This window comes from Planotetraspora phitsanulokensis (genome assembly GCF_016863295.1).
Lineage (GTDB): Bacteria > Actinomycetota > Actinomycetes > Streptosporangiales > Streptosporangiaceae > Planotetraspora > Planotetraspora phitsanulokensis.
Genome location: NZ_BOOP01000056.1, coordinates 1 through 54,703, shown reverse-complemented (window position 1 = coordinate 54,703; position 54,703 = coordinate 1). Strand labels below are relative to the sequence as shown.

The following is a 54,703-nucleotide window of genomic DNA, read 5'->3' as shown; positions in this document are numbered from 1 at the left end:
CTGCTCCGTTTTCATTCCTCCGAAAGAACGCCGGAGGATCCCGGCACTCGCGCCCGCAAGGCGCGGATGGCCCAGTCGGACACCGGCGCCAGGCTCTCCGGGGCCGACCAGAGGTTGACCACTGCCAGCAGGCGGAGGTACAGCTCCCTGCGGGGGTCGCTCGCCGCCTCCAGGCGCAGCAGGAGACGATGCCGCAGCTCGACGTCGTCGGGACGGCCGCTGACGTTCGCGTACTGCGCCATCATCGCCTCGACGACCGGATCGGCCTGGGGAGAGACCGGGTCGATGCCGGCCGCCAGTGCGGGTCTCACCTCTTCCCGTACCACCGCGATTCCGTGCTTGCGGACTCCCGCGGCCTCACTGTGGGCCCGCTCGTCGGCATGCAGTTCCGCGAGGCGTCGCATGACGGCGCGGAACTGCGGGTCCCGGGACAGCTCGGCCAGTTCCACCCAGGCTTCGACCTGTTCGGCATCGGCGTCGTCGGGCAGCTCCGGGGTCATCGAGCGCATGATGCCCGTGAATCCGGGCTCCTCGATGAGGCCGCCGAAGACAGAGTCGAGGAAGTCGCCGGTGAGACGCCTGCGCTCGTCCTCGGACAGCTTGGCCAGTTTGTGCATGAGATCCGTCTCCTCAGGGGTCGATCCGCGCCTGGCCACCGCCGTGAGCACCGCTCGCCGCAGGCTCAACACTCGGATCTGCACCGCCAGCGCCTCGGCGTGGGCCTTGGCGACCTCGGCGAGGGAGACCTCCTGCTCCACCACCTTCTTGATCGTGGGGAGGTCCACCCCCAGATCGCGGAGCGTCCGTACGAGATCGAGGCGGGCGACGGCGTCGACGTCGTAGAGGCGGTAGCCGGCCGGACTGCGGTCGGCGGGCGGCACGATCCCGCGGTCGGAGTAGAACCGTATGGTCTTGACCGTCAGCCCGGTCTGCCGGGCCAGGTCGCCGATCGAGTAGAGCGTGTCGCCGTCCATGCCTCCACCCTCGCGTCTCCCCCTGATGGAGACTCAAGCCGCCCCTGGGCGTACAGCAAAGCAGAAAGCCACAACGCCGAACCCGGCGACCGGGTTCGGCGTTGTGGGTGTGACCGAGACGAAAAAGATCAGCTGGAGACCAGGCGGTAGCCCACTCCACGAACGGTCTGAATCATCTTGTCCTCTTCATCACCGAGTCTGGCGCGCAACCGCTTCACGTGGACGGCGATCGTGTTGGTGGACATCGCGTCCGCGGAATGCCACACGTGCCGCATGATCTGCTCACGCGTGACGGTCCGGTCGGCGTTGCGCATCAGGTAGTGAAGCAACTCGAACTCTCGAAGGGGCAGATGGACGATGCGTCCCGCGACCTTCACCTGGTAGGCCGTGACGTCCAGCTCGACGTCGCCGATCGTGAGCACGATCCGATGGTCGCCATGCCGCCGGAAGGCCGCCTGAACGAGCGGGAGCAGCTCATGGACTCGGTAGGGACGGGCCACGCACGCCGTCGCCCCGGCCTCGAGGGCTTGCAGGGCCTGCTCGGTATCGCTCCCGAAATCGATACCGAGCAGGACCGGCACGGCCCTCGCGAGCCGCACGGCCCGGACGAAGTCGACCGGGCCCACGACGGGCAGGGAAGAGCTGATCAGTACGGCGTCCGGTTGGAGCGCGCCGGCTTGGAGCAGGGCCTGCGCACCGTCCATGACGCCGGTGACATCGATCCCTTCTGGCTCCAGTGCCGCCGCCAACTGCTGGATGAGGCCCGGATCCGGATCGGCCACCAAAAGCATGGGTGCCGACCGAGTGTCCCCCTCCACTACGGGTGCCGCCACCCAGGTCCTCCAATGCTCAGCCGAAGCGGCCGGTGATGTAGTCCTCGGTCGCCTTCTGTGTCGGGTTGGTGAAGATCCGCGAGGTCTCATCCATCTCGATGAGCTTGCCCGGCTGACCCTGCGCCGCGAGGTTGAAGAAGGCGGTCCGGTCGCTGACGCGAGCCGCCTGCTGCATGTTGTGCGTCACGATGACGATCGTGAACTCCTGCTTGAGCTCGGAGATCAGATCCTCGATCGCGAGGGTCGAGATCGGGTCGAGGGCCGAGCACGGCTCGTCCATGAGCAGGACCTGCGGCCGGACCGCGATCGCCCGCGCGATGCACAGACGCTGCTGCTGTCCACCGGACAGACCCGCACCCGGCTTGTTGAGCCGGGTCTTGACCTCGTTCCAGAGGTTGGCCCCCTTGAGGGATTCCTCCACGATGCCGTCGAGTTGCGACTTGGAGAAACGGCCGTTCAGCCTGAGGCCCGCGGCCACGTTGTCGAAGATCGACATCGTCGGGAACGGGTTGGGCCGCTGGAACACCATGCCGATGGTCCGCCGTACGGAGACGGGGTCGACGTTCGTGCCGTAGAGGTCCTGGTCCTCCAGACGGACCTTGCCTTCGACGCGCGCGCCGGGGATGACCTCGTGCATGCGGTTCAGGGTCCGCAGGAATGTCGACTTGCCACAACCGGAGGGGCCGATGAACGCGGTGACGGAACGAGGCTCGATGGTCATCGAGATGCCCTCGATCGCCTTGTGCGATCCGTAGTAGGCATCGAGGTCAGAGACCTCGATCTGCTTTGCCATCTCTTATCCCCTCTTAGCAGGCGAACGCCACCACGAGATGAGGCGTGCGACCAGGTTCAGCAGCATGACGATCAGGATGAGCGTGAGCGCACCGGTCCAGGCGCGGTCGATGGCGACGTCCTGGGGAAGGGCCGACTGACCGAAGACGTACAGCGGGAGGCCCATCTGCGGCCCGTTGAACGGGTCTTCGTTGATGGAGTCGGTGAAGAAGACGGTGAGCAGCAGCGGCGCGGTCTCACCCGCGACACGGGCGACGGCCAGCATGACACCCGTGACGATGCCGGTGAAGGCGGTCGGCAGGACGACCTTGGCGATCGTGCGCCACTTCGGCACGCCGAGCGCGTACGACGCCTCTCGCAGCTCGTTCGGCACGAGCCGCAACATCTCCTCCGTCGATCTGACCACCACGGGCATCATCAGGATCGACAGCGCCAGCGCTCCGGCGAAGCCCGAGAACGTCATGCCCAGGACCAGGATCCAGAACGCCAGGACGAAGAGGCCGGCGACGATGGACGGGACACCGGTCATGATGTCCACGAAGAAGCTGATGAGCCGCGACAGCCTGCCGCCGTTGCCGTACTCCACGAGGTAGACGGCGGTGAGCAGGCCGATCGGCACCGCGATCAGTGACGCGAGGAGCACCTGCTCCAGCGTGCCGATGATCGCGTGATAGGCGCCGCCTCCCGCGTCCCGCGCACCGATGTTGCGCATCGAGTGCGTGAGGAACTCGATGTCGAATCGCTTGAGGCCGTTGCGGATGACGAGCCACAGGACCGAAACGAGCGGAACGACTGCGACGGCGAAGGCCAGGTAGACGAGGACCTGGGCCACGCCGTTCTTGACCCGCCTGCCGGCGGAGATGGGCTTGATCCCCATTTGCACGGTCATGCTGCGGCCCTCGCGTACTCCTTGCGGCGGGCGATGATGAGGCGGGCGGCCGTGTTCACCACAAGCGTGATCACGAACAGCACCAGACCGGACGCGATGAGCGCGCCTCGGCCGATGTCCGTGGCCTCGCCGAAGCCGTTGGCGATGTTGGCGGCGATGCTGTTGCCGTTCGGGCTGAGGATCCGGAACGAGATGGTGAAGGTCGCCGGGAAGATCAGGGCGACGGCGATCGTCTCGCCCATGGCCCGGCCGAGGCCGAGCAGCGCGGCGGTGATGACACCGGGACGGCCGAACGGCAGGACCGCCATCCGGATCATCTCCCAGCGGGTGGCGCCGAGGGCGAGCGCCGCCTCCTCCTGGATCTTCGGAGCCTGGAGGAAGACCTCACGGGAGATCGCGGCGATGATCGGAAGGATCATGATCGCCAGCACCAACGAGGCGGTGAGCATGCTCTTGCCGACCACCGAGTCTCCGCCGAAGATCGGGATCCACCCGAGGTAGTCGTTCAGGAACTTGGACGGCCCCAGCATGAAGGGGACGAGGAAGGTGACGCCCCACAGGCCGTACACGACGCTGGGGACGGCGGCGAGGAGGTCGATCACGTAGCCCAGCACGGAGGCCAGGCGACGGGGGGCGTAGTGGGAGATGAACAGGGCGACGCCGACGGCCACCGGGGTGGCGACGACGAGCGCGATGAACGAGCTGATGACGGTGCCGAAGGCCAGTGCGCCGATTCCGAAGACGGGCTCGGTGGCGTTGGGCACCCAGGTCAGTTCGGTCAGGAAGTGCGACGTGTTCGCCTGAAGCGCGGGGACCGCCTTCACGACGAGGAAGACCGCGATCGCCGCCATGATCGCCAGCAGGACGACGCCTGAGGCGGTGGAGACGAAGCGGAACGGAACGTCGCCGCGGCTGCGCCGATAGGCGGACCGGCTAAGAGCCGGCCCGCCTTCGGTCTTGGGAAGAGACGTGGCCATCAGGGCTAGGAGATCGCCTCGACGGCGGTGCGAACCTTGGAGATGAGGCTGGCCGGCAGCGGGGCGTAGCCCAGGCCGGTCAGGGCCTGCTGGCCGGCGTCGCTGGCCGTGTAGGTGAGGAAGGACTTGACCAGCGGAAGGTCCGTGGCCGACAGGCCCTTCTCACAGGTGATCTCGTAGGTCACCAGGACGATCGGGTAGGCACCCGCGGCGCTGGTGGCGTAGTCGATCTTGAGCTTGAGGTCGTTGCCGGTGCCCGCGACCTGGGCGGCCTCGACCGTCTTGCCCGCGCTCTCCGGGGTGAGCTCGACGAACTCGCCCGAGCCGTTGGCGACCTTGGACTTCTGGAGGCTCGAGTTCTCGGCGAAGGAGAGCTCGACGTAGCTGATCGCGCCCTCGGTGCTCTTCACCGAAGCGGCGATCTGGTCCGAGCCCTTGGCGCCCTGGCCCTTGGCCTCGGCCGGCCACGCCTTGCCCGGCTCGTACGGCCAGTCGGCGGTCGCCTTGAGGAACTTGGTGAAGTTGTCGCTGGTGCCCGACTCGTCCGAGCGGTGGAACGCCTGGATGGCGGTCGAGGGCAGCGTGGCGTCGGGGTTGTCGGCCTTGATGGCCGGGTCGTCCCACTTGGTGATCTTGCTGTTGAAGATGCCACCGATGGTCTTCGGCGACAGCTGCAGGCCGTCCACACCGGGGAGGTTGTAGACGACGGCGACGGGGCCGATCACCATGGGCAGGTTGATCGCCTTGCCGGTCTTGCAGCGGGCGTCGGCCTGGGCGGGCTCGCCCTTCTCGTCGTTGAGCGCCGAGTCGGAGCCGGCGAACGCGACGGTGCCCTGGATGAAGGACTGGACACCCGCGCCGGAGCCGGCCGGGTTGTAGTTGATGCTCACACCGCTGTTGGCCGACTGGAAGCCCTTCTTCCACTCGTCCATCGCGTTAGCCTGAGCCGAGGAGCCTGCGGCGTTGATCGTGCCCGACAGGCTGCTGCCGGTGGCAGCGCCCGAGGGGGCAGCCGAGGTGCCAGTGTCGCCGCTGTTGTCGTCGGTGCCGCATGCGGCGAGCGAAAACACGCCGATAATGGCGGCCGCGGCAAGCCGGCCTGCATACTTCACGGTGATTCCTCCCGCTTGTCTTCTCGTCGCCGAAGACACTAGAGATCCAAGGTGACCGGATCCCTTGGTAAAGGTGAACGAGCAGTGAACGCGCTCGGTCTCTTGTGGTGATCGATGGAGATAACGAGCAGGTCACGACGGGTGTGCGGGACCATTGATTCATGAAGCGCATATGTCTGGTCTGCATGGGCAACATCTGCCGGTCACCGATGGCCGAGATCGTTTTGAGGCGGACGCTCGAGGAAAGGGGCCTTGACGTGCTCGTGGACAGTGCGGGCACCGGCGGCTGGCACGCGGGCGAGCCCATGGACGAGCGTGCTCTGGCCACGCTCGCCGAGCACGGTTACGACGGCGACTCCCATCGTGCCCGCCAGTTCGACCCCGCCTGGTTCGCCGAGCGCGACCTCGTCCTCGTGATGGACCGGGACAATCTGCGGGCCGTGCGGCGGATGGCCCCGTCCGGCGCCGATGTGCGGCTGTTCCGCTCGTTCGACCCCGACGCCCCCGAGGGGGCCGAGGTGCCCGACCCCTACTACGACGGGAGGCAGGGCTTCACCGACGTGCTTGTCATGGTCGAGGCCGCGTCCGAGGGGCTGGCGAAGTACCTTGAAGATCACTAAAGATCTCGGCACGAGTCACGCCTGGACCCTCCATGAAGCCGTCGCCGGCGACGGGCGGCGGGTCTTCGTCAAGAAGGGCGCCGACTTCACCGCCGAGGCCGCCGGGCTCCGCTGGCTCGCCGAGCCGGCAGCCGTGGCCGTGCCCGAGGTCGTCGAGGCGGACGGCGACACCCTCGTGCTGGAGTGGATCGAGACGGCGCCGGCGACGGCGGCCGCGGCCGAACGGTTCGGTCACGAGCTCGCCGCCCTCCACGCCGCGGGGGCGGAGGGCTTCGGCGCCCCGTGGCCCGGCTCCATCGCCGAACTGCCCATGGACAACGGACCGGCTCCCGACTGGCCGACCTTCTACACCTCCCAGCGCGTCCTCCCGTTCGTACGGCGGGCCCGCGACGCCGGGGCGTTGTCGACGGCGGACGTCGACCTGGTCGAGGAGGCCTGCGACCGCGTGGAGGAGGTGTCGGGCCCGGCGGAGCCGCCCGCCCGCATCCACGGCGACCTCTGGAACGGCAACCTGATGTGGGCCGCCCCGCCGGACACGGGTGACTCGGCGCCCGGGCGTGTCGCGCTGGTCGACCCGGCGGCGCACGGGGGTCATCGGGAGACCGACCTCGCCATGCTCGCGCTCTTCGGAGCGCCGCACCTCGCCACGATCCTGGGCGCGTACCGGGAGGCCGCCCCGCCGGCCGCCGGCTGGCGGGAGCGGGTGCCGCTGCATCAGCTTCACCCGCTCGCCGTGCACGTCTGCCTGTACGGCGATGCCTACCGGGGCAGCCTGCTCACGGCCGCGTCCGAGGTGCTCGCACTGTGACGGCGGCTGTGGCGGTCACTGCGACGGCCGCAGTGACAGCCGCAGCGACGGTCAGGGGCGTGAGAGGCGTTTGAGCACCTCACCGTGGAGCAGGCCGTTCGTGCAGACCATGCTGCCGGTGTCGAGAGGGCCGGTGCCGTCGAGGGCGGTGCAGGTGCCGCCCGCCTCCTCGACGATCACGGTGAGCGCCGCCATGTCCCAGGGGGACAGTTCGGGCTCGGCGGAGATGTCCACCGATCCTTCCGCGACCATCATGTGCGACCAGAAGTCGCCGTAGCCGCGGCTGCGCCAGACCTGCCTGGTGAGGTCGAGGAACCCGTCGAGCCGGTCGTCCTTCTCCCATTCCTCCAGGTCGGAGAAGGCGAAGGAGGCGTCGCCGATGCGACCGACCTCCGACACGCGGCAGCGGGACGCCTTGGTCAGGCTGCGTCCGGTCCAGGAGCCGCCGTCCCTGGCGGCCCACCAGCGCCGTCCGAGGGCGGGGGCGGAGACGACGCCGACGACGACCTTGCCCTCCTCCATCAGCGCGATGAGGGTGGCCCACACGGGGACGCCGCGCACGTAGTTCTTCGTGCCGTCGATGGGGTCGATGACCCACGACCGCATGCCGTAGCCGGTGCGGCCGAACTCCTCGCCGACGACCGCGTCACGGGGGCGGGCCCGCCGCAGCGTGCCGCGGATGGCCTCCTCGACGGCCCTGTCGGCGTCGCTGACCGGGGTGAGGTCGGGCTTGGTGTCGACCTTCAGGTCCACGGCCTTGAAGCGGCGCATCGTGATGTCGTCGGCGGCGTCCGCCATCACGTGCGCGAGTCGCAGGTCGTCGCTGTATCCCGTCACAGGCCCCAAGTTATCGTGCCGGACCCCGCTTACATCAGGCCCGGATCGCTCCAAAACATACTCATCGGTAACATCTGATCATGGACATCGCCGCATTCCTCCTCGACAGCGTCCCCTTCGCGCGTCTGCTCGGCGTCACCTTCGACTCGGTCGGAACCGGCACCGCCGTGGCCCGTCTTCCCGACCGCGACGACCTGCACAACCACGTGGGCGGCCCGCACGCCGGCGCCCTGTTCTCGCTCGCGGAGTCGGCCTCCGGGGCCGCCATGCTCTCGGCGTTCGGCGACCAGCTGTCCCGGGCCGTGCCGCTGGCGACGGTGGCCGCGGTCCGCTACCTCAAGCTGGCCAAGGGCGAGGTGACGGCGTCGGCGACCCTGCGGGCCGACCGCGACGAGGTCGTCGCCCGGCTCGACGCCGGAGAGCGGCCGGAGTTCGACGTGGCGGTCGACATCCGTGACGCGGCGGGGACCGTCGTGTCCGAGGTGACCGTCTCGTGGACGCTCCGCCCCAACCGCTGACCGGCCGCAGGCCGATCAGTCGTCGTCCGCGGACCCCTCGCGGCTGGCAAGCAGCCGCCTGAGCGACTCCAGGCGCGCGGGGTCCCCGGGGCCATCCACGACGAAGCGGTCCAGCGCGCAGCCGTCCCCGAGATGGGTGCAGCCCTTGGGGCAGTCGACCGCGGCCTCGTTGAAGTCGGGGAAGGCGGCGAGCACGGTCTCCATGGCGACGTGGGCGAGGCCGAAGCTGCGTACCCCGGGCGTGTCGATGATCCAGCCGCCCTCGGGCAGCTCGAGCGCGACCGCCGACGTGGAGGTGTGCCGCCCCCTGCCGGTCACGGCGTTGACGTGCGACACCGCGCGGCGGGCATCCGGCACCAGGGCGTTGACCAGCGTCGACTTCCCCACGCCTGAGTGCCCGACGAGCACGCTGATCCGGTCGCTCACCCGTTCGCGCAGCTCGCCGAGCGGGCTGCCCTTCTCCACGACCACGTACGGCACGCCGAGCGGCTCGTAGAGGGACACCAGCTCGTCGGGCGCCGCGAGGTCGGCCTTCGTGAGGCACAACAGCGGATCGATGTCCGCGTCGAAGGCGGCGACGAGCATCCGATCGATCATCCGGGGGCGCGGCGGCGGGTCGGCCAGCGCCGTGACGATGACGAGTTGGTCGGCGTTGGCCACGATCGGCCGCTCGATGTCGTCGGTGTCGTCGGCGCTGCGGCGCAACATCGAGCCGCGCTCCTCCACGCGCACGATCCGCGCGAGCGTGTCGGGGCGGCCCGTCACGTCGCCCACGATCGCGACGCGGTCTCCGACGACGATGCCCTTGCGGCCCAGTTCCCTGGCCTTCATCGCGACGACGAGGGTCCTGTCGTCCTTCCCTGAGCGCCGGGCAGATCCCTTCACTCGGCGCGCGGCCTGCCCGTCGCCGTCAATCCGAGGGATGCCCGCTCCGACGAGGCAGGTGTAACGGCCCCGGTCGACGGCGACGACGAAACCCTCGACGGCCTCGTCGTGGGCAGGGCGGACCCGCGTCCGGGGCCGGGATCCCTTGCCCGGTCTCACCCTGACGTCGTCCTCGTCGTACTGCCGTTTTCTCAGCGCCCGCGCCCCGATCGTCTCGCGCACCCGTGAGCGCCGCTCGCGGGGCCGGTCGCCGGGCGAGGCCCTCTCATCGCGCGCCGCCCAGCATGGCGGCCCACATGCTCGGGAACTCCGGAAGGGTCTTCCCCGTGGTCGCGATGTTCTCCACCTGGACGCCGGGCACGGCCAGCCCGATCACGGCGCCGGCCGTCGCCATCCGGTGGTCGTCGTAGGAGTGGAAGACCCCGCCCGACAGCGGCCGAGGGTGGATCTCCAGACCGTCCGCCGTCTCGCGGGCGTCGCCTCCGAGGTTGTTGATCTCCGTGGCGAGCGCGGCGATGCGGTCGGTCTCGTGTCCGCGGATGTGGGCGACGCCGCTGATGCGGGAGGGCGAGTCGGCGAGGGCGGCCAGCGCCGCGATGGTCGGCGTCAGCTCGCTCACCTCGTGCAGATCGGCCTCGATGCCTCGTATCCGCCCGGAGCCCGTCACCTGGAGGCCCTCGGGGACCCGGGTCACCGTCGCGCCCATCCGCTCCAGCAGGTCGCGGAGCTGGTCGCCGCCCTGCGTGGTCTCCTCCGGCCAGCCGGGGACGACGACCGTGCCGCCGGTGACGAGCGCTCCGGCGAGGAACGGCGCCGCGTTGGACAGGTCGGGCTCGACGTCCACGTCGTGCGCCCTGATCGGCCCGGGCTCCACCCGCCACACGTCGGCTCCGGAGTCGTCCACCTCGACGCCGGCCTGCCGCAACATGTGGACGGTCATCTCGATGTGGGGCATCGACGGGACCGGGGGTCCGCTGTGCCGTACGGTCACGCCCTTGTCGAAGCGGGCGCCCGCCAGGAGCAGGCCCGAGACCATCTGGGAGGAGGTGGAGGCGTCGAGGACCACCTCTCCGCCAGAGATCGGCCCGCGGACGGTGAACGGCAGGGCGTCGGCGTCGACGGACGCCCCCAGGGCGCGCAGGGCCCCCAGGATCGGGCCCATGGGCCGCTTGCGCGCGGCCGGGTCGCCGTCGAAGCGCACCGGGCCGTCCGCGAGCGCGGCCACCGCTGGCGCGAACCGCATGACCGTGCCGGCCAGCCCCACGTCGATCGACACGCCGCCCCTGACGGGCCGCGGGATGATCGCCCAGTCCACGCTCGAGCCGCTCTCGCCGGAGGAGGTCATCTCGGCGCCGAGGGACCGCAGGGCTGCCACCATCAGATCCGCGTCCCGGCTGCGCAGCGCCAGCCGTACCCGGCTGGGCGCGTCGGCCAGCGCGGCGAGGAGCAGCGCACGGTTGGTCACCGACTTGGATCCGGGCAGGCGGACGGTCGCCCGGACCGGGCCGGTCGCGGCCGGGGCCGTCCAGAGCGCCTCTGGGCCCGTGGAGGCGGAGTGCGGTGTGACCATGCCAGAAGCCTATCGTCGTGCCCCCAGGAGCCCGTACGGCGCGCGCATGGGGCGGAAATGGCAGTCTGGAAGACATGTGCGGGAGATATGCGTCGGCGCGGAAGAAGCACGATCTTCTCGAGGAGTTCGAGGTCGAGCTCGACGGCGCCCCCGACCAGGAGCTCGGGCCCGACTACAACGTGGCTCCCACCAAGGAGGTCTACGCGGTCATGAGCCGCGTGCCAAGGGGCGAGGACGGGAGCCGTTCGGGACGGCCGGTGCGGCAGTTGCGCGTGGTCCGCTGGGGGTTGGTCCCGAGCTGGGCGAAGGATCCGTCGATCGGCTCGCGGCTCATCAACGCGCGGATCGAGACCGTGGGGGACAAACCCGCGTTTCGCAAGGCGTTCGCCTCGAGGCGGTGTCTCCTGCCCGCCGACGGCTATTTCGAGTGGATGCCAACGGAGGAGAAGAAGAAGCAGCCCTATTTCATCCATCCGGCGGACGGCGGAGTGCTCGCGATGGCCGGGCTGTACGAGTTCTGGAAGGACCCGGGGCGGGCGGACGACGATCCCCTGAAATGGCTGTGCACGTGCACGGTGATCACCACGTCGGCCGAAGACGAACTGGGCCGCATTCACGACCGCATGCCGATGATGGTCGAGCGCGGCCGCTGGGCGGAATGGCTCGACCCCCGGCTTGAGGACCCGGCGAAACTGCTGGTCCCCGCCAGCCCCGACAGGCTCGAGGCGTATCCCGTCTCCACCGAGGTGAACAACGTGCGCAACAACGGCCCCGATCTGGTCGAGCCGGCGGCGCCGATCGGCAAGGAATCGGGAAACGGCGGGGATGCGGACGCGCTTTTCTAGAAATCCATTGGTGTAAGTCGGACGTCGAACGGGCATCCGGTAACGAAAGCGGTTCACCACGCCGTAATAAATGCCGACCTGTCGGGAGACCGGGGCTCCTCGGCGGGTGTTCCCCACGCTCCCGGAGGTGCGGATTCGTGGATGTCGCGACCGCGCGTATGCGCCTGGAAGTCATGCTCGAAGAGCTCGACCGTTCGATCAGGGTGCTGAAAGGCGACCCGGTCGCCGTGCCGGAACGATCGGCCGCCGACGCCGGGGCCGACCTCACCGACGCCGACCGGACGCGGGCCATGCTGGACGTCGCGTCGCGGCAGCGCAAGGAGGTCCAGGACGCCCTCGTCCGGATCGACCAGGGCGGCTACGGGCGGTGCGTGGACTGCGCCGCCCCCGTCCCCGAGGGCAGGCTGGAGGCGCGGCCGGAAGCGGCCCGCTGCGTCCAGTGCCAGTCGAAGCGCGAGCGCCGCCGCTAGATCCGCGCCTAGGTCTGCGCCGCGGCCCTGAGCGGCTTGCGGGCGCTGGCGACCAGGTGGATGCCGACGGTGTCGTCGTCGTCCGGCTGGCTCGCGAGCTCGGTGCGGACCAGCCACGCGAGCGACCGCCCGCCCGAGCCGAGCACGCGATCGACCATGGAGGGGGACAGGACCGTCCTCGGGCGGACCCACTCCACCTCGAGCCCGGCGCCGGTGACCAGTTCGCGGACCTGCGTGCTGGTGAAGCACCGGGTGATGCTGCCGTCCGGCCAGGGGATGAGCATGACCTCGCCCGTCTGGCACAGATGGGCCCAGTAGTTCTGCTCGGCGAGGATGGCCATGCCCAGGACGAGCGAGTCGACGCACAACAGGGCGCGGCCGCCGGGCTTCAGCACGCGGGCCATGTCCTCGATCACCGACTCGGCCATGAGGTCGACCGACAACATGCGCTCCTCGGCGATCACCGCGTCGACGCTGGCGTCGGGGAGGAACGCGAGGTTGTCGGCGCGGACCTTCTGGGTCAGGTCGGAGGCGTCCCTGAGCCACGGCTCGATCGGCCTGCGGAAGTCGATGACCTCGATGACCCGGTGGCCGGCGCGGGCGGCCTGGGCCGGCCACCGGCCCCGGCCTCCGGAGAGGTCGACCAGCAACGACGGGCTGCCGGGAAGCCATTGGCGCAACTGCTCGGCGACGACCGCGTGATAAAAGTTCCAGTACGGCCCGAGCGTGCCCGAGCCATTGAGTTCGTTGGCCGGAATAGGCAGCACGAGCAGCTCCTGGACGTCGAATTTCCGGGCTACCAGCCGGTACGTATGTATTTCCCCTTGCGGAGGCGTTCATCACCTCAAACCGCACCGGGAACAGACTCTACGCCCCACCTGTTACAGGTGGGCATGAACACGTTGGTGCTGCCGGAAGCCCCGAGCAGGAGCGCCGCGACCCGGCCGGTATTCTCGGCTGGGTACGGAGTTCTGAAGGGGGTGGGTCCGGTCTCCAAGACAGCTGAGGAGACTCTGGGGCAGCGCAGTGAGCGGTTCGAGCGCGACGTCATGCCGTATCTCGACCAGCTCTACTCCGCCGCGCTCCGGATGACCCGTAATCCCGCGGATGCGGAAGACCTCCTGCAGGAGACCTTCGCCAAGGCTTTCGCCTCCTTCCACCAGTTCCAAGAGGGAACGAACCTCAAGGCCTGGCTCTACCGCATCCTGACCAACACCTTCATCAACAGTTATCGCAAGAAGCAGCGCGAGCCCAAGCAGTCCGGAACCGAGGAGATCGAGGACTGGCAGCTCGCCCGTGCCGAGTCGCACACGTCCAGCGGCCTCAAGTCGGCCGAGATCGAGGCGCTCGAGCATCTGCCCGACAGCGATGTGAAGAACGCGCTGGCGGCTCTTCCCGAGGAGTTCCGGATCGCGGTCTATCTGGCCGACGTCGAGGGCTTCCCGTACAAGGAAATCGCCGACATCATGGGCACGCCGATCGGCACCGTGATGTCCCGCCTGCATCGTGGCCGCCGCCAGCTGCGGACGCTGCTGCAGGACTACGCACGTGACCGCGGGCTCGCGCGGTCGGACTCCCGCAGCGGGGCCGACGACGATTTGCTTGGCCAGGAGGAGCGATGAGCTGCGGGAACCACCACGACACCCCGTGTAGTGACGTTCTCGACCGGATCTACAGCTACCTCGACGGCGAGCTGGACGAGAACGGTTGCGCCGACATCAGGCAGCACCTCGACGAGTGTCACTCGTGCCTCGACGAGTACGGCCTGGAGAAGGTGGTCAAGCAGCTCGTCGCGAAGCACTGCGGGTGCGACCCCGTGCCCGACGATCTGCGCGCCAAGGTCATGACGCGGATCGAACAGGTGCGCGCCCAGCTCCCCGATTAGGATCTCTCCCCGGAGATTCGGGAGGGACGGCGGTATGCGGGTACTGGTCACGGGCGGAGCGGGTTTCATCGGGTCCACCCTGGTCGATCGGCTGGTGCGGGACCGGCACGAGGTGACGGTCCTGGACGACCTGTCGTCCGGGCGCAACCGGAATCCCGAGGCGCGCCTGGACGTGATGGACGTGCGCGACCCCGCCGTGGGCCCGCTGGTCGAGACTCTGCGGCCGGAGGTCGTCTGCCATCTGGCCGCGCAGATCAGCGTCAGGAAGAGCGTGGCCGATCCCGTCCTCGACGCCAGGCTGAACGTCGAGGGCACCGTCAACGTGATCGAGGCGGCCAGGCGCGCGGGCGCGCGCAAGGTCGTCTACGCCTCGTCCGTCGCCGTGTACGGCAGGCCCCCGATCATCCCCGTCCCGGCGGGCGCGGCCACCGACCCACGCTCGCCGTACGCCGCGTCCAAGCTCAGCGGCGAGATCTACCTGTCCGCCTACGCCGGGCTGTACGGCCTGGAGTACACCACGCTGGTGTTGTCCAACGTGTACGGCCCGCGGCAGTCGCCCGAGGGCGAGGCGGGCGTCGTCTCGATCTTCACGGACGCCCTGCTGTCCGGCAGGCGCACGGTCGTGTACGGCGACGGATCCCAGACCCGTGACTACGTCTTCGTCGATGACGTGGTGGACGGCTTCGCCCGGGCATGCGGGCCTGAGGGGAACGGCCGCCGGTTCAATCTCGGGACGGGCGTGCAGACGACCGACCGGCGGTTGCACACCCTGGTCGCCGCCGCTGCCGGAGTCCCCGACGAACCCGACTTCGAGCCCGCCCGGCTGGGAGATCTCCCGGCCATGGCCGTCGACCCGGCCCCGGCATTCGAGGGTCTCGGGTGGCGGCCGGCGTTCGACCTCGCCGCCGGGCTCAAGGCCACGGTCGCGTGGGCCATGGGTGCATGAGCGATACGGGTCTTTTCGGGCGCGATAAATCGGGATAATTCAACACAGCGTGATGGCTTGATTACGTTTTGGCCGCGAAGCCCCGACATCCCCGATCGCAGGTGTCGCGTTCTGTAGCCTGAGTGGCGAATCGATGTGGAGGCGGCACCATGCTTGGGAAGACCATCGTCCGGCTGCTGGCGGCAATGACGCTGCTGACCCCTGTGGTTGTGCTCGTCGGCACCGTCGCGGGGAGTTCGGGGATCTCCTGGACGTAGCTCCTGCCTGTGGATCCACTTCCTGCTTCGTCTGATCCCTAGGCTTCTCTCACCCGAGGTGGCGTCATGCGGGAACTACCGTGGCCTGCCAGGATCTATTTCGTTGCGATCATCGGGGCCGCGGTCTACCTGCTCGCCCACTGCATCCTCGCGCCGGAGTGGACGAACGACATCCACTGGCCGACGCTCCTCGTCCTCGCGCTGCTGTTCCTGGTCTGCGAGTCCGTTCCGACGTTGCTCAACGTGCCGCAGGCCGCCGTATCCGTCAGCTACTCCGCCGCCCTGGCGGCCGTCGTCCTCGTCGGGCCTGAGGGCGCGGCGCTCGTCGGGCTGATGGCCGTGCTGAGCGTGCGGCCCGGCCTCGCCGTCGTCAAGCGCCTGTTCAACGGCGCGCAATTCGTGATCTGCGGGTATGCGGCGGGCCGGGCGTTCGAGCTCGCGGGCGGCGTGCCGGGCCTGCCCGCGATCACCGACTTCCCCGGGATCCTCGTCCCGTACGGCGCGGCCACCGCGGCCTTCGTCGCCATCAACTTCGTTCTGACCGCGCTGATCCTCCTGCTCGTCGCGGGGGTCGGCAAGCACCAGGTCGCGCTGCGCGGCACGGTCCAGTTCCTCGGGTCCTACGTGGGGTACGCCACCTTCGGCCTGCTGATCGCCGGGCTGTGGGCCACGGTGGAGTCGATCTCGACCGTGCTCGTCCTGCTGCCCCTGTTCGTCGCCCGCTGGGCGCTGGGCCACTACCACGCCGAGCAGCGCTCGTACGACGCGACGATCGCCGCGCTGTGCCAGGCCGTGGAGACCAAGGACTACTACACGCGGGGCCACTGCACCCGGGTCTCGGCCGCCTCCGGGATGATCGCCGACGAGATCGGGATGGGCGCCGAGCGCCTCCAGGCCATCCGCTACGCCGGGATGCTCCACGACGTGGGCAAGCTGGGCGTGCCGACGAAGGTCCTGCAGAAGGACGGAGACCTCACCGAGGAGGAGTACGCCGCGATCCAGTTGCACCCCATGCGCGGTCTGGAGATCGTGCGGGGGATCGACTTCCTGGACGAGGCGTTCGCCGGGATCATGCACCACCATGAGCGGCACGACGGGAAGGGCTACCCGATGGGCCTGGCCGGGCTGGAGATCCCCGAGTTCGCCCGGATCATCGCGGTGGCGGACGCCTTCGACTCGATGACCTCCGACCGGGCCTACAGAAAGGCGAAGCCGATCGACGTCGCGGTGGGCGAGTTGCTCAAGAACGCGGGCACGCAGTTCGACCCGATCATGGTCAGCACCTTCATCAAGGCCTTGAGCAGGGACGGCTGGCATCCGCCGCAGACCGCTCCGGCTCCGTCCAACGACGTGGTCGAGACGACCGCCAAGGACCACGACGACCCGACGACGCCCATCCAGGTGGTGTCCGAGAGATGAGCGAGCGGCGGACGGCGGCGACCCGAGCGCCGGGGCTCGACTCCGGCCAGCTCCTGCTCATCTGCGCGGCCGGCATGCTGACCGTCGCCGGGATCTCCCACACCGCCGCGGCCGGGCTGGTCGACTCCCAGGTGGCGATCGGGTTCGGTGTGCTGATCGCCGCGGGAGAGCTCGCCCGGCTGACCATGCCGGGCAACCGCGAGGTGGCGCCGGTCTCCACGGCCGCGTCCCTCGGATACGCGCTCCTGCTCGACGTGGGAGGCCGCGAGGCGACCCAGTCGGCGTTGCAGGTCGTCGCCGTGATGTCGGTCGGCATGATCGCCGGGGCCCTGCCGCACGTCGCCGTCGGCCGTCCGCCCCGGCTGGACGCGATGGCCAGGCGGCTGCTCGCCGGCTCCCTGCTGGCCTTCGCCTACCGCCCGGTCGCGCATCCGCTCTACGAGATCGCCGCGGCGGGGGACTGGTGGCCCGCCCTCGGTGTGATGGCCCTGCTCATCGCCGTGATGTTGTCCGTCGACGTGGTGATCGCCGCGATGCTCCGCGCCGAGCAGGTCAGGACCGTGTTCGGCGTGGCCGTACGGGACGAGATCAGGATGGCGGCGCCGCTGGGCGCCGCGGTGGCCGCGTCCGGCATGTTGCTCGCGCTCGCCTCCCACAGCATGGACCTGACCGCGCTGCCCGCCTTCGCGGCGCCGCTGCTGGTCACACAGGTGGCCTTCCGCAAGTACGCCGGGATCAGGGCCACCTACCTGCAGACCGTCCGGGCGCTGAGCAGGGTCACCGAGGTCGGCGGTTACGTCGAGCCCGGCCACTCGCGCCGGGTCAGCCAGCTGTCCATCGCCATCGGCCGGGAGCTCGGCATGGCCGAGCCGCAGTTGCTCGAGCTGGAGTACGCCGCGCTCATGCACGACATCGGCCAGCTCTCCCTGCGCGATCCGATCCCGGGTGGGGCCACCGTGCTGACCGATCCCGCGCAGGCCCGGCGCATCGCGGAGCTGGGCGCCGAGGTGATCAGGAAGACCGGCGTGCTGCACGCCGTCGCCGAGATCGTCCGGAGGCAGTGCGATCCGGTCGCCGACTCGCCGCCCGCGGCCAGCCGGATCATCAAGGCGGCCAACGCGTACGACGACCTCGTGGGCGCGTCGACGGACCGGGACCGTGCCGCCGCGGCGCTGGAGCGGCTCCGTCTCGACGGCGGGACCGAGTACGACCCGGCGGTGGTGGAGGCGATGGCCCGGGTGGTCGATCGGCTCACGATGTCGCGCGTGTAGCCGGACATCTCACCGGAGCCCGTCCGGCGCCGTGCTCAGGGATCGCCTTTTGTGGCGACCCTACAGATCCGCCTGTCGGGTTCCGTCGGAACGGCCGGGGAGCCGGCCTTGGGAATCGCCATAGGGTGGGCTGCGTGATCGCCAGGAACCTGATGGAGTCGGCCGGAGTCCTGGTCGGCCCCGGAACCCGTGAGCCGGTGGGGGCGCTCACGGAGGCCGCCACCAGGGCCTGCGCTGCCTTCAAGGTCGAGGGGCCAAAGAACAATCTGCCGTTCTGTGCCGAGCTCCTGGACGACCCCGAGTTCGCGAGCGGGGACTACGACACCGGGCCGGTTTCCCGGCTGAGGAAAGCCCGATGGTTGACCACGACGAAGGGGAGTTCCCGTGGCTGAGGTGCGCGCCGAGATGGTGGCGAACGTGTGGAAGATCGTCGTCGCCGAGGGCGACAGGGTCGAGGAGGGCGACACGCTCGTCATCCTGGAGTCGATGAAGATGGAGATCCCGGTGCTCGCCGAGGAGTCCGGGGTCGTGGCCCAGCTGAAGGTGGCCGAAGGGGACGTCATCCAGGGAGGCGACCTGATCGCCGTCATCGAGTGACGGCGCTTCACAGACGCGCGAGGAACCTCTCGCGGTCCACGACGACCCGCTCGATCCTGCCGGTGCCCACCAGGACGCCCCTCTTGTCGACGGCCATGATCGAGAAGACCAGCCGTCTGCCGTCCACCTCGACCAGCTCGGCGGCGATCTCCACGTGCATCCCGACCGGGCTGGGCGCGATGTGCTCCAGCTGGACCTTGGTGCCGACCGAGGTCTGGCCGGGCGCCAGGTAGTGCTGGACCGCCTTCACCGTGGCGCTCTCGGCGAACGAGAGAAGCCGGGGCGTGCCCAGCACCGGAACGTCGCCGCTGCCCACCCGGATCGCGGTGTCCGACCGCTCCACCATGATGAGGACCTCGGCACGCAGGCCAGGAGCCAGTGTCATACGTGCCAGCCTATTAGGGCCCGATTAGGGTGAAGACCGTGGACCCCTTCTGCGATCACTGCGGCGGACCGGCCGCCGACGGTGATCACGCCGCCTGTCTCGCCGCCCGGACCATGGAGCCGCCGCGCTACTGCCCGCGGTGCCGCCGCCGCATGGTGGTGCAGGTCACCCCGCGGAGCTGGTCGGCGCGCTGCTCCGAGCACGGCAGCGCGGCGGGCTGAGCCGCCGCACCGCGACGACGAGCCCGCGGCCCTGACCTGACGGCGGGCCGGGGGCTCGCCCGGTCAGACCCCGGTGGTGTTCCGCGGGTAGGCGACCTCGGGGTCGGTGGCGATGTTCACCAGGTACGGCACGCCGGAGTCGAAGGCCCGCCGCAGAGCCGGAGCGATATCCGCCGGGGACGTCACCAGCTCGCCGGCGCCGCCGAGGGCGGTGACCACCTGGTCGTATCGCGTCTGCGGCTGAAGCTCGGCCGCCACGTCGTAGCCGTACAACATCTGCATCGGGTGCTTCTCCAGGCCCCACATGCCGTTGTTGCCGCAGATCATGACGACGGGCAGCTTGTGCCTGACCAGGGTGTCGACGTCCATCAGCGAGAACCCGGCGGCGCCGTCTCCGAGGAGCAGCACGACCTGCGAGGACGGCCGTGCGATGCGGGCCGCGATGGAGTAGCCGAGCCCGGTCCCGAGGCAGCCGTACGGACCCGGGTCGAGCCAGTTGCCGGCCTTGCGCGGCTCGACGTACTTGCCCGCGTAGGACACGAAGTCGCCGCCGTCGCCGATCACCACGGCGTCGTCGGCCAGTAGTTTGCCGAGCTCGCCGTAGACGCGCATGGGGTGGATCGGGTCGGAGTCCGACTCCAGCAGGGGGAGGTCAGCCGCGATCGCCGCAGCGGCCGTCTCGGCCAGCTTGGCCAGCCACGGGGCGTAGGCCTTGGGGTTCACCCCGGCGGCCCCGCATGCCGAGGACAGGCCCCAGAAGAGCACCGACAGGTCGCCCGCCGCCGACCCGGACAGGCCGGTGTGCGTGGCGATCTGCGAGGGCGCGTCGCCGATGTGGACGACCTTGGCGAGCGGCGCGCCGTCCTTGCCGCCGAACCAGCCGTAGCCGAGGCGGAAGTCGAGCGGGGTGCCGACGACGATCACGAGGTCCGCCTGCCCGAAGGCGGTGCCGCGTGCCCGCGTGACGAGCAGTTCGTGGCCGGCGGGCAGGATGCCCCGGCCCTGGCCGTTCGGGATCACGGGGAGGCGGTACTCCTCGGCGAAGTCGCGCGCGGCCTCCTCCGCCCGTTCCATCCAGACGTCCGAGCCCAGCACGAGCACGGGCCGCTCGGCCTCGGAGATCAGCCGGGCGATCTGGGCCAGGGCCTCCTCGTCGGGTTCGAGAGGCGACGGGCTCAGCGTCTCGGTGGTGTGCTCGGCAGAGGGGGAGAACAGGTCGTCCATGTAGAAGTCCAGGAAGACCGGCCCTCGATGGGGGGCGACGGCCGTACGGAAGGCCATCTCGACGTCCTGCCCGACGGAGTCCGCGCCCGATCCGGTGAAGGCGAGCTTGGTGATGGGCTCCAGCAGCGGGGGATGGTCCATCTCCTGCAGCGCGCCCGATCCCCATCGGGACCGCGGCGCCCGGCCGCCGAGCACGACCACGGGTGACCCGTTGAAGTGGGCGGTGGCAATCCCGGAGACGCCGTTGGTGATGCCCGGGCCGGCGGTGAGGACCGCCAGACCCGGCTTTCTCGTCAGGCGTGCGGTCGCCTCGGCGGCGAAGACCGCGCTCTGCTCATGGCGGACGTCGAGAATGCGCATGTCTTCGTGCACGGCCCCGTCGTAGAGGGGGAAGACGTGCCCGCCGGACAACGTGAACATCGTCTCGACGCCGTAGGCCTGAGAAACGGCGACGGCGATGTCGCCTGCGTGCTTGGGGGACTCCATGCGGTGAACCTACCAGTCAGTCACTTAGCCGGTTTGGGCTCTTGGTCTGGCAGAACTTCCCCGAATCGGCGCGTTGACACCCCGTCGGCTACAAGGTGTCGGACAGCGCCTTGATCGGCATCTTCAGGTCGGCCAGCAGCCCGAGGTCCTGCTCGGGTGAGCGCCCGAGCGTGGTCAGATAGTTGCCCACGATGATCGCGTTGATGCCGCCGAGCATGCCGTCGCGCGTGCCGAGGTCGCCGAGCGTCAGCTCGCGCCCTCCCGCGTAGCGCAGGATCGTGCGCGGCAGGGCGAGGCGGAACGTGGCGATCGTCTTGAGCGCCTCCGCGCCCGCCACGAGCGGGTAGTCGGAGAACGGCGTGCCCGGACGCGGGTTGAGGAAGTTGAGCGGCACCTCGTCGGGTGCCAGCTCGCCGAGCTGGGCGGCGAACTCGGCCCGCTGCTCCAGCGTCTCGCCCATGCCGACGATGCCGCCGCAGCACAGCTCCATGCCTGCTTCGCGGACCATCAGGCAGGTGTCCCAGCGCTCCTGCCAGGTGTGGGTCGTCACCACGTGGGAGAAGTGGGAGCGCGCCGTCTCCAGGTTGTGGTTGTAGCGGTGGACCCCCATCTCGGCGAGCTCGTCGACCTGGGCCTGGGTCAGCATGCCCAGCGAGCAGGCGACGTTGATGTCCACGGCCTCGCGGATGGCCTTCACGCCCTCGCGCACCTGGTCCATGAGCCGCCGGTCGGGCCCGCGCACGGCCGCGACGATGCAGAACTCCGTCGCTCCGGTCTGTGCGGTCTCCACCGCCGCCTGGACCAGGGACGGGATGTCCAGCCAGGCGGCCCTGACGGGGGAGGAGAACTGGCCCGACTGCGAGCAGAAGTGGCAGTCCTCCGGGCAGCCGCCGGTCTTGAGGGAGATGATCCCCTCGACCTCGACCTCGGGGCCGCACCACTTCATCCGCACCTCATGAGCCAGTGCGAGCAATTCGGGCAGACGCTCGTCGGGCAACGTGAGGCAGGCCAGCGCCTGTGCCGCGTCCAGACCCTTGCCCTGCTCCAGCACCTGGACGCGGGCGACTTCCACGATGTCGGTTTCCAACGGGCTGCGTTCTGCTGCGGACGACTGCGGGGTTTCGGTCACGACGAAAGCTTAAAGGTCGAGCGGAATCCGGAGGGATCGAACACACCCCCGAGGGTGGGGGCGAGTCCGGCTCGGGCCGTGCGGGCGAACTCCTCCCTGGTCAGTCCGCCCGCGCCCTCTGGCAACGCGCCGGCGAGCGGTCGCGCGGCGAGCGTCTCGAGGTCTGTCACGTTGCACCGTTCGGCGAGGCCGGGATCGGCGGGCCACGAGCCGATCACCACTCCGGCGAGTTCGAGGCCCCGGCCCGCCATGGCCTCCAGCGTGAGCGCGGTGTGGTTGAGCGTGCCCAGGCCGGCCCGCGCCACCACCACGACCGGCGCGTGGAGCTCCCTGGCCAGGTCCGCGAGCGTCCCGCCGTCCTCGTCGAAGCGGACGAGGAGGCCGCCGGCGCCTTCGACGATCACGAGCCGGTGCGACTCGGCGAGCTCACGGACGCGCGCCGCCGCCTCGGACAGCGAGATCGGCGGCAGGCCCGCGACCCGGGCCGCGGCCGCGGGAGAGAGCGGGTCGGGGAACCGGGCGAACTCGAACGTCGTCGTGACCCCCGACAGCCGGATCACCTCGTCGAGGTCGCCGACCTCGCCCGGCGCCACACCGGTCTGAGCGGGCTTCACGACGGCGACGGCGGCGCCCCTGTCCAGGGCGAGGGCCGCGACGGCGGCCGTCACCACCGTCTTGCCGACCCCTGTGTCCGTGCCGGTGACAACGAGAATGCTCATCCACCGCAGCCTAGGACCTACGGCCTCCTGAGGCGCGTCACGAACTTGTAGCGGTCGCCGCGGTAGAGCGACTGGGCGAACTCGACCGGGTTGCCGTCCGCGTCGAAGGCGTGCCGGGTCAGCATGAGCATGGGCAGGCCGACGTCCACGCCGAGGATCTGCGCGTCGTACGGCGTGGCGAGGACGGTCTCGATGACCTCCTCGGCGTCGGTGAGCCGCACGTTGTAGGCGGTGTGCAGCGTCTCGTAGAGGGAGGAGTGGCCCTCGAGTTCGCGCCTGAGGCGCGGGAAGCGCCGCGCCGACAGGTGGGTGGTGTCGATCGACATCGGCTCGCCGTTGGCCAGGCGCAGGCGGTGGACCCGCAACACGCGGCCGCCCGGATTGATCGCGAGCCGCCGTCCGAGGGCCTCGTCGGCCGTGATGTAGCTGATGTCGAGGATTTTGGTGTCCGGCTCGAGGCCGACCGTCCGCAGATCGCCGGTGTACGACGTGAGCTGGAGGACCTGGGCCACCTTGGGCTGGGCGACGAAAGTGCCCTTGCCCTGGATCCGCAGCAGCCGGCCCTCGACCACGAGCTCGGACAGAGCCTGGCGGACCGTCGTCCTGGAGGTCTCGAACCGCACGGCGAGGGTCCGCTCCGGAGGCAGGGCGCTGCCGGGCGGAAGGCTCTTGGTGAGCTCCAGCAGGTTCCGCTTGACGTCGTAGTACTTGGGAACCCTGGGAGAGTCCTCGCTGTGCTCCGTCACGTGTCCACCTTCAGTTCGGCCACAGCGGTGAGCGCGCCCCTGACCGCCGCGAGATCATCGGACCTCAGATCGGCCCGGGCGGTCAACCTGAGGCTGGACCGGCCACGGGGCACCGATGGTGGACGGAAGCATCCCACGCGTATGCCGCGTTCCGCACACAGGTTCGCCGCCGCGAGCGCGAGGTGCGGCGGACCGAGCACCACGGGGACGACCGCCGCCGCCGGTTCACTGGTCTCAAGCCCCGTCTCCCGGGCCATACCGGCCAGGGCGCGGGCCCGCGACCGCGCCTGTCGGGGCAGGTCGGGCGACTCTTCCAAGATCTCGAGCGCGGCCAGCGCCGCGCCCGCGCAGGCGGGAGCGAGGCCGGTGTCGAAGATGAACGAACGGCCTGTGTCGACGAGTGTCTCGATCACTTCGGCGGCCCCCAGCACGGCGCCTCCCTGGGACCCCAGCGACTTGGAGAGCGTGACAGTTCTCACAATATGAGAATCCCCCGAAAGGCCCGCTTCGTGAACCGCTCCTCGGCCCTGATCGCCGACGACGCCCAGCGCGTGCGCCTCGTCCACGATCAGGAACGCGCCGTGCCGTACGGCCACCGCGTGCAGCCGGTGGAGCGGCGCGAGGTCGCCGTCGACGGAGAAGACGGCGTCGGTCACGATGATCGCGTGCTCCTCCGATCGCTCGGAGAGGACCTTGTCGACGGCGTCGGCGTCTCCGTGCGGGGTCACCGCCACCCGCGACCGGGACAGGCGGCAGGCGTCGACGATCGAGGCGTGGTTGCCGGAGTCGGAGACCACCAGACCGCCCCGCGCCAGCGCGGTCACCGCTCCCAGGTTGGCGAGATATCCGGAGGAGAAGACCAGGGCGCGGTCGGCATGGGTGAAGGCGGCCAGCCGCTCCTCCAGATCGGCGTGGAGCCGGGTCGTCCCGGTGACCAGCCGCGAGCCGGTCGAGCCCGTCCCCCATTCGCGGGTCGCGCGCACGGAGGCCTCGACCAGGCGCTCGTCCCTGGACAGGCCCAGATAGTCGTTGGAGGCCAGGTCGAGCAGTCCGTCGTGGTCGGGGGTCCGCGGCCGCAGGACCCGCCGCAGGCCCGCGGCCTCCCGCTCGGCGGCGGCTGTGCGCAATCTGTCGAGCGGTCGCGTCATGGAGTGCATACTGCCAGGTGACAGAGGTCGATTCGCTTTCAGGCCGCATCACGTCGCATCATGCACACGTGCCGACTCTCAGTGACCTGGTGTGCCGTCACACCGCGCTCGAACCAGCCGACCTCGACTGGATCCACTCACTGGTCTCCGACTGGCAGTTGCTCGCCGACCTGTCATTCGCCGACCTGATCCTGTGGATCCCGCACAGGGACGGCTCAGGCTGGGTGGCGGTGGCGCAGATGCGGCCGACCACCGGGCCCACCGTTTACCACGACGACGTCGTGGGCGCGATCTCCGGCAAGGGGGAGCGGCCGTTGATCGACATCGCGTGGACCGAGCACCGGATCTGCCGGGAGGGCGATCCCGACTGGTCCAGCGGCGTGCCGGTCCGGGAGGAGACCATCCCGGTACGGCGGGGCCGCGGCGGCCACTTCATCGGTGTCATCCAGCGGTCCACGAACCTGTCGTCGGCCCGCACGCCGTCCAGGCTGGAGCTGACCTACCTGCAGAGCGCCTCCGACCTCGCCCAGATGGTCGCCGAGGGCCGGTTCCCCTTCAAGGAGGAGGAGCCGATCCTGGTCCGGTCACCGCGGGTGGGAGACGGCCTGCTGCGCCTCGACCGCGCGGGGCGGGTGACCTACGCCTCTCCGAACGCCCTGTCGGCCTACCGGCGTCTCGGCCTGCACGCCGACCTCGTCGGTGCGGACCTCGGGAAGACGACCGCCGACCTGTGCTACTCGGACGAGCCGATCAACGAGGACCTGATGCTCGTCGCCAGCGGCAAGGAGCCCCGGGAGACCGAGGTGGAGCACGGCGGCACGGTGGTCCAGTTGCGGGCGATCCCGCTGATCGTCGGCGGGGGGCGGATCGGGGCCCTCGTGCTCATCCGCGACGTGACCGAGTTGCGGCGCCGGGAGCGGGAACTGCTGACCAAGGACGCCACGATCCGCGAGATCCATCACCGGGTCAAGAACAACCTGCAGACGGTCGCGGCGTTGCTGCGGCTCCAGGCGCGCCGGCTCAACAATCCCGAGGGTCAGGAGGCCCTCAACGAGGCGGTCCGGCGGGTCGGCTCGATCGCGATCGTCCACGAGATCCTCGCGCAGATGCCCGAGGAGATGGTGGAGTTCGACGACATCGCGGACCGGGTCATCACCATGACGGCGGAGGTGTCACTGGCCCACGTGCTACCTCAGCGGATCGGGAGTTTCGGGGTGCTGCCCGCCGCTGTGGCCACCCCGATCGCGATGGTCCTCACAGAGCTGTTGCAGAATGCCGTTGAGCACGGTTTCTCGCACAAGTCGGGAAATGTGCAGGTGATCGCACATCGCGATTCCGACCGGCTGGAGGTGGTGGTGGCGGACGACGGGAAGGGCCTGCCGCCGGACTTCGACCTCGAGGCGACCGGCAGCCTGGGGCTGCAGATCGTGCGCACGCTGGTCGTCGGCGAGCTGTCGGGCCGCCTGGCCGTCGAGCGAAGGAAAGGCGGGGGTACCGAGGTCATCCTCAGCATTCCAGTGCAGCCCGAAACCAGGGGTGAGGCTGGAAATCCCCGGTGATCAGGTGGTCGTCAGACGCCGGCCCGGGCACGAGCGCGAGCGGTACGGCGCTTGAGGGCGCGTCGCTCGTCCTCACTGAGCCCACCCCAGACGCCGGCGTCCTGGCCGGACTCCAGAGCCCACTTGAGGCATGACTCGGTGACCGAGCACTGCCGGCACACCTGCTTGGCCTCTTCGATCTGCATCAGCGCGGGACCCGTGTTCCCGATGGGGAAGAACAGCTCCGGATCCACGTCACGGCAGGCAGCGCGGTGGCGCCAGTCCATGCGTTCCACTCCTTCGTCAAGTGGAGCCTCCGTGGCTCCGCTGGCCGTCGAAACTTTGTGAACACTTTCACTAACTGATGCGTGGACTTGCCCGGCACATCGGTTTAGGCCGGGCTTGTCCACATGATCGTCGGAGTCCTTCAGGAGGCTGTGGCTTCCGTAAAGGTCCTACGTTCCGACGTCGTACTTCAGCTTTTCAGCCGGGACTAGACCACACAAGAGGTTTGGGACAAGGTTTTGCCCGGCATGGCTGTCGGATGCGTCACACTATGACTACATGTGACGCGCTAGACCAAGACTTGTAATGCGTCCGGGATGGACCGGAATTCCACCCATTCACGTTCTCCCAGGTAGTCGCCGTCGAGTTGGAAGGCGACCGGGCGGGTCGCCGCCAGCGTGAACTCTTGTTCGTCGTGAACTTGAACGAGGTTTCTACCCCTCGGTAATCCCGAGTGCTCGCCGACGATCTGCCGGACGAAGCTGAGGAACGAGGGCAGGCCCAGCTTCCGCAGCCCGAGCACGTCGAGCCCCGTCTCGAAGCCCGCCCACGGCGTCGGGGTGATCGGGCGAGACCCCGCGTAGGTCCAGGGCGAGACGTTGGACACGATCGCCAGGAAGATTCCCGGTGTCTCGGGCAGGCGGGGCCGTACCAGTCGCAGGGCGGGGTGGCGGCGGTCGGTCACGAAGAAGTGCCGCACCGCGGTGTTCACGTAGAGGGTGGGGCGTGCCCGGTAGCCCGCGCTGCGCAGGCCCTCCACCGCTCTGACGACCTCCGCGTCGTACCCGAGCCCAGCGCAGAAGGTGAAATATCGGGACATGCGGTGCTCGGGTGGGGCCGTAGGGCCGGGATCCTGTCCCGCCGCCTCGTCATGCCAGATCGCCTGGCCGAGCCCGATGGTCCTGCTCCGCCCGTCGCGCAGCGCCTCGAGCACGGCGCCGGTCGCCTCGACCGGGTCGTTGGGCAGCCCGAGCGCGCGCGCGAAGACGTTGGCGCTGCCGCCGGGGATGACGATGAGACGGGGACGGCGGCTCGCGTCCTCGTCGGGCTGGCCGTCGAGCATTCCGTTGACGGTCTCGTTGATCGTGCCGTCGCCGCCGAGTACGGCGACCGCGTCGAATCCCTTGGCGTGAGCCGTGCCCGCGAGGACGGCCGCATGGCCCCGGTACGCGGTCTCCTCGACGGACAGATCCACGGCTGCTCCGAGCGCGCGGATGAGCACGTCCCGGGTGCGCTGGTTCGTGGAGGTCGCCTTCGGATTGATGACGAGAAGAGCCCGCATGCCTGAAGGTTAGACGACGTTTTGGCGCTGCCGCCGGGGACTTCCCGCACGCAGGTGACGATGCCGCCCCGATCGGGCCGAGGACCCGTACGGGTAGGGTTGGGCACTGTGATCAGCCATACCGCCGGTCGTCCCGCGACCCTGGCCGTCGCGGCGGCCGTACTGACCGTCGAGGGCGTGTTCGCCCTGGTCCTCGGGGGCTACGTCGGCGTCGAGACCTTGATCGGCCGGCCCGCTGATCTGACCAGTGCCCTGATCGTCGCGGCGTTCGGCGTGCTGCTCGGCCTGGCCCTGCTCTGGGTGGCCTGGGGCGTGTGGCAGGCGCTGCGCTGGAGCCGAGGGCCGGGCGTGGTGACCCAGATCTTCATCGTGCCGGTGGCGATCTCTCTGATCGGCGCCGGCCAGCACATCTACGGCTGGCCGCTCGTCGTCCTGGCGGTGGTCGCACTGGTCGCGCTGCTCGCCCCGCCGTCCACGCAGGCGCTGATGGGCGAGGACGGCCCTCAGGATTCGGAGGGGCCGCGGGACTGATCCCGCGGCCCTCAGTCCTCGGCGGTCAGGCCCTCGCGCAGCTGGGCCAGGGTCCTGGCCAGCAGGCGAGAGACGTGCATCTGCGAGATGCCCAGCTCGGTCGCGATCTGCGACTGGGTCATGTTCCCGAAGAAGCGGAGCAACAGGATGCGCTTCTCCCGCGGAGGCAGGCGCTCCAGCAGTGGCTTCAGCGACTCGCGATACTCGACGCCCTCGAGGGACTCGTCGACGATGCCGAGCGAGTCGGACACGGCGGGCGCGTCGTCGTCACCCGAGTCCGGTGCGTCGAGGGAGACCGTCGAGTAGGCGTTCGCCGACTCCAGGCCCTCCAGCACCTCTTCCTCGGTCATCTGCAGGTGCGCGGCGAGCTCGGCGACCGTGGGCGCGCGGCTCTCCCGCTGGGACAGCTCGCTTATCGCCTTCGTCAGCGACAGCTTGAGCTCCTGCAGGCGGCGCGGCACCCGGACGGCCCAGCCCTTGTCCCGGAAGTGACGCTTGATCTCACCGACGATCGTCGGCGTCGCATAGGTGGAGAACTCGACGCCACGGGCCAGGTCGAAACGGTCGATCGACTTGATGAGACCGATCGTGGCGACCTGCGTGAGGTCGTCGAGCCACTCGCCGCGGTTGCGGAAGCGCCGGGCGAGGTACTCCACCAGCGGCAGGTGCAGCTCGACGAGCTCGTCGCGGATGCGCTGCCGCCGCGGGTCGTCTGCCGGCAACTCCGACAGCTCACCGAAGAGCGTGCGAGCCCGCACGCGGTCGGGAACCGCCGAGTCGCCGGAGGCCATGGCACGGGTCCTTTCGGTCACGCCGGCCTCGCCGCGCCTCGCCGCTTGCGCAGCATGATCGCCATGTGATCGGGATGATCGGAGATGGCGTCCACATCGTCGGCCAGGGCGGTCAGCACCATCCAGGCGAAGTCGTCTCGCTTGGGGCTGCTGACACCGACCGTGTCGACCTCCACACGGACCGTCATCTCCTGTCCCGTTAGCTCGAACTCGGCCCGGAGATCGGTGCCCGGCACCGCGTGCCGCAGCAACATGGCGCATGCCTCGTCGACCGCGATGCGGAGATCCTCGATCTGATCCAGGGTGAAGTCGAGCCGCGCCGCGAGCCCGGCCGTGGCCGTTCGCAGCACAGACAGGTAGGCGCTCACGGCGGGCAGTCGGACGCTCACAGCGTCCCGGATCCCGGTCACATCCACCGCAGGCGTCTCGGTTTCCTCGGTCACGTTCCTCCTCGCCCATTCGAGCCGGCGCAGTGCCGTTGTCTGCAACTTACCGCCACTCACTCCATGTTGCTTCGCTCGGACGCGCCGATTGTGGTGATCTTGGGGGTAACTCCTCGTAAATTCCCTGAGGTTTCTCTGCTCGTGACCGGCGCCTCACCTAGGCCCCGAAACGATCAGGCCCCGCGCGGCCGGAACGACCGTGCGGGGCCTGATGATCCGCCTGACTCAGGCGGCCGCCTTCGTCTCCCAGAAGATCTTGGCGATTTCGTCGATCTTCGCGAGGAGCTCGTCGGCCTGGGCGGGGTCGACCGTTCCCTTGCCGCCGGCAGCGCCGGCGAGCTTGGTCGCGTCCCAGAACAGCTGGTGCAGCTGCGGGTACTGCTCCAGGTGCGGGGGCTTGAAGTAGTCGGTCCACAGCACCCACAGGTGATGCTTCACCAGTTCGGCGCGCTGTTCCTTGATGATGAGGGCGCGGGTCCTGAAGACCGGGTCGTCACTGTCGGCGTACTTCTTCATGATCGCCTTGACGGACTCGGCCTCGATGCGGGCCTGGGCCGGGTCGTAAACCCCGCACGGCAGGTCGCAGTGGGCGGACGCCTCGTGCTTGGGCCGCAGCAGTCGTGCGAGCATCTGAATCCTTCCTTAGGAATGCAGCACTGTCCAAGGCCGACCTTACTCGTACCGGAAACCACTAGTCCGTGGAGGGGGATGTGATCACAGCCGTCCGGGTCACGGGGGACTCGATGCTGCCCGCGCTGCGCCCCGGAGACTGGCTGCTGGTACGGCGGGGCGCCGTGATCAGGCCGGGAGACGTCGTGGTCGCCAGGAGGCCGCACGGCCTGATCGTCAAGCGGGCGTTCCGGCTCACGGACGAAGGCTGGTGGGTGGAGAGCGACAACCAGCAGGCTCCGGGAAGGCAGGACAGCTGGAACTTCGGCGCCGTCCCCGCCGGCGACGTCATGGGCCGGGTCGTGGCGCGCTACTGGCCCTGGCCGTTGCGCTTGTTCTGGCGGGCGCGGTAGGCCGCGACGTTGGCCCGGCTCGCGCACCGCTCCGAGCAGTAGCGCCGGGACCGGTTGGAGGACGTGTCGAGATAGGCGTTGCGGCACGGCGTGGCCTGGCAGATGCCGAGCCGGTCGGCGCCGAGGCCGGTGACCACGCTGGCGAGGCCCATGACCGACCCGACGGCGAGGGCGTCGGCCACCCGGCCGCCCTCCGTCAGGTGCATGTGCCAGGCCTGCCCATCGTGGCCGGAGATCTGGGGATGCACGGGATGGCGGACGAGAAGGCCGTTGAGCCGCTCGACCACGTCCTCCTCGTCGCCCGCGGCCGCGGACTCGAACACGCCGTTGAGCTCTTCGCGCAGTTCGCGCAGGGCGTCGAGGTCCCGCCGCGTGACGCGGGCGGCGGACTCGGTCCGGCCGGTCTCCTCCAGGAGGGCGCGCAGCGTGTCGAGACTGCTCAGATCCTCGACGCGGTTGACCAGAAGGACGGCCAGTTCTGCATATGACGTCAGGTCCACTGGGACGACCTAGGGATGTAAGGGACGACTCCGTTTATCGAGTATTACACGGCAGAGGTTCGCACGGAACTCCCCAGGTCACGGATGATCTGTTCCTCATCCGGATCCGTCGGCTCCCAGGCGTGTGGCACAATCGTGAAACGGGTGACCCCCGTACCCCCTCAAGAGACGACCGTCAACGACGACGGCCTCCGGCGGCTACCGAAGCCTGGGCTTTCGTTCTCTTGCGGCGTCTAGAAGGAACTCGTCCTCTCGACACTGGGGTCGCTGTGACCGTCTCATCTGATTCTTTGGCATCCCTGGATCTGGACCCGGCCTTCGCGCTCCATCGCGGGGGCAAGCTGGAGGTCCGCTCCACCGTTCCGGTCCGGGACGCGGACGATTTGTCGCTCGCCTACACGCCGGGCGTCGCCCGCGTCTGCTCGGCCATCGCCGACAACCCCGAGCTGGCCAACGACTACACCTGGGTCTCGAACGTCGTCGCCGTGGTCTCCGACGGCACGGCCGTGCTCGGCCTCGGCGACATCGGGCCCTCCGCCGCCATGCCCGTGATGGAGGGCAAGGCACTGCTGTTCAAGCAGTTCGCCGGCGTCGACGCCGTCCCGATCTGCCTCGACTGCACCGACGTCGACGCCCTGGTCGAGACCGTGACCAGGCTCGCGCCGTCGTTCGGCGGCATCAACCTCGAGGACATCAGCGCGCCGCGGTGCTTCGAGGTGGAGGACCGGCTGCGCGAGGCGCTCACCGTCCCCGTCTTCCACGACGACCAGCACGGCACCGCGATCGTCGTCCTGGCCGCCCTGCGGAACGCGGCCCGCGTCACCGGCAGGCCACTCGGCGAGCTCCGGGCGGTCGTGGCGGGCGCAGGCGCCTCCGGCGTCGCCGTGACCCGGATCCTGCTCAACGCCGGCATCGGCGACATCGCGGTCAGCGACTCCAAGGGCATCGTCCACTCCGGGCGCGAGAGCCTGCACCCCGTCAAGGAGGCGCTCGCCCGCGAGACCAACAAGCTCGGCCTGACCGGCTCGACCGAGCAGGCTCTCGCGGGAGCCGACGTGTTCATCGGCCTGTCCGGCTCGACGGTCTCCGAGGCCGCCGTGGCGGCGATGGCTCCCGACGCGATCGTCTTCGCCCTGTCCAACCCGACGCCAGAGATCGAGCCGTCGGTGGCGGCCCGCCACGCCAGGGTCGTGGCGACCGGCCGTTCCGACTTCCCCAACCAGATCAACAACGTCCTCGCGTTCCCCGGCGTCTTCCGCGGCGCGCTCGACGTGCGCGCCCGGACGATCACGGAGAACATGAAGGTGGCGGCGGCGACCGCGCTGGCCGACGTGGTCGGGGACGCGGTCTCGGAGGCGTACGTCATTCCCTCGCCGTTCGACGCCCGGGTGGCCCCCGCCGTCACGGCGGCGGTCTCCGCCCAGGCACGTCTGGACGGCGTCGCCCGCAAATAACCCCCCGCCCGCCGTCTTTCCCGTGATCATGCACACCTCGGGCATGTGAGGTGATCTGTGCGCCCTCGCGCCGTGATCATGCACACTTTCGGGGACGTACGGCACCACCTGCGACGATCCCGTTCGTGATCATGCACGGATTCGTGTGCGCGCGACCGGACCTGCGAAGCCTCGAGTCGTGATCATGCATCTGCCGGATGCGTGGTTCCGACTCGAGGCTTTTCGTCTGGATGCACCGGGGAAACTTGGGAATCCCTTGGGGGTTTCACGCTACGTGCTATAAAGAGAGCTCTCCGTTACCTATCGGCTATGCCTGTCCTGGGTGAGGAGAGCGATGCGACGCGAACCCAACCGGCTGCTCCAGCAGCACCTGGCCGAGGCGGGCCTGTCCCGCAAGGGGCTGGCGAGCCGGCTGAACGATCTCGGCACCGCCCGCGGGCTGACCGGGATGAGATATGACCATGGTTCGGTGCTGCGCTGGGCGGGTGGCCAGCGCCCGCGCGATCCGGTGCCGGGCCTCCTGGCGGAGATCTTTTCGCTGCGGCTCGGGAGGCCGGTGTCCATGGAGGACATCGGCATGCCACGCGGAGCAGTCCCTCTCGATCTCGGACAGGAGTTCCCCCATTCGTGGGAGGAGGGTGTGGCAGGCGTGACAGCATTGTGGAAGGCCGACGTCGAGCGGCGCAGATTCCTGCTCGATTCCACCTTCGCTCTGGGAGCGGGTTCCGCCGGGATCGCCCGCTGGCTGACGGTCCCGCCCCAGGACCGGCTCTCCGCGAACGGCCCGCGCCGGGTGGGAGTCTCCGACGTGACCGCGATCCATGAGGTCACCCGTTCGTTCAGCGAACTGGACAACCGGTTCGGCGGCGGGAGCATTCGCGGACCGGTCGTGAAATATCTGGATACGGCGGTCGCGCCTCTCCTGCGCGACGGCTCGTACGGCGAGGCCACCGGGCGGGCGCTGGCCACTGCGGCGGCCGAGCTCACCAGGCTCGCCGGCTGGATGGCCTACGACCTCGAACAGCACGGCTTGGCCCAGCGGTACCTGATCCAGGCGCTCGGGCTGGCCCGCGGGGCGGGCGACCACGGCCTCGGCGGGGAGATCCTCGCGGGCATGAGCCACCAGGCCCTCTACATCGGGCAGCCTCGTCACGGCCTCGACCTCGCGCGGGCGGCCACGATGGCGGCCACCCGGTCGGGGATCTTCTCCCTGCTTGCCGAGGCCCACGTGCAGGAGGCGCACGCGTTCGCCCAACTCGGCGACGGCTCGTCGTGCGCCGCCTCACTCCACCAGGCCGAGAAGGCCTTCGACCGGCGTTCGCCGCAGGACGAGCCCCGTTGGATCGCCTACTTCGACGAGGCCTACCTCGCGGCCAAGTCGGCCCACTGCCTTCGCGACCTCGGCGACGGGGCGGCGGCCGTACGGCATGCGCGGCGGTCGCTGCGGATGGACGGGCGGTTCGTGCGGGGCCGCATGTTCAACCTCTCGCTCCTGGCGTCGGCGCTGGTGCAGCAGGGCGAGTTGGAGGAGGCGTGCATGGCCGCCGCCGCCGCCTTCGACCTCGCCCGGAGCCTCCAGTCCGTACGGACCCGGTCGTACGTGGGCGACCTGCGCAAGCGGCTCGAGCCGTACGCGGGGGAGTCGCAGGTGGCGGACCTGCTCGCCCGTAACGGCGTCCCCGTGTGACCCGGCCCGAACGGGTGGCCGGGGTGGCCCGCTTTCGCCTGGTTGGTGGGTTAACGAGTTGCCAGATTTACCCAAGAGAGCGGAGTGGAGGCTTGAGCGGGAGCGACCCGCCGGAGAGGCTGACGCGCAGCCGACATTCGGGGGGATCGACATGAAGACACTTGCTGTACTGCTGGCCGGCACGGCCATCGCCGCCGGCCCCACGGCCGCCTTCGCCGGGACGTTGCCGCCGCCGCCGCAACCGTCCGGCGTGACAGCGGTCAATCCGGCCGCCCCGGTCGCGCCCGCCGCCGAGATTCCTCCGGCCGTGGCGGTCGTGCCGGGCTCGAAGCTGCCTCAGGGCGCTCCGGCTGTGAAGGTTCCTCCGGCCGCTCCGGTCGTGCCGGGCACGAAGCTCCCTCCGGCCGCTTCGACCACGCCTGTCTCGAAGATCCGTCCGATCGCGAATCGTACGCGGGCGCTGATCCTGACCTACGCCGCCGGAGAGGCGGCCAAACCGGAGCGCTACGCGGTCCTGAGCTGCCCGGCGTCGTTCGCGCCCCTGCGTGAGCGCGACGAGGCGTGCGGCGTCGTGAACCGGGTGAAGGGCGACCTGACTCAGCTCAAGCCGAGCCAGAACACCTTCTGCCCCATGATGTTCAGCCCGGTCACGGTCACCGCCCACGGGATCTGGGACGGTCGTTACGTCGACTTCAAGCACACGTTCGGCAACGCCTGCGAGATGCACTCGGCGACGGGCAGCGTCTTCGACATCTGATCGCGCCGGCCGTGGGGGACCGTGATCCCGCTGGGCGGGCAGAGTAATGTTCGGGCATGTTCGCCGTGACCGCTACACAGACAGACCCGGACAACCCGCTTAAAGGGCTGACGCTGGGCGACCGGCCCGAGCCGACGGTCCCCGAGGGCTGGACGACGATCAACGTCAAGGCCGCCGCGCTGAACCACCATGACCTGTGGACGCTCAAGGGGGTGGGAATCAGCCAGGATCGGCTGCCCATCATCCTCGGGTGCGACGCCGCGGGCGTGGACGAGAACGGCGACGAGGTCATCGTCCACTCGGTGATCGGCACCCCGGTCAACGGGGACGAGACGCTGGATCCGAAGCGCTCGCTCCTGTCGGAGACCTACGACGGAACGTTCGCGGAGAAGGTGACGGTCCCCGCGGGGAACGTGGTGCCGAAGCCCGCCGCGATCTCGTTCGAGGAGGCGGCCTGCCTGCCCACCGCCTGGCTGACGGCCTACCGGATGCTCTTCGACAAGGCGGATCTCGAGCCCGGCTCGACGGTGCTCGTCCAGGGCGCTGGCGGCGGTGTCGCCACCGCCCTCATCGCGCTCGGGCGGGCCGGGGGATTCCGGATGTGGGCGACGAGCCGTTCGGAGGAGAAGCGGGCCAGGGCTCTCGAGCTCGGCGCCGACCGGGCCTTCGAGACCGGAGCCCGGCTGCCTGAGCGCGTCGACGCGGTCATGGAGACCGTGGGTGAGGCGACCTGGGCGCACTCGCTGAGCTCGCTTCGTCCCGGCGGCAAGGTGGTCATCTGCGGGGCCACGAGTGGGATGGTGGCCCCCACGCAGTTGGCCCAGGTGTTCTTCCTGCAGAAGTCGATCATCGGCTCCACCATGGGGACCCGGGACCAGCTCGCCAGACTTGCCGTCTTCCTGGAGCAGACCGGAGTTCGGCCGATGATCGACCGGGTGCTCCCGCTGACCGAGGCCGAGGACGGGTTCGCCGCCATGCACCACGGAGACGTCTTCGGGAAGATCGTTTTCACTGTGTGACCGCGCCCGGCGCGTACGCCGCTCATCCGCGCTCGTCACCCGCGGCCGCTCGCCACTCGCGGCCACCCGTTGGGGCGTTCGCTACTCGCGTCCGTCCATGTGTGTTCGCTACTTGCGGCCGTTTGTGGCGAGCGCGTCCGGGCGCCGGGCGGCGCCGTCGTGAGGATCAGGGTGGTCCTCCGGCGGGGCCTCGCGCCGCGGCGGAGGCGTTTGCCGGAGGAACGGGTTGCGCCAGCCGTACGGACTCATCGTCGCCCCCTCTCCCGAGACGCCTGATCAGGGCCGCAGGACGTCGCGGATCCGGTCGGCCGCCTCGTCGAGGATGGCCTCGCAGCGGGCGACGGCGTCGTCGGTGAGCACGCCCTCGCCGGCCTCCCGGCGCACCCGCCCGATGAAGTCGGCCAGCGCACGCCCCAGTTCGGCGTCTTGGGCGACTCCGCCCGGCCTGGCGAAGGACCGGCCCGTGATCGACCAGGCCTCCTCCCAGGTCCGGCGCCATTCGCGCTGCCAGCGGTCGGCCTCGTTACGCCACTGCTGGCGCTGGTGACGCCACTCTTCCTTGTGCTGGCGCCACTCCTCCTTCGCCTGCTGCCGCTGGCGCTTCCACTCCTCCTTCTGCTCCCGCCAGGCGTCGCGGGACTCATGCGAGTGCGAGCCCCGGGGCTCGCCCGCGGAGTCGTGGTTGATGTCCCTGGCCATCTGGGTGAGCTCCTGGCGGAGGGACCGCACGGTCTGCCGCACGTCCTCCTTGACCTCACGCGCGATGTCCTGGACGGAGGCGGTGATCTCCCGCTCCAGCTCGGCGAGCTCGTCCATCCGGTCGTTGAGCTCGCTCCTGCCCTGATCGGTCAGGGTGAAGACCTTCTTGCCCTCCACGACCTCGTGGGTGACCAGGCCCTCCTCCTCCAGGCGGGCCAGGCGCGGATAGATCGTGCCGGGCGAGGGGGAGTAGACGCCGAGGAAGCGGTCCTGCAGGAGGCGGATCACCTCGTAGCCGTGCCGCGGACTCTCCTCGAGTAGCTTCAGCAGGTACAGCCGGAGCCGACCGTGACCGAACACCGGGCTCATGCTCTCTCCTCGTTCGCCGTGCCGGCGGACTGCCTGCTCAGCAGGGTCACGTCGCCGGACACCGTGTTGGCCGACAGGTGGGCCATGCCGCCGCCGAGCCGTCCGGTGAGCGACTTCACTCCCGGGCGCCTCTGGTGGTCGAGCTCGGGGAAGGCCGACTCGACCCTGCCCGAACTCGAGCGCATGGACACGTCGCTGTCCACCGTCTGCTGGAGCCGTACGACCACGGAGCCGGACACGCTGTTCAGCGTGACATGGGAGGTGGGGGTGAGCTCCAGGTCCGCGGTGATCCGGCCGGAGACCGTGTTGGCGCGCAGGTGGTGTGGCACCCCTTCGGCGACGGTCAGCTCGCCGGCGACGCTGCTGAAGGACAGGTCGCCGGCGAGGCCGCGGCTCTCCACCGATCCGGAGACGGTCTCGGCGTGGACGTCGCCGCTCACGCCGTCGAGGACGATGCCGCCGGAGACGCTCTTGACGTTCGTACGGCCCTCGAAGCCCGCCACCACGGCGGAGGCGGAGATCACGCCGACCTGCACCGGGCAGTCCTTCGGGACGGTGAGCGTGAGTGTCGTGTTCCGCGGGCCGGGGCGGAGCCAGCCGAGGACTCCGTCCCAGGTCAGATCCTTGTAGGTGACGACGAGCCGGCCGTCGTCCTCGTGGGTGACCAGCAGGGGTGGCGTGCCGATGTCGGTCACCTCGAGACTGGGTGGCCCGTCACTGGCGAGCACCGCCAGCCGTCCGGCCACGATGCGGACGCTCAACTGGCTGACGGGGGCGAACGTGAGCTGTTCGGGCTTCTCGATCGTCCATTGGGGCATTGCACGGCCCTTCCAACGCGAGGTCGCCGATCTCCAGGGACGCCGGGGACGCCGAGAGGCCGGCAGCGATGCTGTCTATAGACACGATATGTCGCGTTGTGGAAAAGTCAAGATGTATCGCGTTTTGCCCGTCCGCGTCAGTCGTCCTCGTCGAGCCGGGCCAGCCACGTGGCCAGCCGTTCCACGGGGATCTCGAACTCAGGGTTGAGGTCGACGAACTCGCGCAGCCGCTCGGCCAGCCAGCTCACACTGACCTCCTCGTCACCGCGCCGGTCGACGAGTTCCTCGATGCCCCTGTCCGTGAAGTACATGGTGGTGCTCCATTTACGGGGAAGTCCCCCACAGCGAGACCGTGGGGGACTCCCGTGTGCGTACGCCTTCGGACTAGCCGAAGATGTCGTCGACCATGCTGCCCAGCTCGTTGTCGTGCTTGGAGTGGGAGCCGGTGGCCGGCGAGGAGTTGGGCGTGCGGGAGACCCGGCGCAGGGTGTGACCCCCGAGCAGGTCGGGCCGCTCGGTCGTCTTGAGCGCGAGGTACGGCCACGGGCCCATGTTGACCGGCTCGTCCTGAGCCCAGATGACCTCGATGTCGCTGCCGTACCGGGCCAGCTCGGCCTTGAGCGGGTTCTCCGGGAACGGGTAGATCCGCTCGAGGCGAACCAGCGCCACATCGTTCCGCTCGGCCTTGGTCCGGGCGGCCAGCAGGTCGTAGTAGATCCTGCCCGACGAGATCACGACCTTGCGGACGGCGGACGGGACCACCGCGCTGTCGCCGATGACCGGCTGGAAGGCGCCGGAGGTGAAGTCGGCCGTCGCCGACGCGGCGGCCTTGAGGCGCAGCAGCGACTTGGGCGTGAACACGATCAGCGGCTTGCGCCGGTTGGACAGGACCTGCCAGCGCAGCAGGTGGAAGTAGTTCGCCGGCGTGGTCGGCTGGGCGACCGTCATGTTGTCCAGCGCGCACATCTGCAGGTAGCGCTCGATGCGCGCCGACGAGTGGTCCGGGCCCTGGCCTTCGTAACCGTGCGGCAGGAGCAGCACGACCGACGAGCGCTGGCCCCACTTCTGCTCACCCGACGAGATGAACTCGTCGATGATCGACTGGGCGCCGTTGGCGAAGTCGCCGAACTGGGCCTCCCAGGCCACCAAGGCGTCCGGCCTGACCACGCTGTAGCCGTACTCGAAGCCCATCGCGGCGAACTCGCTGAGCAGCGAGTCGTAGACGTAGAACTTCGTGGTGCCGTGGTTGAAGGTCTTGAGCGGGGTGTGCTCCTCGCCGGTCACCCGGTCGACGATCACGGCGTGCCGCTGACCGAACGTGCCGCGCCGGGAGTCCTGGCCGACCAACCGCACCGGGTGCCCGTCGATGAGCAGCGAGCCGAACGCCAGCGCCTCGCCGGTCGCCCAGTCGATGGTGTTGTCGGCGACCATCGCGCCCCGCCGCTGCAGCACCGGCGCGAGGCGCGGGTGCACGGTGAAGCCCTCGGGCAGGCTGAGCTGGGTCTCGATGACCCGCTTGACGGTCTCGTCCGAGATCGCCGTCACGGTGTCCTCGTGCGACCACGGGATCAGCTCGTCGGGCTGCGGCGCGACGACCGCGCCCGGCTCGAGCGGCCGCTTGGTGGCCTCGCGGGTCTCGGTGAAGGCCCGCTCGAGCTGCTCCTGGTAGTCGCGCAGGGCCTGCTCGGCCTCCTCGACCGTGATGTCGCCCCGGCCGATGAGCGCCTCGGTGTAGAGCTTGCGGGTGGACCGCTTCGCGTCGATGAGGTCGTACATCAGCGGCTGGGTGAACGCCGGGTTGTCGGTCTCGTTGTGCCCGCGGCGGCGGTAGCAGACGAGGTCGATGACGACGTCCTTGAGGAACGACTTGCGGTACTCGTAGGCCAGCCGGCCGACGCGGACGACGGCCTCGGGGTCGTCGCCGTTCACGTGGAAGATCGGCGCCTGGATCATCCGGGCGACGTCCGTGGCGTAGACCGAGGAGCGGGAGCTCGCCGGGCTCGTCGTGAAGCCGACCTGGTTGTTGACCACGATGTGGACGGTGCCGCCGGTGCGGTAGCCGCGCAACTGGGACAGGTGCAGGGTCTCGGCGACCACGCCCTGGCCGGCGAAGGCCGCGTCACCGTGGACGAGCACGGGCAGGACGGTGAAGCCCTCCTCGCCGCGCTCGAGCAGGTCCTGCTTGGCCCGGACCACGCCCTCGAGGACGGGGTCGACGGCCTCCAGGTGCGACGGGTTCGCCACCACGGAGGTGACGATCTTGGAGCCGTCCGGGGCCACGAAGTCGCCGCTCGCGCCCAGGTGGTACTTGACGTCGCCCGAGCCGTGCGCGCTGCGCGGGTCGATGTTGCCCTCGAACTCGCCGAACACCTGGCCGTAGGACTTGCCCACGATGTTGGCCAGCACGTTGAGACGGCCGCGGTGGGCCATCCCGATGACGACCTCGTCGAGCTTCTCCTCCGCGGCCTCGCTGATCACCGAGTCGAGCAGCGGGATCAGGGACTCGCCGCCCTCCAGGGAGAAGCGCTTCTGGCCGACGTACTTGGTCTGCAGGAAGGTCTCGAAGGCCTCGGCCGTGTTGAGCCGCCGGAGGATGTTGAGCTGCTCCTCGCGGTCGGACTTGGCGTGCGGCTTCTCCACCCGCGCCTGGATCCAGGCCCGCTCCTCGGGGTTCTGGATGTGCATGTACTCGATGCCGACGGTCCGGCAGTACGAGTCGCGCAGGACGCCGAGGATGTCGCGCAGCTTCATCAGCGGGCGGCCGCCGAAGCCGCCGGTCGCGAACTCCCGCTCGAGGTCCCACAAGGTCAGGCCGTGGGACTTGATGTCGAGGTCGGGGTGCTTGCGCTGGTGGTAGTCCAGCGGGTCGGTGTCGGCCATGAGGTGGCCGCGGACCCGGTAGGCGTGGATGAGCTCCAGCACGCGGGCGGACTTGGCCACGTCGTCGTCGTGGGTGGCCGAGATGTCCGGGACCCAGCGGACCGGCTCGTAGGGGATGCGCAGCGACTCGAAGATCTCGTCGTAGAAGCCGTCGGCGCCGAGCAGGAGCTCGTGGATCCGGCGCAGGAAGTCGCCCGACTGGGCGCCCTGGATGATCCGGTGATCGTAGGTGGAGGTCAGCGTCATGACCTTGCTGATCGCCAGGCGCGAGAGCGTCTCCGCGGAGGCGCCCTGGTACTCCGCCGGGTACTCCATCGCCCCGACGCCGATGATCGTGCCCTGGCCGGGCATCAGGCGCGGCACCGAGTGCACCGTTCCGATGGTGCCGGGGTTGGTCAGCGAGATCGTGGTGCCCTGGAAGTCGTCGACGCCGAGCTTCCCGGCGCGGGCCTTGCGGACGATGTCCTCGTAGGCCACCCAGAACTGGCGGAAGTCCAGCGTCTCCGCGGCCTTGATCGACGGGACCAGGAGCTGACGGGTGCCGTCGCTCTTCTGGACGTCGATGGCCAGGCCCAGCCCGACGTGCTCGGGCTTGACCAGGATCGGCTTGCCGTCCACTTCCGTGTAGGAGTGGTTCATGTCCGGCATCGCCTGAAGCGCCCGGACGATGGCGTACCCGATCACGTGGGTGAAGGAGATCTTGCCGCCCCGGCCGCGGGACAGGTGGTTGTTGATGACGATCCGGTTGTCGACCAGCAGCTTCGCGGGAACCGCGCGCACGCTCGTCGCCGTCGGCACCGCCAGCGAGGCCTCCATGTTGAGGGCCGTGCGGGCAGCCGCGCCCCGGATCTTCTCCTCGGTCGCGCCGGCCGGGACGGGCGTGGCGCTCTTCGGCTTCTCAGCCGGAGCGGCCTTCGCCTGAGCCGGTGCGGCCGGTGCGGCGGGTGCCGCCTGTGGCGCGGGAGGCGTCGGGGTGGGCGGCGCTGGGGCGGCCGCGGCCGTTCCGTTCGCGGCAGGAGCGGGGGGAGGCGCGACAGCGGTGGCTGAGGCCTTTCCCGTCCCGTTGTAGTCAGCGAAGAAGTGCCACCAGGCCTTGTCCACCGACTCGGGATCCTCGAGGTACTTCTGATATAGCTCGTCGACAAGCCATTCGTTTTGTCCGAAGCTTGCCAGTGGGTTTGTCCGCGACGACTCAGACGACACGGCGGAAATCGCCTTCTTCCGCAGATGGGCGTTGTTGTTTTAGAACCGGTCCAAGGCTACTCGCCCTGGACGGTGTGGTGCGCCCGTCGGGGCCAGGTCCTGGCTCATCGTCCCAGGATCGATCAAAGAGGTCAGGCGCGAGTAGTCCGTCTGGGTGGTGAGGCCGTGCTTACTGAATGGTCATGTCTCGCCCGGGACGGGTGTTTTAGGCCGAAATGATTGTGTGGTCCTGGGATCCGGCCCGGCCGAACGTGATGTTTCGCGCAGGCCGGTTGTCTCGGGGTCTCACCGGGAGGATTCGGGCAGGGAGGCTCAGTTGATCAGCCGGCGCTCGATCCGGACCCCCGGCGTGATGGCGGCGAGCAGCTCCGAGAGCTCGTCTCCGGCCGCGCCCAGCTCGTCGGAGGACAGCGGCTCGAGCCGTTCGAGAAGGAACAGTGCGTCCACGGTCTCCTCGGTGATCCGGGTGCGTACGCACTGCCGCCAGTTCCACCTGCGGCAGGTGACGCCCGTGTCGTCGCGCCAGACCACCTCGCCGATCTCCGGGTCGCCGAGCGCCTCCTCGGACGGCTCGTCGCCGGCGGCGCGGACGAGACGCGCGGCGCCGTCGTAGCGGCGCAGGTCCTCGCCGCCGATCGGGAGGCCGTGCCGTACGGACACGGCGTTGTAGGCGTCGACGACCAGGTTGATCTCGGGGAGGGGCATCCGGCGGACGAGGGCGTCGACGGAGGGCCTGGTGCGCTGCGGCTTGGCGCCGAAGGCGCGGTAGGCCGTGCGCCACGCCTCGATCTTCTCGTGGTCGGTCGGCACGGCGTCCGTCGCCGCGGCCGCCAGCCATTCGCGCGACCTGTCGTCCGTCGGCCCGTTGGCCAGGCCGTATGCGCAGATGGCGAGCACGGTGAAGTCGGGACGCAGTCCTCGGACCGCCTCGTCAATCCGGATTTCCTCGATCACGCGGTCCAGCCTACGGCCGCGTGGGCGGTGGCCGAGGCTGTACGGCAACCGCAAATAAAAGTTTGCAAAGCTATCTTTGTGAAGTTAGTCTCGGTGGCATGAGCGATGAGGTCTTCCATGTGAGTGATCCGCGGACGCTCAAAGCGGTGGCGCATCCTCTCCGGGTGCGCCTGCTGGGGGCGCTGCGGTTCGACGGGCCCGCGACCGCCACCGAACTGGGTGCCCGGTTCGGGGAGAGTTCGGGGTCGACGAGCTATCACCTGAGGCAACTCGCCCGGTACGGCTTCGTCGAGGAGAACACGGAACAGCGTGACCGCCGTGAGCGGCGATGGCGGGCCGTCCACCGGATGACTTCGTGGAGCAACGCCGAGATGTCGGCGACCCCCGAGGGCCGGGAGGCCGCGAACCTCCTGAGCCGGCGCCAGGTCGAGGTGCTGACGGACAGCATGGAGGCCTTCGAGCGGGACAGGGACTCGTGGAGCACCGAGTGGATCGAGGTCGCCGGGATCTCCGACGACGTCGTACGGCTGTCGCCGGCGTCGGTGGCCTCGTTGTCGGAGCAGTTGTGGGCCCTGCTCCGGGAGGCCGCCGAGCGGGACAAGGACGCTCCCGACGCCCGTCCCGTGTCGGTGCTCTTCGCCGCCCACCCCCGCCTCACCCCCGCCCCCCGCGCGTGATCATGCGCGGACTCGGCTGGATCATCGGTGACCTGCGCCGATGCTCGTCGTGATCATGCAATCCGGAACCAACCTCGGTGCATGATCACCAGCCAAGAAATCGCAGGTCAGAGGTCATGGCGCCGAAGGTGCGCATGATCACGGCGGGAATCGTCACAGGTGAAGGAAGATGATCAAGAAGGTGAGCATGATCACGCCCAAGGGGATGCGGGGGCGGTATGCGCTCGTGGAGTTCCTCACCTGGCTGCCGGTGGGGTTGATGATCGCGCCGATGGTCCTGCTCATGTCGGTGCGCGGGCTCGACGTCGCCCAGATCGGCCTGGTCACCGCCGCCTACTCGATCACCGTCGTCGTCCTGGAACTCCCCACGGGCGGGCTGGCGGACGTCATCGGCCGGCGGACCGTCCTCGCCGCCTCGGCGGTCTTCAGTGTGGCGGGGTTCGCCATGACAGCGCTGGCCGGCTCGGTCTGGATGTTCCTGGCCGCCTCGCTCCTCAAGGGCGTCGCCCGGGCCTTGTCGAGCGGTCCGGCCCAGGCCTGGTACGTCGACGGGCTCCACTCGCTCGAAGGCCCGGACGCCGACCTCAAGCCCGGCCTCGCGGCGGGCGGGGCCGCCGGGTCGGTCGCCCTCGCCATCGGGACGTTGGTCGGCGGCGTGCTTCCGTTGCTCGTCAGCGGCGAGTCGCTCGCCGTGCCGGTCTGGGCGGGCGGGGGCGCCGCCTTGATCCTTCTGTTCACGGTTCTCCTCGTGATGCGGGAGCCCGCCCGGCCGGTCCGCCCGCGCCTCGCGGACGTGGTGCGCGACGTGCCGGTGACCATCGGGGGAGGCTTCCGGCTCGCCGTGCACGACCGGGGCCTCGGCAGGCTGCTGTTCGTCGCCGTGGCCGTGGGCGTGATGCTCAACGCCATCGAACTGCTGACGCCCGGTCGGCTGGCCGCGCTCACGGGACGCCCCGAGACGGCCGGAACGATCTACGCCGTCGTGGCCGCCGCCGGGTTCGCGGCGAACGCCGTGGGCAGCTCCATCGCTCCCGCGGTGGCCAGGCTCGCCGGGGGGTCGATGCGCGCCGTCATGATCGCCACCGTCGCCACGGCGGCGTCCGTCGGCGCTCTCGCGGCGTCCGTGGCCCTCGACGGCGTGGCGGGGATGGCCGCCGCCGGAGCCGCCTATGTCGTGCTGTTCACGGGCCTCGCCGTCAGCTCGCTGTTCAGGAACGAGCTGATCCACCGGCGGGTCGCCTCGACGCAGCGGGCGACCGTGATGTCGGTCGACTCGCTCCAGCTGCAATTCGGCGGGATGCTCTCGTCGCTCGTGCTGGTCCCGCTCTCGGCGCAGGTGGGCGCGGGCGGGGCGTGGGCCGTGACCGCTGTGATCATGCTGTCCGCGACACTCCTCTATGTACGGCTCCCCGCCGCGCGGGCGGCCGTCCCCGTGCCAGTAGGGGAACCCCAGTAGAACGATGTTCGGGTGACAGGGCAGAATCGGGGGGTGCGAAAGGGGTGCGGCCGATGAGCAAGCCGACCGTGACGGCGGCCAACGAGGAACAGCGCGCGGCCTGGCTCGCCCGGGTCGTCCCGGAGGTCGAGCGCGTGCGGCCGGGGTTGTGGTCGATCCCGGTCCCGATTCCCATCAATCCGCTGCGCTACGTCCTGGTGTACGCACTGGAGATCCCGGACGGCGTCGCGATCATCGACGCGGGATGGAACACCGACGAGGCCTACGACGCGCTCGTGGCCGGGCTGCGGACGGCCGGATACGAGATCACCGACGTCAAGGCGGTGCTGGTCACCCATATCCATCCGGACCACTACGGCCTGGCCGGACGCATCCGGGAGGTCTCGGGGGCCTGGATCGGCCTGCATCCGGAGGACGCCCGGCTGGTCCACGAGCGCTACGACGACTCCGCCATCCAGGCGCTGATCACCCGGGAGCGGAGTCTGCTGCTCCGATGCGGTGTGCCGGAGATGACGGCCCAGGAGCTGGCCGGGGCGTCCATGATGTTGCGCAGCTTCGTGACGATGGCCGTGCCGGACCGGCTGATCGAGGACGGCGAACAGCTGGACCTGCCCGGATGGGACCTGCGGGCCATCTGGACCCCGGGGCACTCGCCCGGCCATCTCTGCTTCGTGGAGCCCGACCGGCGGCTGCTGTTCTCCGGCGACCACGTGCTGGCGAAGATCACTCCGATGGTGGCCGTGCACCCCCAGTCGACCGCGAATCCGCTCGCCGACTATCTCGACGCCCTCAGGAACGTCGGGAAGCTCGATGTGGACGAGGTGCTGCCCGCCCATGAGTTCAGGTTCCTCGAGTTGGGCGAGCGCGTGGACTACGTGATCAACCACCACGAGGAGCGGCTCGCGGAGGTCGAGCGCGTCCTCACCGAGACGGGCGGCAGCACGTGCTGGGATCTCGCGACCCGGCTGACCTGGTCGAGACCGTGGGAGAGCATCGCTCCCCACATGCGGCGCGGTGCCAACAACGAGACGCTGGCCCATCTCGTGTGGCTGGAGGCGCGCGGCCTGGTCTCGCGCGTGCCGGGGGAGCCGGACCTGTGGCTGCCCGCAAGTTCCATGTAAACCAAGTAGGAAATGTTGACTACATGTGCCGATGCGTTTAGCGTCGGCGGCATGAGTCAGGACACGTTCATGGCCCGGCCCGCTCGCGGGGACCTCGGTCGCCCAGGCGGCGGCCGATGTCGATCTCGCTGAGAAGCCCGCGATCGGACCGGCTCCGGGCCCCACTGGAGCGTCGCTCTCCCCCGTGGAGGACCACATGTCCAAGAAACTGCACTTCAATGCAATTTTGATCGTGATGCCGCCTGTCCTCCCGAGTGGCCTGGGTCTCGTGAGGGTCCGCGCACGACTGAGGAGGACGCGATGAGCATCGTCACTCTGGTGGGGAACCCACGCGAGGGGTCCCGGACTCTCGCCATCGCGGTACGCGCAGCCGAGGCGGTGGCCGGGCGGCTGCGTCCGCCCTCCGGCCACCCAGACGCGGGAGGCCCCTCGGCGGGCAGCCGTCCCGGCTCCGGCGGGTTCGAGGCGTACGGCGGAGCCGCAGACGTGGTGGACCTGGCCGCTCTCGCGCCGCACCTGCTGGCCCGCGAGCCGGGGCCCGGCGTGGAGTCGGCGCTGAAACTGGTCCTGGACGCCGAGATCCTGGTGGTGGCCAGCCCCACCTACAAGGGGACGTACACGGGGCTGCTCAAGGTGTTCCTCGACAGGCTTCCGCACCAGGCGCTGGCGGGGAAGGCGGCGTTGCCGCTGCTGGTCATGGGGGATCCCAAGCACTCGCTCGCGGTCGAGGTGCACCTGAGGCCGCTCCTGGTCGAACTCGGCGCCTCCGTGCCCACGCCCGGGCTGGTGGTGCTGGACTCGGTGGTCCCGCGTGATTTCGGGCCCGATTCCGGCGCGACGGCCGTCCCCGAACTCGACGAACTGCTGGACCGCTGGGCCGGACAAGTGGTTCCCGGGCTGCCGTCACGTCAGGAGGTTCCGGCATGACGTGCCGACTCGGCAGGCCGTACGGCGGGGCGTACGGACTCGGCGGGGCGTACGGCCCCGGCAGGGCACGTGGACTAGGCGGAACCGGCGGGGGAGCACGAGCGGCCCGGAGGTCCCGCCGATGACCGCCGCGCACGACTCGGCCCCGGACGCTCCCGTCCCGATGCACCTCCGCCTCGTGTCCTCCGAGAACCACGCCCCCTCCGAGAGGAGCGCCGAACCCCCGCGGAACGGAACGGCCCCGGCGCAGGCCGCTCCGGTCAGCGAGGAGGAGTTCCGCCGGGCGCTCGCCGTCCACGCAGCCGGAGTGGTGGTGGTGACGGCACGGCCGGAGGGTGTGCCGGTGGGGCTGACCGCCACCTCGTTCTCGTCGGTCAGCCTGGATCCGCCGCTGGTGTCGTTCTACGTCGCGCAGTCATCGACGACCTGGCCGGCGCTGCGGCTGGCCGATCACTTCGCCGTGAACGTCCTCGCGGGCGACCAGGCGGACGTCGCGGCCAGGTTCGCGAAGAAGGACATCGACCGCTTCGCCCATCCGACCCGGTGGAGCGACGGCCCGCGGGACGTGCCGTTGCTGCACGACGTGTCGGCACACCTGATCTGCCGTCCCCACCACACGGTCGAGGTCGGCGACCACATCCTCGTGGTCGGCCTGGTGACCTCGACCAGCGTGAGCCCGGCCGGGCGTCCCCTCCTCTACCACAAGGGCAGATTCGGGCGGTTCCTGCCCTACTGACCCCGGGCGGGTCGCCGTACTCGATCAGCCGCACCGGGCCGTTCCGAGGGGGACGGCCCGCCCGGCGGTCAGGCCAGGCGGACGGCGCCGCGTCCCGTCGCGAGCGGCAGGTCGAGGATCGTCCGGATGCCCGGCGGCGCCGCGCACACGGCGGCGATCGAGTTGACCGCGTGCGCGGCCGCGCCCGCCAGGCCGTGGGACACCTCGTCGATGGTGATGGCCATGGTGGGCCGGCCCTCGACGTGGATGGCGAACCCCGGCGCCGACCACCGCGGCACCTTCTCCGCGTCGGCCTTGTAGACGCATTCGACGGTCATGAACGGCATGTTCTTCACCAGCCCGGTGAAGATCCATCGGGACGCGCAGACCGTGCCCGGCCGCACCACTCCCGCGGCGATCTCGAACTCCTCCGCGGCCAGCTCGAACTCGTCGCTCTCCTCGATCTCATCGAGCACGACGCCGAGGGTGGACGCCACGAGCTGGACGCTCTCGGCGAACAGCGCCCGCTGGTAGGCGCGGAAGGGGCGGATCGCCTCCGCGTAGTCCTTGGGCGCGCGCGAGAAGCCGATCAGGTCGGTGACGATCTGCCGGGACGGATGACCGCGGTAGTCCGAGGACTCGCGTACGTAGATGTGGTCGAGCCGTTCGGACAACCCGGTCAGCGCGAGCGGCAGCAGGTCGCTCATGAAGCCGGGGTTGATGCCGGTCCCGTGCAGGGAGGTCCCGCCGCGGGCGCAGGCCGTCTCGATCCGCTCGACCACGCCCGGGCCGTACGCCTGGGGATAGACGAATCCGGTGGTGGTGATGACGTTCTTGCCCGACGACAACAGCGCGCAGATCGTCTCGAGGTCGGTCGCGGGGTCGCCGCCGAAGTACGAAGCGGGCAACGGCATGTGGAGGACGCAGTCGGCCTCCATGGCCAGCACCTGGTCGACGTCGTCGGTGCACGTGACACCCGCCGTGCCCAGGCCCACCAGCTCTCCCGCGTCGAGCCCGACCTTGTCGGGGTCGTAGACGAGAGCTCCCGCCAGCTCGAACTCCGGACGATTGATCACATTCCGCAGCGCGTATCCCCCGACTGCGCCGGTGGCCCACTGGACCACGCGCAGGGGTGGAGTTAAGGGCATGCGTGGCCTCCAGCCAGGTCAGCTCTGGGCGGGGGCCGTGCTGGGAGGGGTGTCGTCGTTGACCCTCGCCCGTCCGGGGGCCAGAAACTCTAGCAGAAATCACAGGATTGATCACAGTACGCGGTGATCTGTTGCCGGCTTCCATCGCTTTCAGGCCGGAGAGCTATTGTTCAGGCAACTAGAACCTTGTTCTCCTCCGAAAGGTGGGCGTCATGCCGGATCTCAGGTTCGACGGACAGGTGGCGGTCGTGACGGGCGCGGGACACGGTCTCGGCCGCTCGCACGCGCTCCTGCTCGCTGAGCGCGGGGCCAAGGTCGTCGTCAACGACCTCGGCGGCGCGCTCGACGGCACTGGCCCGTCGTCCGGGCCCGCCGCGGACGTGGCCGAGCTGATCGTCAAGAACGGCGGCGAGGCCGTGGCCAACGGGGACAACGTCGCGACCCCCGAAGGGGCCCAGGCCGTCGTCCAGACCGCGATCGACACGTTCGGCCGGGTGGACATCGTGGTCAACAACGCCGGGATCCTGCGGGACAAGTCGCTGGGCAAGATGACCGTCGAGGAGTTCGACGCCGTGCTGGCCGTCCACGTGCGCGGCTCGTTCCTGGTCACCCGGGCGGCGTTCCCGCACATGAAGGAGCAGGCGTACGGGAGGGTCGTCAACACCTCCTCGCCCGCCGGCCTGTTCGGCAACTTCGGCCAGGTCAACTACTCGACCGCGAAGATGGGCCTGGTCGGCCTCACCAAGTCGGTCGCCATCGAGGGCGCGCGCGCCAACATCAGGGCCAATGCGATCGCGCCGATCGCCTGGACCCGGATGACCGAGGCGTTGTTCCCCGCCGAGTTCCAGGAGAAGCTGACCCCGGAGCGGATCAGCCCGCTGGTCGCCTATCTCGCGCACGAGAGTTGCGAGACGACCGGCGAGGTGTTCTCCGTGGGCGGCGGCCGCGTCGCGCGCGTGTTCGTCGCCGAGGGGCCGGGCTGGCGTACGGACGACCTCACGATCGAGGCGATCCGCGACAACTGGGACGCCGTGATGACCGAGGAGCCCCACCTCCAGCCCACCACGCTCGGTGGACAGGCCACCGCGTCCATGCAGGCCATGCTGTAGCCATGTTTTCGATCACGGGCCGGCGCCGGGTGCGTCCCGGGCGCCGGCCGTGATGCGGCGTGCATGATCACGGGGTGAGAGCGTGCGTGATCACGCGGGGGAGGGGCCGGGGTGGCGGGGGGATGGTTCGCGGCCGGGCGGCTGGTGGAGCCGCTGGTCGGGCACCGGCGTGATGGGCGTGGTGCGCGTGACCGGCTCGCGGCCGAGGGTGAACTCCTCCCCGTGGTGGTGGAGGGTCAGCGAGTGCCCGTGCACCAGCGTGTAGGTCGTGGTGGTCGCGGTGATGTCGACGCACAGCAGGCGGCCCCGGTACCGCACCCGGAAGCAGAGCCGGGTGATGCCGTCGGGCAGCCGAGGGGAGAAGTTCATCCGGCCTGAGCCCGCGCGCATGCCGCCGAAGCCCGCGACCAGAGCCGTCCACGCTCCGGCCAGCGAGGCCATGTGGACGCCGTCCCTGGTGTTCTTCTCCAGGTCGTGCAGGTCCATCAGCGCGGCCTCGCCGAGGTAGTCGTAGGCGAGCTCCAGCTGGCCCACCTCGGCCGCGATCACGGACTGCGTGCACGCCGACAACGACGAGTCCCTGACCGTCAGGCGCTCGTAGTAGGCGAAGTCGCGGGCCTTCTCCTCGGGCGTGAACGCGTCGCCGCGCAGGTGGAGCGCGAGCACGAGATCGGCCTGCTTGACCACCTGCTTGCGGTAGAGGTCGAAGTACGGGAAGTTCAGCAGCAGCGGGTACTGCTCCGGCTTGGTCGTCTCGAAGTCCCAGAGCGCGTGGCGGGTGAACCCCTCGCTCTGGGGGTGGACGCCGAGCCGCTCGTCGTAGGGGATGAACATCGCGGACGCGGCGTCACGCCAGACGGCGATCTCCTCAAGCCCGACTCCGAGTTCCTGCGCGCGGTCGGCGTGGCGGACGGCGGCGTCGGCGGCGGCGCGCAGGTTCATCTGCGCCATGAGGTTCGTGTAGACGTTGTTGTCGGCCACCGCGCTGTACTCGTCCGGGCCGGTGACGCCGTCGATGCGGTAGTGGCCTTCGATGTCGTGGTGGCCGAGGCTGCACCACAGCCGGGCGGTCGCGACGAGCAGCGGCATGCCGGTCTCGCGCTCGAACGCCATGTCCTCGGTGGCGTCGACGTACCGCACGGCCGCGTCGGCGATGTCGGCGTTGACGTGGAACGCCGCGGTGCCGGCCGGCCAGTAGCCCGAGCACTCCTCGCCGTTTATGGTCCGCCAGGGGAACGCGGCTCCGTGCAGGCCCAGCTGGTCGGCGCGGTCCTCGGCCTGCGGCAGGATCGACTCCCGCCACTGCAACGCGTCCGCGGCCGACCGCGGATGGGTGTAGGTGAGGACCGGCAGGACGAAACCCTCGGTGTCCCAGAACGCGTGCCCGTCGTAGCCGGACCCCGTGAGGCCCTTGCCGGGGATCGGCCGCCGTTCCAGCCGCGCGCCCGCCTGGAGCAGGTGGAACAGCCCGAAGCGGACGGCCTGCTGTATCTCGGCGTCGCCCTCGACCTCGACGTCCGCCCCCGCCCAGAACTCGTCGAGGTACTTGCGCTGCTTGGCGAGCAGGCCGTCCCACCCGGTGAGGCGGGCGGCGGCCAGCGCGGCGACGACCTGGTCGTGCAGGGCCGGGCGGGAACGCTGGGCCGACCAGCCATAGGCGAACAGCTTGATGAGGCGCAGCCGCTGCCCGGGCTTGAGTTGCGTCGCCACCGTCAGGCGACTGACGTCGTCGCCTCCGTCGGCCTCGGCCCGTGTCCCCGAGGGCCCGTCGATCTGGTGCCGCATGGCGGCGGCCACGCGCAGGTTGCTCGCCCGGGTGCAGTGGACCATGACCGCCACGCCCGACGTCCCCGGGGTGTTCTCCTCCAGCACCAGCGGCGCCTCGAGCGCGGCGGCGGCCCGCGGGTCGCTGTCCATCCCGGGCATGGTCTCGTTGGCCACCAGTTCGGACTGCACGACCACGCCCAGCGTGTCGTCGACGGCCTCGACCTCGTAGTGCACGGCGGCGACCGCCCGGTGCGTGAACGACACCAGCCGGGTCGACCTGATGCGGACCGTGCCGCCGGCCGGCGAGGTCCAGTGGACCGTGCGGGTGAGGGTGCCCGCCCGGAGGTCGAGGACCCGCTCGTGTTCGTGGAGCGTGCCGTACCGGACGTCGAAGGGCTCGTCGTCGACGAGCAGCCGGATGAGTTTGCCGTTGGTGACGTTGACCACGGTCTGCCCGGACTCGGGGTAGCCGTAGCCGGCCTCGGCGTACGGCAGGGGCCGCAACTCGTAGACGGAGTTGAGATAGGTGCCGGGCAGGCCGTGCGGCTCGCCCTCGTCGAGGTTGCCGCGCAGGCCGATGTGCCCGTTGGACAGCGCGAACACCGACTCGGTCTGCGGCAGCACGTCGAGGTGCAGGCGGCACTCGCGGATCCCCCAGGGCTCCACGGTGAAGGCGGGATGCTGGATCATCGCTGCTCCAGGAGGTCGGCGAGGTCGGTGACGACGGTGTCCGCGCCGTGCTCGCGCAGCGCGGCCGCCTGCCCCACCCGGTCGACCCCGACGACCAGGGCGAACCGGCCGGCCCTGCCCGCCTCGACTCCGGCGAGGGCGTCCTCGAAGACCGCCGCCTCTGACGGCTTGAGGCCGAGGGCCCGCGCTCCTTCCACGTACATGTCCGGCGCGGGCTTGCCGGCGAGGTTCCGCGTCTGGGCGACGGCGCCGTCGATCCGCGCCTCGAACAGGCCGGCGATGCCGGCGGCGTCCAGGACCCGTCCGGTGTTGGCGCTCGACGAGACGACCGCCGTCCTCAGCCCGGCGTCCCGGACCGCGCGGACGTACCGCACCGATCCGTCGAAGACCTCGACGCCCTTCTCGTCGAGGACGTGCTGCACGAGTTCGTTCTTGTGGTTGCCGACGCCGTTGACGGTCAGGGCGTCTGGCGGGTCGCCGGGGTCGCCTTCGGGGAGGTCGATCCCCCTTGAGGTCAGGAACGACCGGGTGCCGTCGAGTCGCTTCTTGCCGTCGACGTACCGGTCGTAGTCAGCCACTTCGTCGAACGGCTCGAAGGGCGTCCCCGTGCGGTCGGCCCACGTCCGGAGGAACTCGTCGAACGCCCGTTTCCAGGCCGCGGCGTGGACGGTGGCCGTCCGGGTCAGCACCCCGTCCATGTCGAACAGGCAGCCGCGGACACCGTCGGGCAACCCCAGCATGAGACCCCCTGATCATGACAGTTCCGGAAATTGGATGCCTTTCTTATGTCGGGTCCTACCCAGTCGAGAAGCACGCGTGCACCCGAACTTTTGCCGTTTTCGGCGAAAGATTGCATCAGATCGATAAAAGACCTTCCCCTCGGTAGGGGACGGGAGGTACGTTCGCCGCAATCACCTTGACGCGGAGGCGCGTTGTGAAGCGGAGCACCATGCGGCCGGAGAACGTGCATCAAGCGACCCTTCTGAGGCTTCTCCGGGACGGAGGCCGTTCGCGGGCCGAGCTCGCGGACGTGGTCGACCTGTCACGTTCCAAGCTCAACGTGGAGCTGGACGCGCTGATCGAGCTCGGTCTGGTCGAATCCGCCGGGCTCGCCGCCTCCCGCGGAGGCAGGCGGTCGGGCAAGGTACGGCTGTCGCCCCACACCCGTTTCGCCGGGATCGACATCGGGGCGACGTCGATCGACGTCGCGGTCACCAACGGCGAGCTGGAGGTGCTCGGGCACGTCAGCGAGCCGTGCGACATCCGCGAGGGACCCGCCGCCGTGCTCGACCGGGCCGTCGACCTGCTGGGCAAGTTCCGGGAGAACGGGCTGTTCACCCAGCTGCACGGCGCGGGGATCGGGGTCCCCGGCCCGGTGAGCTTCCCCGAGGGCGTCCCGGTGGTGCCGCCGATCATGCCGGGCTGGGACCGCTACCCGGTGCGTGAGGCGATCGGGCAGGAGCTCGGGTGTCCCGCGATGGTCGACAACGACGTGAACATCATGGCCCTCGGTGAACTGCACGCGGGCCTGGCGCGCAACGTCGACGACTTCCTCCTGGTGAAGATCGGCACCGGCGTCGGCTGCGGCATCGTGGTCGACGGCAAGATCTACCGTGGCGTCTCCGGAAGCGCCGGCGACATCGGGCACATCCGGGTGGACGACCTCGGGCCGGTCTGCGCGTGCGGCAACTCCGGCTGCCTGGAGGCCTACTTCGGCGGCGCGGCCCTGGCGAGGGAGGCCACCGGCCTCGCCCGCTCGGGCGCCTCGCCGTACCTCGCGGAACGGCTGGCCGCGACCGGTGAACTGCGCGCCGAGGACGTGGCGGCCGCGGCGGCGCAGGGCGACGCGGAGGCGATCAGGCTCATCCGCGACGGCGGCCACCGGGTCGGTCAGGTGCTGGCCAGTCTGGTCAGCTTCTTCAACCCCGGTCTCGTGATCATCGCCGGCGGGGTGGCCCGCCTCGGCCACGTCCTGCTCGCGGAGATCAGAAGCGTCGTCTATCGCCGGTCGCTGCCGCTGGCCACCGGCAACATGCCAATCGTGCTCTCCGAACTCGGGGAGATCGCGGGCGTCGTCGGGGCCGCCCGCCTCATCAGCGACCACGTCTACTCGGCCAAATAGCCCGGCGACTCACCCCCCAGGAGAGCCTCATGGCGACGATCCCCCCGTCCTTCCCCAGGAGCGCGCGATGACCGAGGTCGACCCGACGGCCACGTCCGCCACCGCCGGGCGCCCCCCCGGTCGGAACCCCCAGGCTCTGCCGTCCGTCCTGTCCCGTCTTGCGGAGGTTCCGCATG

At 69.8% G+C, this 54,703-nt stretch carries 57 protein-coding genes; 27 read left to right on the top strand and 30 right to left on the bottom strand.

All coding sequences use genetic code 11. From position 1 onward, the window contains the following. Positions 1–11: 11 nt before the first annotated feature. The 6 genes from Pph01_RS41410 to pstS form a co-directional block, all read right to left on the bottom strand. Positions 12–974 (bottom strand): MerR family transcriptional regulator, encoded by a 963-nt coding sequence (locus Pph01_RS41410; RefSeq protein ID WP_204078740.1) that lies wholly within the window; start codon positions 972–974, stop codon positions 12–14. 128 nt (positions 975–1,102) lie between these two features. Further along, on the bottom strand, positions 1,103–1,765 hold the full coding sequence (locus tag Pph01_RS41405) for a response regulator transcription factor (RefSeq protein WP_239117400.1): 663 nt from the start codon (positions 1,763–1,765) through the stop codon (positions 1,103–1,105). A gap of 58 nt (positions 1,766–1,823) precedes the next feature. Further along, entirely contained in the window at positions 1,824–2,600 is a 777-nt protein-coding gene (gene pstB / locus Pph01_RS41400; RefSeq protein ID WP_204078738.1) for a phosphate ABC transporter ATP-binding protein PstB, read from the bottom strand. 3 nt (positions 2,601–2,603) lie between these two features. Next, positions 2,604–3,488: a phosphate ABC transporter permease PstA gene (gene pstA / locus Pph01_RS41395; protein ID WP_204078737.1), complete on the bottom strand. Its 885-nt coding sequence runs from the start codon at positions 3,486–3,488 to the stop codon at positions 2,604–2,606. Further along, complete coding sequence (gene pstC / locus Pph01_RS41390) at positions 3,485–4,465, bottom strand: phosphate ABC transporter permease subunit PstC (RefSeq protein WP_204078736.1); 981 nt, start codon at positions 4,463–4,465, stop codon at positions 3,485–3,487. Before pstC ends, pstA begins: the two co-directional genes overlap by 4 nt. A 5-nt stretch (positions 4,466–4,470) precedes the next feature. Then, positions 4,471–5,577, bottom strand: a complete 1,107-nt coding sequence (pstS, locus tag Pph01_RS41385) for a phosphate ABC transporter substrate-binding protein PstS (protein ID WP_204078735.1) — start codon at positions 5,575–5,577, stop codon at positions 4,471–4,473. 161 nt (positions 5,578–5,738) lie between these two features. On the opposite strand from pstS, the gene Pph01_RS43175 reads away from it, so the two are divergent. Together Pph01_RS43175 and Pph01_RS41380 are read left to right on the top strand one after the other, a co-directional pair. Continuing rightward, entirely contained in the window at positions 5,739–6,197 is a 459-nt protein-coding gene (locus Pph01_RS43175; RefSeq protein ID WP_239117399.1) for a low molecular weight protein-tyrosine-phosphatase, read from the top strand. Then, positions 6,184–7,005, top strand: coding sequence for a fructosamine kinase family protein (locus Pph01_RS41380; protein WP_239117398.1), 822 nt, complete (start codon positions 6,184–6,186; stop codon positions 7,003–7,005). The genes Pph01_RS43175 and Pph01_RS41380 overlap by 14 nt, the downstream gene beginning before the upstream one ends. A gap of 51 nt (positions 7,006–7,056) precedes the next feature. On the opposite strand, the gene hisN is transcribed toward Pph01_RS41380, so the two are convergent. Then, on the bottom strand, positions 7,057–7,842 hold the full coding sequence (hisN, locus tag Pph01_RS41375) for a histidinol-phosphatase (RefSeq protein WP_204078733.1): 786 nt from the start codon (positions 7,840–7,842) through the stop codon (positions 7,057–7,059). Between the two features lie 80 nt (positions 7,843–7,922). Here hisN and Pph01_RS41370 point away from each other — a divergent pair, with 80 nt between their 5' ends. After that, positions 7,923–8,360 carry a DUF4442 domain-containing protein gene (locus Pph01_RS41370; RefSeq protein ID WP_204078732.1) on the top strand — a complete coding sequence of 146 codons (438 nt, stop codon included), beginning with the start codon at positions 7,923–7,925 and terminating at the stop codon, positions 8,358–8,360. 15 nt (positions 8,361–8,375) lie between these two features. Here Pph01_RS41370 and rsgA read toward each other — a convergent pair whose 3' ends face one another. Next, a complete protein-coding gene (rsgA, locus tag Pph01_RS41365) occupies positions 8,376–9,440 on the bottom strand; it encodes a ribosome small subunit-dependent GTPase A (protein WP_204078746.1) in 1,065 nt (354 codons plus the stop codon). Positions 9,441–9,510: 70 nt separating this feature from the next. Next, entirely contained in the window at positions 9,511–10,815 is a 1,305-nt protein-coding gene (gene aroA / locus Pph01_RS41360; RefSeq protein ID WP_204078731.1) for a 3-phosphoshikimate 1-carboxyvinyltransferase, read from the bottom strand. A 74-nt stretch (positions 10,816–10,889) separates the two neighbouring features. Here aroA and Pph01_RS41355 point away from each other — a divergent pair, with 74 nt between their 5' ends. Both Pph01_RS41355 and Pph01_RS41350 read left to right on the top strand, forming a co-directional pair. Further along, positions 10,890–11,660: an SOS response-associated peptidase gene (locus tag Pph01_RS41355; RefSeq protein ID WP_204078730.1), complete on the top strand. Its 771-nt coding sequence runs from the start codon at positions 10,890–10,892 to the stop codon at positions 11,658–11,660. Between the two features lie 137 nt (positions 11,661–11,797). After that, positions 11,798–12,130, top strand: a complete 333-nt coding sequence (locus tag Pph01_RS41350; protein WP_204078729.1) for a TraR/DksA family transcriptional regulator — start codon at positions 11,798–11,800, stop codon at positions 12,128–12,130. A gap of 8 nt (positions 12,131–12,138) precedes the next feature. Here the strand turns inward: Pph01_RS41350 and Pph01_RS41345 are convergent, their stop codons facing one another. Further along, entirely contained in the window at positions 12,139–12,897 is a 759-nt protein-coding gene (locus Pph01_RS41345) for a class I SAM-dependent methyltransferase (RefSeq protein WP_204078728.1), read from the bottom strand. 126 nt (positions 12,898–13,023) lie between these two features. Between Pph01_RS41345 and Pph01_RS41340 the strand changes: the two genes are divergently transcribed. From Pph01_RS41340 to Pph01_RS41310, 7 genes are all read left to right on the top strand, one after another. After that, positions 13,024–13,752: a sigma-70 family RNA polymerase sigma factor gene (locus tag Pph01_RS41340; RefSeq protein WP_373315715.1), complete on the top strand. Its 729-nt coding sequence runs from the start codon at positions 13,024–13,026 to the stop codon at positions 13,750–13,752. After that, positions 13,749–14,015: a mycothiol system anti-sigma-R factor gene (rsrA, locus tag Pph01_RS41335; protein ID WP_204078727.1), complete on the top strand. Its 267-nt coding sequence runs from the start codon at positions 13,749–13,751 to the stop codon at positions 14,013–14,015. Before Pph01_RS41340 ends, rsrA begins: the two co-directional genes overlap by 4 nt. A 34-nt stretch (positions 14,016–14,049) precedes the next feature. Continuing rightward, positions 14,050–14,961 (top strand): NAD-dependent epimerase/dehydratase family protein, encoded by a 912-nt coding sequence (locus tag Pph01_RS41330; RefSeq protein ID WP_204078726.1) that lies wholly within the window; start codon positions 14,050–14,052, stop codon positions 14,959–14,961. A gap of 323 nt (positions 14,962–15,284) precedes the next feature. Beyond that, positions 15,285–16,637: an HD-GYP domain-containing protein gene (locus Pph01_RS41325; protein WP_204078725.1), complete on the top strand. Its 1,353-nt coding sequence runs from the start codon at positions 15,285–15,287 to the stop codon at positions 16,635–16,637. Then, a complete protein-coding gene (locus Pph01_RS41320; protein ID WP_204078724.1) occupies positions 16,634–17,908 on the top strand; it encodes an HD-GYP domain-containing protein in 1,275 nt (424 codons plus the stop codon). Before Pph01_RS41325 ends, Pph01_RS41320 begins: the two co-directional genes overlap by 4 nt. A gap of 134 nt (positions 17,909–18,042) precedes the next feature. Next, positions 18,043–18,300 (top strand): hypothetical protein, encoded by a 258-nt coding sequence (locus Pph01_RS41315; RefSeq protein ID WP_204078723.1) that lies wholly within the window; start codon positions 18,043–18,045, stop codon positions 18,298–18,300. Beyond that, positions 18,293–18,505 carry a biotin/lipoyl-binding carrier protein gene (locus Pph01_RS41310; protein WP_204078722.1) on the top strand — a complete coding sequence of 71 codons (213 nt, stop codon included), beginning with the start codon at positions 18,293–18,295 and terminating at the stop codon, positions 18,503–18,505. Before Pph01_RS41315 ends, Pph01_RS41310 begins: the two co-directional genes overlap by 8 nt. A gap of 7 nt (positions 18,506–18,512) precedes the next feature. Here the strand turns inward: Pph01_RS41310 and Pph01_RS41305 are convergent, their stop codons facing one another. Beyond that, positions 18,513–18,890 carry a thioesterase family protein gene (locus Pph01_RS41305; protein ID WP_239116195.1) on the bottom strand — a complete coding sequence of 126 codons (378 nt, stop codon included), beginning with the start codon at positions 18,888–18,890 and terminating at the stop codon, positions 18,513–18,515. A 38-nt stretch (positions 18,891–18,928) separates the two neighbouring features. Between Pph01_RS41305 and bsaP the strand changes: the two genes are divergently transcribed. After that, complete coding sequence (gene bsaP, locus Pph01_RS41300; RefSeq protein ID WP_204078721.1) at positions 18,929–19,111, top strand: biotin synthase auxiliary protein BsaP; 183 nt, start codon at positions 18,929–18,931, stop codon at positions 19,109–19,111. Positions 19,112–19,174: 63 nt separating this feature from the next. On the opposite strand, the gene Pph01_RS41295 is transcribed toward bsaP, so the two are convergent. The 5 genes from Pph01_RS41295 to Pph01_RS41275 form a co-directional block, all read right to left on the bottom strand. After that, entirely contained in the window at positions 19,175–20,821 is a 1,647-nt protein-coding gene (locus tag Pph01_RS41295) for an acetolactate synthase (protein ID WP_204078720.1), read from the bottom strand. An 88-nt stretch (positions 20,822–20,909) separates the two neighbouring features. After that, the gene (bioB, locus tag Pph01_RS41290; protein WP_239117397.1) at positions 20,910–21,950 is read right to left on the bottom strand and encodes a biotin synthase BioB; all 1,041 of its coding nucleotides are present in this window, start codon (positions 21,948–21,950) and stop codon (positions 20,910–20,912) included. After that, positions 21,947–22,669 carry a dethiobiotin synthase gene (gene bioD, locus Pph01_RS41285; protein WP_204078719.1) on the bottom strand — a complete coding sequence of 241 codons (723 nt, stop codon included), beginning with the start codon at positions 22,667–22,669 and terminating at the stop codon, positions 21,947–21,949. Before bioD ends, bioB begins: the two co-directional genes overlap by 4 nt. A 17-nt stretch (positions 22,670–22,686) precedes the next feature. After that, positions 22,687–23,415 (bottom strand): GntR family transcriptional regulator, encoded by a 729-nt coding sequence (locus Pph01_RS41280; RefSeq protein WP_204078718.1) that lies wholly within the window; start codon positions 23,413–23,415, stop codon positions 22,687–22,689. Further along, positions 23,412–24,563, bottom strand: a complete 1,152-nt coding sequence (locus Pph01_RS41275) for an 8-amino-7-oxononanoate synthase (RefSeq protein WP_204078717.1) — start codon at positions 24,561–24,563, stop codon at positions 23,412–23,414. Before Pph01_RS41275 ends, Pph01_RS41280 begins: the two co-directional genes overlap by 4 nt. Positions 24,564–24,631: 68 nt before the next feature. Between Pph01_RS41275 and Pph01_RS41270 the strand changes: the two genes are divergently transcribed. Further along, entirely contained in the window at positions 24,632–26,122 is a 1,491-nt protein-coding gene (locus Pph01_RS41270) for a PAS domain-containing sensor histidine kinase (RefSeq protein WP_204078716.1), read from the top strand. Positions 26,123–26,133: 11 nt separating this feature from the next. Here the strand turns inward: Pph01_RS41270 and Pph01_RS41265 are convergent, their stop codons facing one another. Beyond that, positions 26,134–26,388 (bottom strand): WhiB family transcriptional regulator, encoded by a 255-nt coding sequence (locus tag Pph01_RS41265; protein WP_203887961.1) that lies wholly within the window; start codon positions 26,386–26,388, stop codon positions 26,134–26,136. Between the two features lie 287 nt (positions 26,389–26,675). Beyond that, positions 26,676–27,668 carry a diacylglycerol/lipid kinase family protein gene (locus Pph01_RS41260; protein WP_204078715.1) on the bottom strand — a complete coding sequence of 331 codons (993 nt, stop codon included), beginning with the start codon at positions 27,666–27,668 and terminating at the stop codon, positions 26,676–26,678. Between the two features lie 108 nt (positions 27,669–27,776). Here Pph01_RS41260 and Pph01_RS41255 point away from each other — a divergent pair, with 108 nt between their 5' ends. Beyond that, positions 27,777–28,199 (top strand): hypothetical protein, encoded by a 423-nt coding sequence (locus Pph01_RS41255; RefSeq protein ID WP_239117396.1) that lies wholly within the window; start codon positions 27,777–27,779, stop codon positions 28,197–28,199. A gap of 11 nt (positions 28,200–28,210) precedes the next feature. Here Pph01_RS41255 and Pph01_RS41250 read toward each other — a convergent pair whose 3' ends face one another. The 3 genes from Pph01_RS41250 to sodN form a co-directional block, all read right to left on the bottom strand. After that, positions 28,211–28,990, bottom strand: a complete 780-nt coding sequence (locus tag Pph01_RS41250) for an RNA polymerase sigma factor SigF (RefSeq protein WP_203887992.1) — start codon at positions 28,988–28,990, stop codon at positions 28,211–28,213. Between the two features lie 17 nt (positions 28,991–29,007). Next, positions 29,008–29,433, bottom strand: a complete 426-nt coding sequence (locus tag Pph01_RS41245; protein ID WP_203887964.1) for an ATP-binding protein — start codon at positions 29,431–29,433, stop codon at positions 29,008–29,010. A 225-nt stretch (positions 29,434–29,658) separates the two neighbouring features. Continuing rightward, a complete protein-coding gene (sodN, locus tag Pph01_RS41240; protein ID WP_203887965.1) occupies positions 29,659–30,063 on the bottom strand; it encodes a superoxide dismutase, Ni in 405 nt (134 codons plus the stop codon). Positions 30,064–30,143: 80 nt separating this feature from the next. On the opposite strand from sodN, the gene Pph01_RS41235 reads away from it, so the two are divergent. Next, the gene (locus tag Pph01_RS41235; RefSeq protein ID WP_204078714.1) at positions 30,144–30,455 is read left to right on the top strand and encodes a S24 family peptidase; all 312 of its coding nucleotides are present in this window, start codon (positions 30,144–30,146) and stop codon (positions 30,453–30,455) included. Here the strand turns inward: Pph01_RS41235 and Pph01_RS41230 are convergent. Further along, positions 30,413–30,955: a CGNR zinc finger domain-containing protein gene (locus Pph01_RS41230; RefSeq protein WP_204078713.1), complete on the bottom strand. Its 543-nt coding sequence runs from the start codon at positions 30,953–30,955 to the stop codon at positions 30,413–30,415. The two genes, Pph01_RS41235 and Pph01_RS41230, sit on opposite strands and share 43 nt — an antisense overlap. A 290-nt stretch (positions 30,956–31,245) precedes the next feature. Between Pph01_RS41230 and Pph01_RS41225 the strand changes: the two genes are divergently transcribed. The 4 genes from Pph01_RS41225 (at position 31,246) to Pph01_RS41210 (ending at position 35,872) form a co-directional block, all read left to right on the top strand. After that, positions 31,246–32,409, top strand: coding sequence for an NAD(P)-dependent malic enzyme (locus tag Pph01_RS41225; protein WP_308441947.1), 1,164 nt, complete (start codon positions 31,246–31,248; stop codon positions 32,407–32,409). Positions 32,410–32,743: 334 nt separating this feature from the next. Continuing rightward, positions 32,744–34,096: an NsdA family TPR-like regulatory protein gene (locus Pph01_RS41220; RefSeq protein WP_204078711.1), complete on the top strand. Its 1,353-nt coding sequence runs from the start codon at positions 32,744–32,746 to the stop codon at positions 34,094–34,096. A 151-nt stretch (positions 34,097–34,247) separates the two neighbouring features. Then, positions 34,248–34,853: an SSI family serine proteinase inhibitor gene (locus tag Pph01_RS41215; protein WP_204078710.1), complete on the top strand. Its 606-nt coding sequence runs from the start codon at positions 34,248–34,250 to the stop codon at positions 34,851–34,853. A gap of 56 nt (positions 34,854–34,909) precedes the next feature. Further along, positions 34,910–35,872, top strand: a complete 963-nt coding sequence (locus Pph01_RS41210) for a zinc-binding dehydrogenase (RefSeq protein ID WP_204078709.1) — start codon at positions 34,910–34,912, stop codon at positions 35,870–35,872. Between the two features lie 276 nt (positions 35,873–36,148). Here the strand turns inward: Pph01_RS41210 and Pph01_RS41205 are convergent, their stop codons facing one another. From Pph01_RS41205 to Pph01_RS41185, 5 genes are all read right to left on the bottom strand, one after another. Then, the gene (locus Pph01_RS41205; protein ID WP_204078708.1) at positions 36,149–36,940 is read right to left on the bottom strand and encodes a PadR family transcriptional regulator; all 792 of its coding nucleotides are present in this window, start codon (positions 36,938–36,940) and stop codon (positions 36,149–36,151) included. Further along, the gene (locus Pph01_RS41200) at positions 36,937–37,758 is read right to left on the bottom strand and encodes a DUF4097 family beta strand repeat-containing protein (protein WP_204078707.1); all 822 of its coding nucleotides are present in this window, start codon (positions 37,756–37,758) and stop codon (positions 36,937–36,939) included. The genes Pph01_RS41205 and Pph01_RS41200 overlap by 4 nt, the downstream gene beginning before the upstream one ends. Positions 37,759–37,895: 137 nt before the next feature. Further along, entirely contained in the window at positions 37,896–38,069 is a 174-nt protein-coding gene (locus Pph01_RS41195; protein ID WP_203887975.1) for a DUF6104 family protein, read from the bottom strand. Between the two features lie 73 nt (positions 38,070–38,142). Next, positions 38,143–41,841: a multifunctional oxoglutarate decarboxylase/oxoglutarate dehydrogenase thiamine pyrophosphate-binding subunit/dihydrolipoyllysine-residue succinyltransferase subunit gene (locus Pph01_RS41190; protein ID WP_204078706.1), complete on the bottom strand. Its 3,699-nt coding sequence runs from the start codon at positions 41,839–41,841 to the stop codon at positions 38,143–38,145. Positions 41,842–42,153: 312 nt separating this feature from the next. Beyond that, positions 42,154–42,795, bottom strand: coding sequence for a B3/B4 domain-containing protein (locus tag Pph01_RS41185; protein ID WP_204078705.1), 642 nt, complete (start codon positions 42,793–42,795; stop codon positions 42,154–42,156). A 98-nt stretch (positions 42,796–42,893) separates the two neighbouring features. On the opposite strand from Pph01_RS41185, the gene Pph01_RS41180 reads away from it, so the two are divergent. From Pph01_RS41180 to Pph01_RS41160, 5 genes are all read left to right on the top strand, one after another. Further along, a complete protein-coding gene (locus tag Pph01_RS41180; RefSeq protein ID WP_204078704.1) occupies positions 42,894–43,472 on the top strand; it encodes a helix-turn-helix domain-containing protein in 579 nt (192 codons plus the stop codon). Positions 43,473–43,641: 169 nt separating this feature from the next. After that, a complete protein-coding gene (locus tag Pph01_RS41175; protein ID WP_204078703.1) occupies positions 43,642–44,928 on the top strand; it encodes an MFS transporter in 1,287 nt (428 codons plus the stop codon). A gap of 53 nt (positions 44,929–44,981) precedes the next feature. Further along, positions 44,982–46,049 carry an MBL fold metallo-hydrolase gene (locus Pph01_RS41170; RefSeq protein ID WP_204078702.1) on the top strand — a complete coding sequence of 356 codons (1,068 nt, stop codon included), beginning with the start codon at positions 44,982–44,984 and terminating at the stop codon, positions 46,047–46,049. A gap of 300 nt (positions 46,050–46,349) precedes the next feature. Then, positions 46,350–46,976: an NADPH-dependent FMN reductase gene (locus Pph01_RS41165; RefSeq protein WP_204078701.1), complete on the top strand. Its 627-nt coding sequence runs from the start codon at positions 46,350–46,352 to the stop codon at positions 46,974–46,976. A 121-nt stretch (positions 46,977–47,097) separates the two neighbouring features. Beyond that, complete coding sequence (locus tag Pph01_RS41160) at positions 47,098–47,712, top strand: flavin reductase family protein (RefSeq protein ID WP_239117395.1); 615 nt, start codon at positions 47,098–47,100, stop codon at positions 47,710–47,712. A gap of 68 nt (positions 47,713–47,780) precedes the next feature. On the opposite strand, the gene Pph01_RS41155 is transcribed toward Pph01_RS41160, so the two are convergent. Continuing rightward, positions 47,781–48,839, bottom strand: coding sequence for an NAD(P)H-dependent amine dehydrogenase family protein (locus Pph01_RS41155; protein WP_204078700.1), 1,059 nt, complete (start codon positions 48,837–48,839; stop codon positions 47,781–47,783). Between the two features lie 212 nt (positions 48,840–49,051). Between Pph01_RS41155 and Pph01_RS41150 the strand changes: the two genes are divergently transcribed. Then, entirely contained in the window at positions 49,052–49,948 is an 897-nt protein-coding gene (locus Pph01_RS41150) for an SDR family oxidoreductase (protein ID WP_204078699.1), read from the top strand. A gap of 90 nt (positions 49,949–50,038) precedes the next feature. Here the strand turns inward: Pph01_RS41150 and Pph01_RS41145 are convergent, their stop codons facing one another. After that, a complete protein-coding gene (locus Pph01_RS41145; RefSeq protein ID WP_204078698.1) occupies positions 50,039–52,405 on the bottom strand; it encodes a glycoside hydrolase family 65 protein in 2,367 nt (788 codons plus the stop codon). After that, positions 52,402–53,145 (bottom strand): HAD family hydrolase, encoded by a 744-nt coding sequence (locus Pph01_RS41140; protein WP_204078697.1) that lies wholly within the window; start codon positions 53,143–53,145, stop codon positions 52,402–52,404. The genes Pph01_RS41145 and Pph01_RS41140 overlap by 4 nt, the downstream gene beginning before the upstream one ends. A 194-nt stretch (positions 53,146–53,339) precedes the next feature. On the opposite strand from Pph01_RS41140, the gene Pph01_RS41135 reads away from it, so the two are divergent. Then, positions 53,340–54,527 (top strand): ROK family transcriptional regulator, encoded by a 1,188-nt coding sequence (locus tag Pph01_RS41135; RefSeq protein WP_239117394.1) that lies wholly within the window; start codon positions 53,340–53,342, stop codon positions 54,525–54,527. Positions 54,528–54,703: the final 176 nt, after the last annotated feature.

What these genes read in the sequence shown, in the direction of transcription:
- Pph01_RS41410 (WP_204078740.1), bottom strand. Translation starts at nt 974, where the DNA reads ATGGACGGCGACACGCTCTACTCGATCGGCGACCTGGCCCGGCAGACC.
- Pph01_RS41405 (WP_239117400.1), bottom strand. Translation starts at nt 1,765, where the DNA reads ATGCTTTTGGTGGCCGATCCGGATCCGGGCCTCATCCAGCAGTTGGCG.
- pstB (WP_204078738.1), bottom strand. Translation starts at nt 2,600, where the DNA reads ATGGCAAAGCAGATCGAGGTCTCTGACCTCGATGCCTACTACGGATCG.
- pstA (WP_204078737.1), bottom strand. Translation starts at nt 3,488, where the DNA reads ATGACCGTGCAAATGGGGATCAAGCCCATCTCCGCCGGCAGGCGGGTC.
- pstC (WP_204078736.1), bottom strand. Translation starts at nt 4,465, where the DNA reads ATGGCCACGTCTCTTCCCAAGACCGAAGGCGGGCCGGCTCTTAGCCGG.
- Pph01_RS43175 (WP_239117399.1), top strand. Translation starts at nt 5,739, where the DNA reads ATGAAGCGCATATGTCTGGTCTGCATGGGCAACATCTGCCGGTCACCG.
- Pph01_RS41370 (WP_204078732.1), top strand. Translation starts at nt 7,923, where the DNA reads ATGGACATCGCCGCATTCCTCCTCGACAGCGTCCCCTTCGCGCGTCTG.
- aroA (WP_204078731.1), bottom strand. Translation starts at nt 10,815, where the DNA reads ATGGTCACACCGCACTCCGCCTCCACGGGCCCAGAGGCGCTCTGGACG.
- Pph01_RS41355 (WP_204078730.1), top strand. Translation starts at nt 10,890, where the DNA reads ATGTGCGGGAGATATGCGTCGGCGCGGAAGAAGCACGATCTTCTCGAG.
- Pph01_RS41340 (WP_373315715.1), top strand. Translation starts at nt 13,024, where the DNA reads ATGAACACGTTGGTGCTGCCGGAAGCCCCGAGCAGGAGCGCCGCGACC.
- rsrA (WP_204078727.1), top strand. Translation starts at nt 13,749, where the DNA reads ATGAGCTGCGGGAACCACCACGACACCCCGTGTAGTGACGTTCTCGAC.
- Pph01_RS41330 (WP_204078726.1), top strand. Translation starts at nt 14,050, where the DNA reads ATGCGGGTACTGGTCACGGGCGGAGCGGGTTTCATCGGGTCCACCCTG.
- Pph01_RS41325 (WP_204078725.1), top strand. Translation starts at nt 15,285, where the DNA reads ATGCGGGAACTACCGTGGCCTGCCAGGATCTATTTCGTTGCGATCATC.
- Pph01_RS41320 (WP_204078724.1), top strand. Translation starts at nt 16,634, where the DNA reads ATGAGCGAGCGGCGGACGGCGGCGACCCGAGCGCCGGGGCTCGACTCC.
- Pph01_RS41305 (WP_239116195.1), bottom strand. Translation starts at nt 18,890, where the DNA reads ATGACACTGGCTCCTGGCCTGCGTGCCGAGGTCCTCATCATGGTGGAG.
- Pph01_RS41295 (WP_204078720.1), bottom strand. Translation starts at nt 20,821, where the DNA reads ATGGAGTCCCCCAAGCACGCAGGCGACATCGCCGTCGCCGTTTCTCAG.
- bioD (WP_204078719.1), bottom strand. Translation starts at nt 22,669, where the DNA reads ATGAGCATTCTCGTTGTCACCGGCACGGACACAGGGGTCGGCAAGACG.
- Pph01_RS41275 (WP_204078717.1), bottom strand. Translation starts at nt 24,563, where the DNA reads ATGACGCGACCGCTCGACAGATTGCGCACAGCCGCCGCCGAGCGGGAG.
- Pph01_RS41265 (WP_203887961.1), bottom strand. Translation starts at nt 26,388, where the DNA reads ATGGACTGGCGCCACCGCGCTGCCTGCCGTGACGTGGATCCGGAGCTG.
- Pph01_RS41260 (WP_204078715.1), bottom strand. Translation starts at nt 27,668, where the DNA reads ATGCGGGCTCTTCTCGTCATCAATCCGAAGGCGACCTCCACGAACCAG.
- Pph01_RS41250 (WP_203887992.1), bottom strand. Translation starts at nt 28,990, where the DNA reads ATGGCCTCCGGCGACTCGGCGGTTCCCGACCGCGTGCGGGCTCGCACG.
- sodN (WP_203887965.1), bottom strand. Translation starts at nt 30,063, where the DNA reads ATGCTCGCACGACTGCTGCGGCCCAAGCACGAGGCGTCCGCCCACTGC.
- Pph01_RS41220 (WP_204078711.1), top strand. Translation starts at nt 32,744, where the DNA reads ATGCGACGCGAACCCAACCGGCTGCTCCAGCAGCACCTGGCCGAGGCG.
- Pph01_RS41215 (WP_204078710.1), top strand. Translation starts at nt 34,248, where the DNA reads ATGAAGACACTTGCTGTACTGCTGGCCGGCACGGCCATCGCCGCCGGC.
- Pph01_RS41210 (WP_204078709.1), top strand. Translation starts at nt 34,910, where the DNA reads ATGTTCGCCGTGACCGCTACACAGACAGACCCGGACAACCCGCTTAAA.
- Pph01_RS41205 (WP_204078708.1), bottom strand. Translation starts at nt 36,940, where the DNA reads ATGAGCCCGGTGTTCGGTCACGGTCGGCTCCGGCTGTACCTGCTGAAG.
- Pph01_RS41200 (WP_204078707.1), bottom strand. Translation starts at nt 37,758, where the DNA reads ATGCCCCAATGGACGATCGAGAAGCCCGAACAGCTCACGTTCGCCCCC.
- Pph01_RS41195 (WP_203887975.1), bottom strand. Translation starts at nt 38,069, where the DNA reads ATGTACTTCACGGACAGGGGCATCGAGGAACTCGTCGACCGGCGCGGT.
- Pph01_RS41180 (WP_204078704.1), top strand. Translation starts at nt 42,894, where the DNA reads ATGAGCGATGAGGTCTTCCATGTGAGTGATCCGCGGACGCTCAAAGCG.
- Pph01_RS41175 (WP_204078703.1), top strand. Translation starts at nt 43,642, where the DNA reads ATGATCAAGAAGGTGAGCATGATCACGCCCAAGGGGATGCGGGGGCGG.
- Pph01_RS41170 (WP_204078702.1), top strand. Translation starts at nt 44,982, where the DNA reads ATGAGCAAGCCGACCGTGACGGCGGCCAACGAGGAACAGCGCGCGGCC.
- Pph01_RS41165 (WP_204078701.1), top strand. Translation starts at nt 46,350, where the DNA reads ATGAGCATCGTCACTCTGGTGGGGAACCCACGCGAGGGGTCCCGGACT.
- Pph01_RS41160 (WP_239117395.1), top strand. Translation starts at nt 47,098, where the DNA reads ATGACCGCCGCGCACGACTCGGCCCCGGACGCTCCCGTCCCGATGCAC.
- Pph01_RS41155 (WP_204078700.1), bottom strand. Translation starts at nt 48,839, where the DNA reads ATGCCCTTAACTCCACCCCTGCGCGTGGTCCAGTGGGCCACCGGCGCA.
- Pph01_RS41150 (WP_204078699.1), top strand. Translation starts at nt 49,052, where the DNA reads ATGCCGGATCTCAGGTTCGACGGACAGGTGGCGGTCGTGACGGGCGCG.
- Pph01_RS41145 (WP_204078698.1), bottom strand. Translation starts at nt 52,405, where the DNA reads ATGATCCAGCATCCCGCCTTCACCGTGGAGCCCTGGGGGATCCGCGAG.
- Pph01_RS41140 (WP_204078697.1), bottom strand. Translation starts at nt 53,145, where the DNA reads ATGCTGGGGTTGCCCGACGGTGTCCGCGGCTGCCTGTTCGACATGGAC.